The organism is Paracoccus sp. 22332 (assembly GCF_052045125.1).
GTDB classification, from domain to species: Bacteria; Pseudomonadota; Alphaproteobacteria; order Rhodobacterales; family Rhodobacteraceae; genus Paracoccus; species Paracoccus haematequi_A.
In genome coordinates, this window is the sequence record NZ_JBQEOI010000002.1 from 1 (window position 1) to 56,894 (window position 56,894).

Annotated in this window: 49 protein-coding genes, 1 other RNA gene, 4 pseudogenes and 1 other annotated feature (1 of these 55 running past the window's edge); of the genes and pseudogenes, 34 read left to right on the forward strand and 20 right to left on the reverse strand. The window is 66.2% G+C overall.

The genetic code is table 11. The features are described from left to right. Both istB and istA read right to left on the reverse strand, forming a co-directional pair. Positions 1-625, reverse strand: a 625-nt coding sequence (gene istB / locus ACTJI6_RS01885) for an IS21-like element helper ATPase IstB (protein WP_440797344.1), incomplete at its 3' end; no start/stop codon positions are given. Further along, complete coding sequence (gene istA, locus ACTJI6_RS01890; RefSeq protein WP_440797346.1) at positions 615-2,147, reverse strand: IS21 family transposase; 1,533 nt, start codon at positions 2,145-2,147, stop codon at positions 615-617. The genes istA and istB, both read right to left, overlap by 11 nt. 114 nt (positions 2,148-2,261) lie before the next feature. Between istA and ACTJI6_RS01895 the strand changes: the two are divergent. The 5 genes and pseudogenes from ACTJI6_RS01895 to ACTJI6_RS01915 form a co-directional block, all read left to right on the forward strand. Beyond that, a pseudogene (locus ACTJI6_RS01895) lies at positions 2,262-2,474 on the forward strand (phage BR0599 family protein); the annotation flags it as partial. Then, entirely contained in the window at positions 2,471-2,917 is a 447-nt protein-coding gene (locus tag ACTJI6_RS01900) for an NlpC/P60 family protein (protein WP_440797348.1), read from the forward strand. The pseudogene ACTJI6_RS01895 and the gene ACTJI6_RS01900, both read left to right, overlap by 4 nt. Before the next feature lie 9 nt (positions 2,918-2,926). Then, positions 2,927-6,892: a baseplate multidomain protein megatron gene (locus tag ACTJI6_RS01905; protein ID WP_440797350.1), complete on the forward strand. Its 3,966-nt coding sequence runs from the start codon at positions 2,927-2,929 to the stop codon at positions 6,890-6,892. 10 nt (positions 6,893-6,902) lie between these two features. Then, entirely contained in the window at positions 6,903-7,979 is a 1,077-nt protein-coding gene (locus tag ACTJI6_RS01910; RefSeq protein ID WP_440797352.1) for a DUF2793 domain-containing protein, read from the forward strand. 49 nt (positions 7,980-8,028) lie between these two features. After that, positions 8,029-8,406, forward strand: coding sequence for a hypothetical protein (locus ACTJI6_RS01915; RefSeq protein WP_440797354.1), 378 nt, complete (start codon positions 8,029-8,031; stop codon positions 8,404-8,406). Positions 8,407-8,418: 12 nt separating this feature from the next. Here ACTJI6_RS01915 and ACTJI6_RS01920 read toward each other — a convergent pair whose 3' ends face one another. Continuing rightward, positions 8,419-8,574: a hypothetical protein gene (locus tag ACTJI6_RS01920; RefSeq protein ID WP_440797356.1), complete on the reverse strand. Its 156-nt coding sequence runs from the start codon at positions 8,572-8,574 to the stop codon at positions 8,419-8,421. 633 nt (positions 8,575-9,207) lie between these two features. Here ACTJI6_RS01920 and ACTJI6_RS01925 point away from each other — a divergent pair. The 5 genes from ACTJI6_RS01925 to ACTJI6_RS01945 are packed head-to-tail and all read left to right on the forward strand — an operon-like array spanning position 9,208 to position 16,852. Then, on the forward strand, positions 9,208-9,918 hold the full coding sequence (locus ACTJI6_RS01925) for a hypothetical protein (protein WP_440797358.1): 711 nt from the start codon (positions 9,208-9,210) through the stop codon (positions 9,916-9,918). 25 nt (positions 9,919-9,943) lie between these two features. Next, the gene (locus ACTJI6_RS01930) at positions 9,944-11,974 is read left to right on the forward strand and encodes a M23 family metallopeptidase (protein ID WP_440797360.1); all 2,031 of its coding nucleotides are present in this window, start codon (positions 9,944-9,946) and stop codon (positions 11,972-11,974) included. After that, complete coding sequence (locus ACTJI6_RS01935; RefSeq protein ID WP_440797362.1) at positions 11,952-13,541, forward strand: trypsin-like serine protease; 1,590 nt, start codon at positions 11,952-11,954, stop codon at positions 13,539-13,541. Before ACTJI6_RS01930 ends, ACTJI6_RS01935 begins: the two co-directional genes overlap by 23 nt. A 22-nt stretch (positions 13,542-13,563) precedes the next feature. Beyond that, positions 13,564-15,081, forward strand: coding sequence for a caspase family protein (locus ACTJI6_RS01940; protein WP_440797364.1), 1,518 nt, complete (start codon positions 13,564-13,566; stop codon positions 15,079-15,081). 16 nt (positions 15,082-15,097) lie between these two features. Beyond that, the gene (locus tag ACTJI6_RS01945) at positions 15,098-16,852 is read left to right on the forward strand and encodes a caspase family protein (protein WP_440797366.1); all 1,755 of its coding nucleotides are present in this window, start codon (positions 15,098-15,100) and stop codon (positions 16,850-16,852) included. A gap of 27 nt (positions 16,853-16,879) precedes the next feature. On the opposite strand, the gene ACTJI6_RS01950 is transcribed toward ACTJI6_RS01945, so the two are convergent. Both ACTJI6_RS01950 and ACTJI6_RS01955 read right to left on the reverse strand, forming a co-directional pair. After that, positions 16,880-17,671 (reverse strand): hypothetical protein, encoded by a 792-nt coding sequence (locus tag ACTJI6_RS01950; RefSeq protein WP_440797368.1) that lies wholly within the window; start codon positions 17,669-17,671, stop codon positions 16,880-16,882. A gap of 552 nt (positions 17,672-18,223) precedes the next feature. Continuing rightward, positions 18,224-19,396: pseudogene (locus ACTJI6_RS01955) on the reverse strand (IS5 family transposase). Between the two features lie 46 nt (positions 19,397-19,442). On the opposite strand from ACTJI6_RS01955, the gene ACTJI6_RS01960 reads away from it, so the two are divergent. Both ACTJI6_RS01960 and ACTJI6_RS01965 read left to right on the forward strand, forming a co-directional pair. Beyond that, positions 19,443-19,673, forward strand: a complete 231-nt coding sequence (locus ACTJI6_RS01960; RefSeq protein WP_440797370.1) for a pyridoxine 5'-phosphate oxidase C-terminal domain-containing protein — start codon at positions 19,443-19,445, stop codon at positions 19,671-19,673. 142 nt (positions 19,674-19,815) lie between these two features. Further along, positions 19,816-20,514: pseudogene (locus ACTJI6_RS01965) on the forward strand (IS256 family transposase); the annotation flags it as partial. Between the two features lie 56 nt (positions 20,515-20,570). Here the strand turns inward: ACTJI6_RS01965 and ACTJI6_RS01970 are convergent. After that, positions 20,571-21,088, reverse strand: a pseudogene (locus ACTJI6_RS01970) (transposase); the annotation flags it as partial. Beyond that, positions 20,688-20,804, reverse strand: a sequence feature (AL1L pseudoknot). Its footprint overlaps the pseudogene before it by 117 nt. Before the next feature lie 183 nt (positions 21,089-21,271). Between ACTJI6_RS01970 and ACTJI6_RS01975 the strand changes: the two are divergent. The 3 genes from ACTJI6_RS01975 to ACTJI6_RS01985 all read left to right on the forward strand — a co-directional run bounded on the left by ACTJI6_RS01975 (position 21,272) and on the right by ACTJI6_RS01985 (position 23,702). Further along, positions 21,272-22,867 (forward strand): peptide chain release factor 3, encoded by a 1,596-nt coding sequence (locus tag ACTJI6_RS01975; RefSeq protein ID WP_440797372.1) that lies wholly within the window; start codon positions 21,272-21,274, stop codon positions 22,865-22,867. Positions 22,868-22,948: 81 nt separating this feature from the next. Next, on the forward strand, positions 22,949-23,338 hold the full coding sequence (locus tag ACTJI6_RS01980; protein WP_440797374.1) for a MerR family transcriptional regulator: 390 nt from the start codon (positions 22,949-22,951) through the stop codon (positions 23,336-23,338). Further along, positions 23,319-23,702, forward strand: a complete 384-nt coding sequence (locus ACTJI6_RS01985) for a carboxymuconolactone decarboxylase family protein (protein WP_440797376.1) — start codon at positions 23,319-23,321, stop codon at positions 23,700-23,702. Before ACTJI6_RS01980 ends, ACTJI6_RS01985 begins: the two co-directional genes overlap by 20 nt. 3 nt (positions 23,703-23,705) lie before the next feature. Here the strand turns inward: ACTJI6_RS01985 and ACTJI6_RS01990 are convergent, their stop codons facing one another. Beyond that, positions 23,706-24,179: an SspB family protein gene (locus ACTJI6_RS01990; RefSeq protein WP_126155712.1), complete on the reverse strand. Its 474-nt coding sequence runs from the start codon at positions 24,177-24,179 to the stop codon at positions 23,706-23,708. Positions 24,180-24,320: 141 nt separating this feature from the next. Continuing rightward, positions 24,321-24,675: a transfer-messenger RNA gene (ssrA, locus tag ACTJI6_RS01995) on the reverse strand. Positions 24,676-24,740: 65 nt separating this feature from the next. Here ssrA and ACTJI6_RS02000 point away from each other — a divergent pair. Then, entirely contained in the window at positions 24,741-25,007 is a 267-nt protein-coding gene (locus tag ACTJI6_RS02000; RefSeq protein ID WP_440797379.1) for a PepSY domain-containing protein, read from the forward strand. A 39-nt stretch (positions 25,008-25,046) separates the two neighbouring features. Here the strand turns inward: ACTJI6_RS02000 and gndA are convergent, their stop codons facing one another. The 4 genes from gndA to ACTJI6_RS02020 form a co-directional block, all read right to left on the reverse strand. Beyond that, positions 25,047-26,447, reverse strand: coding sequence for an NADP-dependent phosphogluconate dehydrogenase (gene gndA / locus ACTJI6_RS02005; protein ID WP_440797381.1), 1,401 nt, complete (start codon positions 26,445-26,447; stop codon positions 25,047-25,049). Between the two features lie 72 nt (positions 26,448-26,519). Further along, entirely contained in the window at positions 26,520-26,966 is a 447-nt protein-coding gene (locus ACTJI6_RS02010; RefSeq protein WP_440797383.1) for a PaaI family thioesterase, read from the reverse strand. Positions 26,967-26,978: 12 nt separating this feature from the next. Then, positions 26,979-27,815 (reverse strand): pyridoxal kinase, encoded by an 837-nt coding sequence (pdxY, locus tag ACTJI6_RS02015; protein ID WP_440797385.1) that lies wholly within the window; start codon positions 27,813-27,815, stop codon positions 26,979-26,981. Further along, positions 27,812-28,489, reverse strand: a complete 678-nt coding sequence (locus ACTJI6_RS02020) for an MOSC domain-containing protein (protein ID WP_440797387.1) — start codon at positions 28,487-28,489, stop codon at positions 27,812-27,814. The genes pdxY and ACTJI6_RS02020 overlap by 4 nt, the downstream gene beginning before the upstream one ends. Before the next feature lie 135 nt (positions 28,490-28,624). On the opposite strand from ACTJI6_RS02020, the gene ACTJI6_RS02025 reads away from it, so the two are divergent. After that, positions 28,625-29,746, forward strand: a complete 1,122-nt coding sequence (locus ACTJI6_RS02025; RefSeq protein WP_440797389.1) for a Ppx/GppA phosphatase family protein — start codon at positions 28,625-28,627, stop codon at positions 29,744-29,746. Continuing rightward, positions 29,743-30,507, forward strand: coding sequence for an RlmE family RNA methyltransferase (locus ACTJI6_RS02030; RefSeq protein WP_440797391.1), 765 nt, complete (start codon positions 29,743-29,745; stop codon positions 30,505-30,507). Before ACTJI6_RS02025 ends, ACTJI6_RS02030 begins: the two co-directional genes overlap by 4 nt. On the opposite strand, the gene ACTJI6_RS02035 is transcribed toward ACTJI6_RS02030, so the two are convergent. Both ACTJI6_RS02035 and miaA read right to left on the reverse strand, forming a co-directional pair. Continuing rightward, positions 30,495-31,421: a helix-turn-helix domain-containing protein gene (locus ACTJI6_RS02035; RefSeq protein ID WP_440797393.1), complete on the reverse strand. Its 927-nt coding sequence runs from the start codon at positions 31,419-31,421 to the stop codon at positions 30,495-30,497. The genes ACTJI6_RS02030 and ACTJI6_RS02035 overlap by 13 nt on opposite strands. Positions 31,422-31,570: 149 nt before the next feature. Further along, a complete protein-coding gene (gene miaA, locus ACTJI6_RS02040) occupies positions 31,571-32,569 on the reverse strand; it encodes a tRNA (adenosine(37)-N6)-dimethylallyltransferase MiaA (protein WP_440797395.1) in 999 nt (332 codons plus the stop codon). Between miaA and pyrH the strand changes: the two genes are divergently transcribed. The 8 genes from pyrH to ACTJI6_RS02080 all read left to right on the forward strand — a co-directional run bounded on the left by pyrH (position 32,558) and on the right by ACTJI6_RS02080 (position 41,062). Further along, complete coding sequence (gene pyrH / locus ACTJI6_RS02045; RefSeq protein WP_126155703.1) at positions 32,558-33,292, forward strand: UMP kinase; 735 nt, start codon at positions 32,558-32,560, stop codon at positions 33,290-33,292. The two genes, miaA and pyrH, sit on opposite strands and share 12 nt — an antisense overlap. 117 nt (positions 33,293-33,409) lie before the next feature. Further along, positions 33,410-33,973, forward strand: a complete 564-nt coding sequence (frr, locus tag ACTJI6_RS02050) for a ribosome recycling factor (protein WP_126155702.1) — start codon at positions 33,410-33,412, stop codon at positions 33,971-33,973. Positions 33,974-33,982: 9 nt separating this feature from the next. Beyond that, positions 33,983-34,717, forward strand: a complete 735-nt coding sequence (uppS, locus tag ACTJI6_RS02055; RefSeq protein ID WP_126155701.1) for a polyprenyl diphosphate synthase — start codon at positions 33,983-33,985, stop codon at positions 34,715-34,717. After that, on the forward strand, positions 34,714-35,559 hold the full coding sequence (locus ACTJI6_RS02060; RefSeq protein ID WP_440797399.1) for a phosphatidate cytidylyltransferase: 846 nt from the start codon (positions 34,714-34,716) through the stop codon (positions 35,557-35,559). Before uppS ends, ACTJI6_RS02060 begins: the two co-directional genes overlap by 4 nt. A 3-nt stretch (positions 35,560-35,562) precedes the next feature. After that, positions 35,563-36,717 (forward strand): 1-deoxy-D-xylulose-5-phosphate reductoisomerase, encoded by a 1,155-nt coding sequence (gene dxr, locus ACTJI6_RS02065; protein ID WP_440797401.1) that lies wholly within the window; start codon positions 35,563-35,565, stop codon positions 36,715-36,717. Then, a complete protein-coding gene (rseP, locus tag ACTJI6_RS02070; protein ID WP_440797403.1) occupies positions 36,714-38,045 on the forward strand; it encodes an RIP metalloprotease RseP in 1,332 nt (443 codons plus the stop codon). Before dxr ends, rseP begins: the two co-directional genes overlap by 4 nt. A gap of 105 nt (positions 38,046-38,150) precedes the next feature. Continuing rightward, the gene (bamA, locus tag ACTJI6_RS02075) at positions 38,151-40,451 is read left to right on the forward strand and encodes an outer membrane protein assembly factor BamA (RefSeq protein WP_440797405.1); all 2,301 of its coding nucleotides are present in this window, start codon (positions 38,151-38,153) and stop codon (positions 40,449-40,451) included. Further along, positions 40,451-41,062, forward strand: coding sequence for an OmpH family outer membrane protein (locus ACTJI6_RS02080; RefSeq protein WP_440797407.1), 612 nt, complete (start codon positions 40,451-40,453; stop codon positions 41,060-41,062). The genes bamA and ACTJI6_RS02080 overlap by 1 nt, the downstream gene beginning before the upstream one ends. A 1-nt stretch (position 41,063) precedes the next feature. On the opposite strand, the gene ACTJI6_RS02085 is transcribed toward ACTJI6_RS02080, so the two are convergent. Then, entirely contained in the window at positions 41,064-42,002 is a 939-nt protein-coding gene (locus tag ACTJI6_RS02085) for a nucleoside hydrolase (protein WP_440797409.1), read from the reverse strand. A 109-nt stretch (positions 42,003-42,111) separates the two neighbouring features. On the opposite strand from ACTJI6_RS02085, the gene ACTJI6_RS02090 reads away from it, so the two are divergent. Further along, complete coding sequence (locus ACTJI6_RS02090) at positions 42,112-43,917, forward strand: ABC-F family ATP-binding cassette domain-containing protein (RefSeq protein ID WP_440797411.1); 1,806 nt, start codon at positions 42,112-42,114, stop codon at positions 43,915-43,917. On the opposite strand, the gene ACTJI6_RS02095 is transcribed toward ACTJI6_RS02090, so the two are convergent. Beyond that, on the reverse strand, positions 43,914-44,885 hold the full coding sequence (locus ACTJI6_RS02095; protein WP_440797413.1) for a zinc-binding metallopeptidase family protein: 972 nt from the start codon (positions 44,883-44,885) through the stop codon (positions 43,914-43,916). The genes ACTJI6_RS02090 and ACTJI6_RS02095 overlap by 4 nt on opposite strands. A gap of 267 nt (positions 44,886-45,152) precedes the next feature. Between ACTJI6_RS02095 and rplU the strand changes: the two genes are divergently transcribed. The 4 genes from rplU (at position 45,153) to ACTJI6_RS02115 (ending at position 47,584) form a co-directional block, all read left to right on the forward strand. Then, the gene (rplU, locus tag ACTJI6_RS02100; protein ID WP_440797415.1) at positions 45,153-45,515 is read left to right on the forward strand and encodes a 50S ribosomal protein L21; all 363 of its coding nucleotides are present in this window, start codon (positions 45,153-45,155) and stop codon (positions 45,513-45,515) included. A gap of 12 nt (positions 45,516-45,527) precedes the next feature. Beyond that, the gene (gene rpmA / locus ACTJI6_RS02105) at positions 45,528-45,800 is read left to right on the forward strand and encodes a 50S ribosomal protein L27 (protein ID WP_126155691.1); all 273 of its coding nucleotides are present in this window, start codon (positions 45,528-45,530) and stop codon (positions 45,798-45,800) included. Between the two features lie 80 nt (positions 45,801-45,880). After that, positions 45,881-46,459, forward strand: coding sequence for a GNAT family N-acetyltransferase (locus ACTJI6_RS02110; protein ID WP_440797416.1), 579 nt, complete (start codon positions 45,881-45,883; stop codon positions 46,457-46,459). 144 nt (positions 46,460-46,603) lie between these two features. Next, positions 46,604-47,584 (forward strand): LLM class flavin-dependent oxidoreductase, encoded by a 981-nt coding sequence (locus ACTJI6_RS02115; RefSeq protein WP_440798011.1) that lies wholly within the window; start codon positions 46,604-46,606, stop codon positions 47,582-47,584. 353 nt (positions 47,585-47,937) lie between these two features. Here ACTJI6_RS02115 and trpS read toward each other — a convergent pair whose 3' ends face one another. Next, positions 47,938-48,972, reverse strand: a complete 1,035-nt coding sequence (trpS, locus tag ACTJI6_RS02120) for a tryptophan--tRNA ligase (protein ID WP_126155690.1) — start codon at positions 48,970-48,972, stop codon at positions 47,938-47,940. A gap of 75 nt (positions 48,973-49,047) precedes the next feature. Here trpS and ACTJI6_RS02125 point away from each other — a divergent pair, with 75 nt between their 5' ends. After that, complete coding sequence (locus ACTJI6_RS02125) at positions 49,048-49,749, forward strand: rhomboid family intramembrane serine protease (RefSeq protein WP_440797419.1); 702 nt, start codon at positions 49,048-49,050, stop codon at positions 49,747-49,749. Between the two features lie 51 nt (positions 49,750-49,800). After that, positions 49,801-50,556, forward strand: coding sequence for an SDR family NAD(P)-dependent oxidoreductase (locus ACTJI6_RS02130; protein ID WP_440797421.1), 756 nt, complete (start codon positions 49,801-49,803; stop codon positions 50,554-50,556). Here ACTJI6_RS02130 and murJ read toward each other — a convergent pair. The 3 genes from murJ to ACTJI6_RS02145 are packed head-to-tail and all read right to left on the reverse strand — an operon-like array spanning position 50,553 to position 56,080. Further along, positions 50,553-52,082, reverse strand: coding sequence for a murein biosynthesis integral membrane protein MurJ (gene murJ / locus ACTJI6_RS02135; protein ID WP_440797423.1), 1,530 nt, complete (start codon positions 52,080-52,082; stop codon positions 50,553-50,555). The genes ACTJI6_RS02130 and murJ overlap by 4 nt on opposite strands. Before the next feature lie 3 nt (positions 52,083-52,085). Beyond that, positions 52,086-54,860: a [protein-PII] uridylyltransferase gene (locus tag ACTJI6_RS02140; protein ID WP_440798013.1), complete on the reverse strand. Its 2,775-nt coding sequence runs from the start codon at positions 54,858-54,860 to the stop codon at positions 52,086-52,088. 11 nt (positions 54,861-54,871) lie between these two features. Continuing rightward, positions 54,872-56,080 carry a penicillin-binding protein activator gene (locus ACTJI6_RS02145; protein WP_440797425.1) on the reverse strand — a complete coding sequence of 403 codons (1,209 nt, stop codon included), beginning with the start codon at positions 56,078-56,080 and terminating at the stop codon, positions 54,872-54,874. 89 nt (positions 56,081-56,169) lie between these two features. Here ACTJI6_RS02145 and rsmI point away from each other — a divergent pair, with 89 nt between their 5' ends. Beyond that, a protein-coding gene (rsmI, locus tag ACTJI6_RS02150; protein WP_440797427.1) for a 16S rRNA (cytidine(1402)-2'-O)-methyltransferase crosses the window boundary here: on the forward strand, positions 56,170-56,894 show its 5' portion. The gene runs 184 nt beyond the window's last position; only the first 725 of its 909 coding nucleotides appear in the window; its start codon is at positions 56,170-56,172; its stop codon lies off the right edge, out of view.

Sequence of the window (56,894 nt, forward strand, 5' to 3'; positions counted from 1 at the left end):
CGCTGAAGCTGAGGTTGGTGGTGATGATGACGCTGGTCCGCTCATAGAGCTTGCTCAGCAGATGGAAGAGCAGCGCCCCGCCCGAGGCGCTGAAGGGCAGGTATCCCAGTTCATCGAGGATCACGAGATCGAGGCGGGTCAGGCTTTCGGCAATCTGCCCGGCCTTTCCCTTGGCCTTTTCCTGTTCCAGGGCATTGACCAGTTCGATGGTGGAGAAGAAGCGGACCTTGCGGCGGTGATGCTCGATGGCCTGGACGCCGAGGGCGGTTGCGATGTGGGTCTTCCCCGTGCCCGGGCCGCCGATCAGGACGATGTTCTGGGCCCCGTCCATGAACTCGCAGCGGTGGAGTTGCCGGACTGTGGCTTCGTTGATCTCGCTGGCTGAGAAGTCGAAGCCCGAGAGGTCCTTGTAGGCGGGGAAGCGTGCGGCCTTCATGTGATAGGCGATGGAGCGGACCTCGCGCTCGGCCAGTTCGGCTTTCAGCAGTTGAGACAGGATCGGCACGGCTGCGTCAAAGGCCGGCGCCCCTTGCTCGATCAGGTCCGTCACGGCCTGCGCCATGCCATGCATCTTCAGGCTGCGAAGCATGATGACGATGGCGCCGCTGGCAGGATCATGACGCATGACGGCCTCCTGCAGCTTGGGTGCGCAGGCCGTCATAGCGCTCCACATTGGCCTTTGGCTCACGGCGCAGGGCCAGGGCCTGCGGGGTATCGAGGGGCGGCCCGCCAATGACCTTGCCATCGACCAGCCGGTGTAACAGGTTCAGCACATGGGTCTTGGTCGCCACGCCCTCGGCCAGGGCCAACTCCACCGCCGTCAGCACGGCCTGTTCGTCGTGCTGAAGAACCAGGGCAAGGATGTCGACCATCTCCCGATCACCGCCGGGTTTGCGCAGCATCTGCTCCTGCAACTGCCGGAAGGCAGGCGGGAACTCGGCAAAGGGCGCGCCATTGCGCAACGCCCCGGGCTTGCGCTGAAGAACAGCCAGGTAATGCCGCCAGTCATAGATCGTCCGCGGTGGCAGCTTGTGGCTGCGCTGGATGATGCGGCAATGTTCGCACAGGATGTTGCCCTCGGCCGCCACGACCAGCCGGTCCGGATAGATCCGCAGGCTGACGGGTCGGTTCGCAAAGGATGCCGGAACGCTGTAGCGATTGCGCTCGAAGCTGATCAGGCAGGTGGGCGAGACGCGCTTGCTGAGTTCGATGAAGCCGTCAAAGGCCGGCGGCAACGGCATCAATGCGGCCCGCTCCTCAGCCCAGACATCGGCGATGGTGCCGGGCAGCGTGCCGTGCGGGGTCTCTTGCCACACCTCCAGGCAGCGCTGTTCCAGCCAGGTGTTCATCATGGCAAGGTCGGGAAAGCCCGGCATCCCTTGTAAGACCTGATGGCGGGAGTCCTGAACGTTCTTCTCGACCTGTCCCTTCTCCCAACCCGCTGCCGGATTGCAGAACTCCGGCTCGAAGACATAGTGGTTGGCCATGGCGAGGAAGCGGAGGTTGACCTGCCGCTCCTTGCCACGGCCCACACGATCCACTGCCGTCTTCATGTTGTCGTAGATGCCGCGTTCAGGCACGCCGCCGAACACACGGAACGCGTGCCAATGGGCATCGAACAGCATCTCGTGGGTCTGCAGCGGATAGGCGCGCAACAGGAAGGCCCGGCTGTGCGACAGCTTGATATGCGCCATCTGAAGCTTGGTGCGCTCGTCCGTCAGATGGCCGTAGTCTTCGCTCCAGTCGAACTGGAAGGCCTCTCCCGGTCGGAAAGACAGCGGAACGAAGGTGCCGCGGCCCGTGGTCTGCTGTTCCCGCTGGCGATCTGTGCGCCATTGCCGCGCAAAGGCCGCAACCCGGCCGTAGGAGCCGGTGAAGCCCAGCTTGACCAGATCGGCATGCATCTGCTTCAGCGTCCGCCGCTGCTTGCGCGACTTGCCGGCCTCCGTCTTCAGCCAGCCGGCCAGCTTCTCGGCGAAAGGATCAAGCTTGCTCGGGCGATCCGGCGTGGCGAACTTCGGCTCGATCGTGTCTGCCGCCAGGTGCTTCGTAATCGTGTTGCGCGACAAACCGGTGCGCCGCGCGATCTCGCGGACCGACAGCTTCTGCCGCAAGTGCATGCGTCGAATGATGTTCAAAAGTCCCATGTGGATCACTCCCGTTACCCCCGCCGCTCATCGCTTTGGGGAAAGGTTCACATGGCTCAATTCTCAGTGGAAATTACGAGCCTATCCGGCTCAGTTCTGGGTGGAAATCAACACATCGCCGTGCTGACGCTCCTCGAGGCGCCGGTGCGGTCCACCGCCGAAAGCGATGCCTTCACCATCCGTGCGGGCTGCGACAAACGGATGGAGACCTGCGGCGCGAAGTTCGCGAACATCGCGAACTTCCGCGGCTTCCCGCACATCCCTGGCCAGGACGCCGTTCTCCGCTACGCCACGAAGGACGGCGGCCACGAGGGAGGCGTGCTGTGACGCAACCTCCGGCATCAGCCGATCCCACCCGCGTCATCGCCATTGCGCGCTCCTGGCTCGGCACACCGTATCATGATCAGGCCAGCCTTCGGGGCGTGGGCTGTGACTGCCTCGGGCTCGCCCGGGGCGTCTGGCGCGAGATCATCGGCCCCGAGCCGTTCCCGATCCCGGCCTACAGCTGCGACTGGGGCGAGACCGGCCCGCGCGAGGTGCTCGCCGAAGGCGCGCGGCGGATGATGATCGAGGTGTCGCCCGCCGAGGCTGGTCCCGGCGCGCTGGTGCTCTTCCGCATGAAGCCCCGAGCCATCGCCAAGCATGTCGGGATCCTGACCGGTCCCGACAGCTTCCTCCACGCCTATGAGCGGCTCGGCGTGATCGAGGAGGCGCTCACGCAACCCTGGCGGCGGCGCATCGCCTTCGCCTTCCTGTTTCCGCAAACCTGAGACCCACCCATGGCCACCCTCGTTCTCGGCGCGGCCGGCGCCGCCATTGGCGGTTCCATCGGCGGCGCGATCCTCGGCGTCAGCGCCGCGACCATCGGCGGCTTCATCGGCTCGACCATCGGCTCGGTCGTCGACAGCTGGATCATCTCGTCGCTGGCGCCCACCCAGCGCATCGAGGGCGCGCGGCTCGACACGCTGCGCATCACCTCGGCCACCGAGGGCGCGGTGATCCCTCGGCTCTACGGCCGGATGCGGATGGGCGGCAACATCATCTGGGCGACCGATTTCCGCGAGGAGACGAAGACCACCACCCAAGGCGCCGGCAAGGGCGGCGGGGGCGGCAAGGTCAAGACCACCGAGTATCTCTACTACGCCTCCTTTGCGGTGGCGCTCTGCGAAGGTCCGATCACCGGCATCGGGCGCATCTGGGCCGACGGCAAGCCGATGGACCTCTCCGGCGTCACCTGGCGCTGGTATCCCGGCGACGAGGCGCAGACGGCGGACCCGTTCATTGCGGCCAGGATGGGCTCGGCCCGCACGCCTGCCTACCGCGACACCGCCTATGTGGTCTTCGAGGAGCTGGCGCTCTCGACCTTTGGCAACCGCCTGCCGCAGCTCTCCTTCGAGGTGTTCCGGCCGCTGGCCGATCCCGACACCGCCGAGGGGCTGACCCGCGCCGTCACCATGATCCCCGCCTCGGGCGAGTTCACCTACGCGACGCAGGCGATCCGGAAGACCGATGGCGGCGCGACGGTGCCGGAGAACCTGAACGCACTGGCCGACGCCACCGACATGGTGGAGGCGCTCGACCGGCTGCAGGCGATGGCGCCGGCGGTCGAGAGCGTCAGCCTCGTGGTGGCGTGGTTCGGCGACGACCTGCGCGCGGGCTCCTGCAAGATCCGACCAGGCGTCGAGGTGTCGGCCAAGTCGACCACGCCCGCCAGCTGGTCGGTGAATGGTGTGAGCCGGGCCGGTGCCTTCCTCGTCAGCCGCGACGACGAGGACCGCCCCGTCTATGGCGGTACGCCGTCCGACTTCGCGGTGGTTCAGGCCATCCAGGAGATGAAGGCGCGCGGGCTGCGCGTCACCTTCTATCCCTTCATCCTGATGGACGTGCCGCCCGGCAACACGCTGCCGAACCCATATTCCGATAACGCCGCAGAGACCGGTCAGCCCGCGTTCCCGTGGCGCGGCCGGATCACCTGTTCTCCCGCCGCAGGCTACGCGGGATCGGTGGACAAGACCGCCACGGCCGCAAGCCAGGTCGCGGCGCTGTTCGGCGCGGCCACGCCCGCCAGCTTCAGCGTCTCGGGGCAGTCTGTCTCGTGGGCAGGCACGCCCGGCGACTGGGGCCTGCGCCGCATGGTGCTGCACTACGCCCATCTCTGCGCGGCGGCGGGCGGGGTCGATGCCTTCCTGATCGGCACCGAGATGCCGGGGCTGACGACGATCCGCTCGGGCGCCAGCACCTATCCGGCGGTGCAGGCCTATCGGGATCTGCTCGCGGATGTGCGCTCGATCCTCGGGTCCGGCACGAAGATCGGCTACGCCGCCGACTGGAGCGAGTATTTCGGCCACCAGCCGGGCAACAGCAGCGGCGACGTGTTCTTCCATCTCGATCCGCTCTGGGCGGACCCGGAGACCGATTTCGTCGGGATCGACAACTACATGCCGCTCTCCGACTGGCGCGACGGGTTCGAGCATCTCGACGCGGCCGAGGGCTGGCCCGCGATCTACGACCGGGTCTACCTGCAGGAGAACATCGCGGGCGGCGAAGGCTTCGACTGGTTCTATGCCAGCGCCGCCGACCGCTCCGCGCAGGTCCGCACGCCGATCACCGACGGCGCCGCCAGCAAGCCGTGGGTGTTCCGCTACAAGGATCTGCGCGCCTGGTGGTCGAACGCGCACTACAACCGCCCGGGCGGGCTGGAGATCGGGACGCCGACGGCGTGGGTGCCGCAGTCGAAGCCGATCTGGTTCACCGAGCTTGGCTGTCCGGCCATCGACCGGGGCACCAACCAGCCCAACGTCTTCTTCGACCCGAAGTCGTCCGAGAGCTTCACGCCGCATTTCTCGCGGGGCTGGCGCGATGACGCCATCCAACGCGCCTATCTCGAGGCGACCTATCTCTGGTGGGGCGAGGCCGCGAACAACCCGGTGTCCTCGGTCTACGGCGGCCGGATGGTGCACGTCCCCGAAGGCGCCGCGTGGACTTGGGACGCGCGGCCGTACCCGTTCTTTCCGGCGCTGACCGACGTCTGGACGGACGGCGCGAACTGGCGGCTCGGGCACTGGCTGACCGGCCGTCTCGGCGCGGTGTCTCTGGCCGCCCTTGTCCGCCAACTCTGCCAGCGCGCCGGGATGCCTGAGGACCGCATCGACGTCTCGGGTCTCTGGGACGCGGTCGAGGGCTACGCCATCACGGCGCTCGAAAGCCCGCGCGCCTCGATCACCACGCTGTCGCGCCACTTCGGCTTCGATGCCGTCGAGACCGAGGGGGTGATCCGCTTCATCATGCGCGGCCGGGCCTCCGTCGCCACCCTCGCGCCCGATGATCTGGTGGCACCCCGCGAGGGCGACCTGCTGGAGCTGACGCGCGGCCAGGAGACGGAACTGCCGCAGGCGCTGAAATGGCAGGTTGCGCGGGCCGACGAGGATTACGACGCGGCCCTCGTCGAGGCGCGGCGCATCACCGTGGACACGACGCGGATCGCGTCCGAGAGCTTCCCGATGGCGGTGCCACCCGAGGAGGCCGAGCGGCGCTGCCGTCGCGCGCTGATGGAGGCGTGGGTGGGGCGCGAGACGGCGGCGTTCCGTCTGCCGCCCTCGCGCCTCGCGCTGGATCCGGCCGACCCAATCCGGCTCGCGCATGACGGGCGGCTGGTCGATCTACGGCTGGTCTCCATCGCCGACGCCGAGGCGCGCGGCATCGAGGCGGTCCGACAGGACCGGGCGACCTACGATCTGCCGCCCGGCGATCCCCGCGCCGCGTCGCTGACGCGCGCGGTCGTGTTCGGCGCGCCGGATGCGGTGCTCATGGACCTGCCGCAACTGACCGAGGACCAGCCCGCGCATCGGCCATTCGTGGCGGCACACGCCGTGCCTTGGCCGGGCGAGATGGCGGTTTTCCGCAGCCCCTCGATCGATGGCTTCGAGCTGCTGACCACGTTCGGCAGTCGCGCCCGGATCGGGGCTCTCGTCTCGGACTTTTACGCGGGGCCGACGTCGCGCTTCGACCTCGGTAATACGCTGGTGGTCGATCTACTGACCGGGACGCTGGAAAGCGTCACGGACCTGACCCTGTTCGGCGGGGCCAACGCGCTGGCCATCGAGAGCGCGCTCGGCGTCTGGGAGATCGTGCAGGCGGGTGCGGCCGAATTGCTGGCGCCCGGCCGGTATCGCCTGACCCGGCTCCTGCGCGGCCAGCGCGGGACCGAGGGCGCCATGGGCGATCCTGCCCCGGCGGGGGCGCGGGTCGTGGTGCTGGACGCGACACTGTCCTCTCTGCCCATCGCCGAGGCTGACCTTGGCCTTCCGTGGAACTGGCGCATCGGCCCTGCAAGCCGCCCGGCCAGCGATGAGACCTATGTCGCGCAGGCCTTCATGCCTGCTGGCGTCGGGCTGCGGCCGTTCTCCGTCGCCCATGTCGAGCAGCCTTGGCGCACGCCACGCGCGCCCGGCGATCTGACCATCCGCTGGACGCGCCGGTCCCGCGCGCTGGCGGCCGACAGCTGGGGCGGGCTTGAGGTGCCGATGGCCGAGGAGCTCGAAGCCTACGAGGTCGAAATCGTCGACGGCGCAACGGTGCAGCGGGTGCTCGTCAGCGCAACCACCAGCGCGGTCTACACCGCCGCCCAGCAAAGTGCCGATTGGGGCGCGCCGCTCGGTCCCGGCGACAGCCTCACCGTCCGCATCTTCCAGCTCTCCGCCCTCGTCGGGCGGGGCGCGCCCAAGACCATCACCCTCACGTTCTGAAAGCCATCCCATGTCCGACGCCACGACCCATCTCCTGCTGCCCTACATCCTCGCGGCGCAGGCCCAGAAGCACGTCACCCACAACGAGGCGCTGCGCGTGCTCGACGGGCTCGTCCAGCTCTCGGTCCTCGACCGAAACCTGACCGCGCCGCCCGGTTCTCCGACCGATGGTGACCGCTACATCGTCGGCTCGGGCGCGACGGGCGACTGGGCTGGCTGGGATCTGAACGTGGCGCTCTGGACCGATGGCGCCTGGCTCCGGCTGCCACCACGGACCGGCTGGCGGGCGTGGGTCGCGGCCGAAGGCCTGCTGCTCGTCTACGACGGTGCGAGTTGGGTCGGAACGACACCCACGGCGCTGCAAAACATGGCGCTGCTCGGGCTCGGCACCACAGCCGACGCCTCGAACCCGTTCTTGGCCAAGCTGAACGCCGCGCTCTGGACCGCGAAGACCGTGGCAGAGGGGGGCACCGGCGATCTGTTCTACACCATGAACAAGGAGGCCGCGGGCGACGATCTCGGCCTCACGCTGCAGACCGGCTTCGTGACCAAGGCGCTGGTGGGGCTGTTCGGCTCCGATCGCTTCCGCCTCGCGGTCTCTGCTGACGGCAGCACCTTCTTCGACGGGCTGAGCGTCGACAACGCGACCGGCATCGTCGACCAGCCCCGGCTGCCGCGCTTCAAGGCCTACACCAACTACGACAACTACGCCGCCGTCGACACCTGGACGAAGATCCGCATCAACAACACCGACTATAACGACCAGGGCGCTTTCGATGCCGGCAACAACCGGTTCGTCGCGCCGGTCGCCGGTACCTACCTCTTTGGTGCCGCGCTGCTCTTCAAGGTCAATTCCAGTACCAATGCCCGCATGCGCGGCCGGCTGGTGCTGAACGGCTCGACCGAAATCCGGGGGTCGCGAGGTGAGGTTTCCGGGGCGCATTCCTCCGAGGCCACCGCGCTCTGGCTGCAGACCATGGTCCTGCTCGAACAGGGCGACACGGTCGAGTTGCAGGGCACATTTCGCGCGGCGGACGGCTATTTCGCCGCCGATCACACGTCCTTCTGGGGCTGCAAGGTCGGGTGAGTGACGGAAGGTCGTGGCCAGACGAGATGGCGCAGGATAATCTCGTCCCATGAACAAGGACGCCGAAAAACGGATCGCGGCCAGGCTCGCCAAAATCATGGCGATGCTTTGCGTGCGCAACACTCATATCGAAAACATCCACGCAGGCCTCACGCCTGTAACCCATACCGGTGACTGGAGCGACGTCACCGTGGTCGATGCCGATGGCAGGCGCATCCCGTGGACCGATGTCTCGCACATCACCGACGACGAGATGCGCGACCTGATGCGGGATATCGTCAACCGCCTCTATACCTTTCACCTCTGTGCGGACGACCCGAAGCTGCAGGCCGAGATCGAAAAGTGGATGGCCGTTGCAGGAAAATGGGACGAGCCGGAAATCGACCAGCGGATGGTCGGGCGCGGCGGCAACTGGCCAACTACCTGAGGCCCGCGCTCCTTACGGGACCACCGGATAGAACGGCTTGCCCCAGTCCTTGCCGGGATTGTCCATCATGAGATCGATGAAGGCGGGCATCAGGAAGCCAAGGATCGCGGCGCCGTCGCGGACCTGCGCTCGGTTGATGCCGCTATTCCAGGTGGCGCCGCCATGCACGAGCTGGTTACGCAGGACTTACAGCTGATCGAAGATGTCGCTGAGAGGCTACCCATATCGATCTCGGTCCGGCGCGGCAGTGGGGCCAACGGTTCCCGGTCCGGGCGACTGCCTTTGCGGCGGAAACGCCGCCTACGCACGAAGTGCTGGCGTAAAGCCGCACAATGAAGGGCGGCGGATCGGCCGGTGTGGCGACGCTGGGTGCTGCAGGTGTCGAGGTAGAGCAGAGCGTCCCGGCCGAAACCCAGTCCGCCATCTGACCGCTGGTGCCGTATCTCTACACCTTTCGCTGGGTTTTCATCGTCGTGGCGCTCGGCGGGATCATCGCTACGCTAGCAGGTTCGGCGTGGGCGCGCACGGCGCTCGGCTACGGCGCCGCCGCGCTCGGGATCCTTTTGTTCCTGCTAGTCTTGCGCCGTTCAAAGCGGGCGACGGGCAGCGGGAAACGCGGCCGGTCCATGCAGTCCTGTGGGAGAAGGCCCGCCCGGGCGCCCGGTATGATTCGGCCGTGCGGGTGGCGGCCGCGGCTTTCCCGCCGCGCAGGTGCCAGAATGCACCTTGTCTGAATCGCTTACCGATGCAACACTTGCTTAAGCAGTGTCTCTTTCATGCGCGCCTCTTGGGAGGTAAGCTATGTGCGCTTATTTTCGCGCCCTAATCGTGTGTTTTCTTTTGATTACATCCGACCGCGCCCTCGGCCAAGTCGGTTTTCTCGATCCGGGATGGGGCGATCCGGCATTTAGCGACTATCTTGACCGCGCCGGTGGCCGCGTGCTCGGCGATGACGGGCTCGGGCGGGCGATCGTCGGCATATCCGCTAGTCTGCCGATCCTCGGTTTCCCCGAGATCGAGGGCGAAAGCGCTGATCGCTCGGCCTTAGGAACGGACTTTGATCCCGCCGCCTTTGTAGAGGACATCCCTGACTGGCCTGCTTGCGCCAGTCCGACACCCGAGATCAAGAACGTCGGAGACGAGACCGGCGCGTGGTACGTTCGCAATCTGGACTTCGGCTGCGTCCAGATGATCATCGAGGGTGATCGAACAGCACCGCCGCCGCAATTTTCCGGCCGCAGCCTAGAGGACAGCGGCACGATTGAGGTGACAGTCTACGATGAGAATGCCGGCGTGCCCATCGACGCAGAGGGCCGGTCGGACATCCTGACCGTTGATCCCGCCGAGATTCCACCCGGCACGGCGGGCGCCAGCATCGTTCTCGGCAATCTAGTCTATGGGCTGCAGGTCTCCTGTGTCGACCCCACGGCGTATGCCTTGTGCCGCAACACCGAAGCTTCGCGACGCATCGCTGGAAAGCTACGGGTCGTCGGCGGCGCGCCCGATTTTTGATCTTGCGATGGCTTTGAGATCTCCCATGAAGCGATTGACACTCCTCCTTGCGGGTTTCTGCAATTCCGCATCCGCTCAGGACATCACCTATTTTCCGCCCGGCGATATCGAGCCGGCTGGAATCTCCGGCATAGCCGACCGCACCGTCCATTTCCCCGACTGGGTGTTTCCTCTCAAGGTAGGCACCGAGACCGGAGAGCATGCCTTTCTGGGCACGCAATTGCCGCAGTATCATGGCTTGAACGACAACAACGACAGGCGCCTCTATACCTATCCGCACAGGGACAACCAGTGTGAGCCGAGACGTCACCGCGTCAATCCCTGCCCCTCGGCCAAAGGACACCAGGGAAACGACATCCGGCCGCATTCTCCGCGCAACAATTACTGGGATGTCGTGGCCGTAGAGGCAGGCAGAGTCGTCAGCGTCAACGACGATACCTGGGTGAGCATCCGCAACGGCGGGCGCACCGTAACCTACATGCACATGCATCCTGGGTCGATCGACGCGGCCGGTATCGAACCTGGCGTCGACGTCGCGCAAGGCCAGGTGATCGGCCGGGTCTCGAATTATATGGGCGGCAGGCCCAATACCTCGATCCACTTACATATCCACGCCTATTCAGGGACTTTCGCCGCCGCGAACTTCCTGCCGGTGTATCCTAGCCTGATCGCGGCCTATCGCCGCGCTTGGGGGCTTGACGATCTCGTCCGGGACGGGCGCCTCGGCGTCGATCCCGACCGCGAACTGCGCGGCGGCGTCGCGCCCAAGATCCGACCGGACGGCGTGGGTGCGGTGGCGAATGCGCAGGCCTGCGACGGCATTGCCCTCGCACCGCCGCTCCAGACGGTGGATGTGTCCCGCTTTTCAAGCTTCTGGATCCACAATTGTTCGGTCATGGGACTTGTCGCGAACATCCAGAGCGGAGAGCGGGCCTTCTACTATTACCGCGCGAAGACGAGCCTAGCGGACGCGGTGTCACCCGATCCGTCCCTCTTCTCCGGCAGAGTCGAGGGAAGCGCCTATGCCGGGCGCGCCAAGCTCTACAACAGCCGCTGTGGCGACATCCTCTACAACGTCGCGGGCCTCGCCGACACTGTGGCCGACGTGCCGGTCGTCACGCTCCGTGGCTCGCGGCCTCGCCGCGATCGGGACTGCCAGGAGATCGGGATCGTGACGGACGAGCTGATCTTCACGTATCTCGGCAATGCCGCGTCGGCCGAGCCCCCCGCGACGCATCAGCCCGCGCCGCCCCAGGACGATCGCATCACCCTGTCGGAACAAACGCGCAACTTCCTCGCCATCACATTCTATCCGCAAGAGCCCGGCGGTGAGATCATCATTCTTCCTTACTTCGCGCGCTTCCCAGGCACATCCCCCGAGCCCGGTCTGACCGACAGCAGCGGGGGGCTCATTCCACGGCTGAAGAGCGACGAGGCCGGCGTTGCCATCTCGTGGGTGTGGTTGCGCAAGCGCGCGCGCCATATCGAGGGGCAGACCAGCACGCCGCGTGGCATCGCCTACAGCATGGCCGGAGTCGATCCCACGACTTGCTCAGACGATGTCCGGCCCAACTCGGCCGCCATCCGCAACCTTGGGCGGGACAAGGCTGTTCGCTATTGCGACCAAGTCAGCGCCTATCTTGCCGGCTATATCGGCCTCGGCGGCGGTCGGGATTTCGCCAGCGACTATTTTGGGCGTTCGGTAGGCATCGACGAGGTGCTCAACTTCGCCCAGCCGACTATCGCCTTTAACTGGCTGCGGACGATGTACAGCCACGAATCCGGCCGGCCCGCGCTTATCGATGCCGACACGTTCGCGCGCGGCGTGCGCTACGGCGAGGACTGGATCGCCGAGTTCTACTTGGACGAGCCCGGACATGTCCGGCCCGACGCTTGGTACGGCAATCCCTGTAATTTCGGACAAGAGGGTTGCGGCCAGACAGCGCCGGACGCGCCACCGGCGGACAGCACGCCCGCGCCCATAACACTCGACAGCCTTGCGGAGGCTATACAGCGGCTCGAGCGGAGGGTGAATGACCTGGAAGGAGGACAGTGATATGCTGCGCCACCTTCCAACACTGACGCTTCTAGTCGCCGGCGTACTGCAGCTTGGCCACGCACAAGCGCAGTCGCCAGACGGTGGGAGGATCGTCGGTGGCGACGATGCCGATGCCGCCGAGTGGCCGGGCTTCGCAGTCCTGCGCCTGTCGAACCCCTCGGGCAAGGCCTTCTATTCGTTGTGCGGTGCCACTGCGCTGAATGCCCGTTGGATCCTGACTGCAGCGCATTGCTTGAACGGCGTGAGCAGGCAGCCACCATTCCTCTTTGTAGTAGATGCTTGGCGCGGTGGACAAAACCTGAACGGCTGGCGGTTGGACGTGGTTGCAGGCTCGGACAGTTTCGCGTCAGCTGCGGGCGGTGCTGGCCACAGGATCGAGAGGTGGATCCCGCATCCCGATTTCCAGATGAACGGCAATGTCCCGGTTTCGGGCGATATCGCGCTCATCGAACTCGCCGAAGACACGCAGTGGCGCCGCTCCACGATGCCGCTGTCGCACGCGGCTGCCACCGATCCTACCGAGGATGGTCCGGGTGAATTGCTTCAGGTGGTCGGACACGGGCTGACGGTCGAGTATGGGCGACTTGAGATTAAGCCCGCGGACGGAATGACCTTCATCTCTGCGTCCGACCGGCTGCAATGGGCCGGGGTACCGACCATCCCGCTCGGCAGCTGCCAAACGCTTCAGGCGAGCTACGGAAATACGATCGGCCAGAAGCATATTTGCGCGGGCGTCGCGGGCATCGATTCCTGCGGCGGCGACAGCGGCGGGCCGCTCACCAAGTTCGATGACGCGAAGCGGCGCTATCAGGTCGGCATCGTCAGTTGGGGATCTCAGTTCTGCGGTGGCGCCGAGACCTATGCCGGCGTCTATACCCGCGTCTCATCCTATGTCGAAAACTTCGTCCTCCCCCACACCGGCCCGCTTGACGCCGGAGCCGGTGAGGCGCCCGAGCAGGAAGCACTAGCGGCGGCGCAGTTCAAGAGCCTCGTTGAGCAGCTCGAGGGACATTTCGCCGACGACTTGATCGGGGATCTCGAATTGTCGGCTCTGCGCACGGACGGCGCACGCATCTTGCCCGGGGCGCGTGACGCGCTAGCCCTCGGCGACCGCTTCGCCTTCAGCTTTGAGGCGCCGGTCGACGGCAAGCTGTTCATGGTCGAGATCAACCCCCAGGGGGTCGTCACGCAGCTCTACCCGAACGAGTTCTGGGAAGAGGGCGAGGAGATGGTCTCCCGCGGCGAGATCGTATCGGTTCCCGATCCGGTCCGGCATGGCTTCAGAGAGTTCAGGGTCGCCCCCCCGATCGGACCGCACCGCGTTATCGCCCTGATCCTGCCGCCCGACTTCGACTTGGCAGGAATCAATCGCTCCGAGATGCGTCTGCGGCAGCGGGGGCGTACGGACTTGGCCCAGACCGATGCGTCTGTGAGCTATCTGGCGCAGCTTGTGGGCGCGATCGAATCCTACCTTGAAACTTACAGCGATGCCTCGAGCCGGAACTTCCTCGCAGTTCCAAACACGACAATGTTTGCCGCTTCGGCGCTCTTCGATGTCAGGTGACGGCTGTCTCCGAAGGGGCGTCGTGACACGCCTCCTAGTGATCCTGGCCACGTTGTGCCTGGCGCCCGCAGCATGGGCCGAGCGCTTCGGGCTTGTCATCGGCAATCAGTCCTATTCCCCGGCGGTCGGAGTGCTGCACAACCCTATGAAGGACGCTAGGCTTGTTGGCTCGGCACTAGAAGAGGCAGGGTTCGAGGTCGAGACGCTCTTCGACGCCGACTATTTCACGCTTCTTGCAGCGGTCGAGGCACATGCGCGCCGGCTGGCTGCAGCGGGGGAAGGTGCGGTCGGTTTCATCTACTATTCGGGCCACGGCGCCTCCCGGCCAGACACGCGCGAGAATGTCCTCATCCCCGTGGGCATCACCGGGCCAGACGCGCCGGATTTCTGGATCCGTGCACTGCCGCTGGAACGCATTCAGGCAGAGCTTTCCGCGCTTGCGCCAGATGCGGCGCATATCGTCGTCTTCGACGCATGCCGCAACGAGCTCAGGATCGGGGCTCGAGGTAACCGCAATTTCGCGCCGGTCGGTCTATGGCCGAACATGCTTGTCGCCTTCTCGACCGGAGAGCTTGACATCGCGACAGACGGCGATCCGGCTGCCATTGCGGGCCCCTACGCTCAAGCGCTGGAGCAGGAGCTTCGGGCGGCGCGCACGACGCGGGCCCCGATCCTCTTCGCCAACGTCAGGACAGCGTTCCGCGAACGCTTCATCGAAGAGCAGTCGCCCTATTACGTCGACAAGCTGTCGCGGGAAGTGCGTTTCGACGGCGCGCTCCGACGGCGCCTCGAGCAGCCGGAGGAACCGCGGTGCGCCGAGGACCTCGCGGTGGAACTGTGGGAACTGGTCGAGCGCAGCAATTCGCTGGACCTCGCGTTGGCCTTCTTACGCCACTGCGAGGGGACGGCGAGTGCCGACCTCGCCACCGCCCGGCTGAGGACGGTCGCTCCAGAAAGCTTCGCCAATGTCGCACTGCCGCCTTCCGCTGCCGCGGATGACAGGATCGTGTCGGGCGGGCTCGACGACCTGATCGCGAGCCTCGAGAGCGATGACGCCAACAAGCGGCGCGGCGCTCGCGACAGCTTGGCCGCTGCCGGGCTCGACGCGGTCTCGGCGCTTATGGCTGTGGACCGCGAGGCGGCAAGTTACAGGTTCGAGCTGGGCGCGGTGGTCGCGCTGACGGAACTCTTGAGGTCAGACAAGTCGCTGCGCGGCGAGATCTCACGGCGTCTCGATCAGGACGATGTTGACTGGCTGGTGGGGCTGTCGGCCCGTACCGACCGTACGATGCGAATTTACGCTTCCGAGTTCCTCTACGATCTCGGGGACCCGCGCGTCGTCGATCCCGCCATCGGCGATTTCGCCGACGCCTCCGCCAACGGCAAGTATAACCTCGCGCTTGTCCTGAAGGGCGCCGCGCCGTTCGTTCCGCGGCCAGACAGGGCTCTGGCCGCGGAACGCTTCATACAGCTGAAATCGCCTCAGACCCCGAAAACCAGCGCGCTGATTGATGATGCCGTCTCTCTTCTTTCCCGCTAGGCCGAAGGTGCCGGGCGTGCCTTGGCGGTTCGCGATTGCGCCGATTCTACTGTCGATCATCGCCGCCGCGCATCCGGGGATCGCGCAGGACTCCGGCCATGTTGAGCGCGCGCCCGAGACGCGGATCGCGCTTTTGATCGGCAACGAATCTTATCCAGGCGACTACGAACTTTCGACCCCCTTCGCCGATGTCACCAAGCTGGCCGAAAGGCTCGATGCCCTCGGCTTTGAAACCAAGGTGCTGAAGGATGCCAGCTTCGCCGAGATGCTGGTCGAAGTCGACCGTTACCGCCGCGCCCTCAAGGGCGCGGAAGGACGGCCAATCGGCTTTTTCTACTTCGCCGGTCACGGCTTCATGGACCAACGCCTCGAAGAGAACTTCGTCGTGCCAGTGTCAAACGAGAGCGACCTGTCGCGGATGATGGAAGAGAGCCTGTCGATTAAGCTCATACTTACAATGCTCGCGCAGGACAACGGTAATGCAGCGCAGATCGTGATGTTCGACGCATGCCGCAATGCGTTCGGCGGGTCCCTGGAAAGCCGTGATTTCCTTCCAGTCGGAGGTTTCGTCGAGGTCACCCCAGCGCCTGGAATGCTTCTGATGTTCTCGACCCAGCCGCGCCAGATCGCCTATGACCGCATTGCTTCGATCACGGATCACAGCCCCTTCGCGAAAGCGTTGCTGGAGAAGATCGAGACGAGAGGAAAGCAGGTCGCCTATCTCATGATCGATGTAATGCAGCGCACGTCCGAGCTGACCGCTGGTGAACTGCGACCGCAGCTTCCCTATTTTGTGGCAAGCTCAGCGGCACCGATATGGCTCAACGGCGAGCCGCGAGAGATCGCCGCCCTTACCGATCTGCCCGAGGACGTTGTGGTGCTAGCCGAGACGCCGCGTGAGCAGATGACGATCGCCGCGCTTAGAGAGCGGAGCGTCGCACTGCCACGGGGCGAGCTGCTCGAGATGCTGCAGGTGCCCGAGCAGATCGCGCGCCTCGAAGCAGCTATCGGCGCGCCAGAGGGTGCCAGCGAGCTTCCCCGCCTGATTCGCGAATATGCCTCGCGCCAACCGCCGTCGGTCACCGAGGATCCGCCATTCTTCTACTATCCATCGGGCGAGCTGTTGCCCGGTACCGGCCAAGGACAACCCGATGCAAAAAACTATGCCGAGGACATCGTCTTTCCTGTCGATCACGACCGTGTTGCGGTGACGACGCAGCTCTATGGCCCTGCCGGCTACTTCGGTCGTTCTCCGAGCAGCCTTGACGCAGCCGACTTCCGAGGCCCAATTCCGATCTGGCGCGACAATTATTGCGAGGCGCGGCCGCAGCCGAACGCCGCCTGCCCGGCCGGCCGCGGCCATAGTGGCATAGACCTCGTCCTATGGTCTGACAGGGGCGTGGTCTTCAACGCGGTGCAAGACGCGCCCCGCATCTTGGCGATCGAGGCGGGCCGGATCAACCGAATGTCGGACTTCAGCCTGCTGGTCCTCGAGACCGAGGGCGGCCGCCGGTGGCGCTACATGCATCTAGAGCTTGATCCGAGCTTGCGAGTTGGCCAACTCGTTACCGCCGGCCAACCGCTCGGCCGGATGTCGAATATCATGAATGGCCTGCCCAATACTACGGTCCACCTGCACCTCGAATTGTGGGCTGATGGAGCCTTCCGGAACCCTTACACAACGCTGCGAGAAGCCTATGAACGGCGAGTTGGGACGGGCGAGCCGATCCACGACGGCGATAAGCTTCTGTCGGTGACGCTCGACCGTTAGGCGATATGAAGCGACGGCGTCGCCTTCTTAACGTAGGCGGGCCAGCCGCTCCAGGACCTCCGAGGGTGGTGCAACAAGCTCGGGCCCGCCGACGGTCCGTCCGGCGACGCCGTCCGCAGGCTTCAGCGTAACGATGTGAAACCGCGGAATTGCGGCCGTATCCTCGACCCGGAACCCGCCGCTCTGATCGACATTGACGCGCAGCCCCGGCCCCGTGGCACTCGTTGCCGCGCCGGCGTTGAAGCCCGATGTGCTGGTAAAGGTCTCCTTGGCATGGACAATGCCGCGGACGAAGAGGATGTCGTGCCCAGCTGTCTGTTCGAGACACGTGCCGGTCGAGATTTCCTCCTGGAAGACAGCCTGCGGCGATAGCCGCTGAGCTACGTCCTCCATGCGCCACGACACCGAGGATTGCGCGCCGAGATCGACGCCGAGATCGCTCAGATAGGAAGCCGCCCGCCCAAGAAGGCCGGGCAGAGAGGCGTCCAGCGCAACGTTGCGCGACGAAGTGATCGCCGGGAACGCTACCCAGGAGACGAGGGGCGGTTCGGGCAGTAGGCAGGCATCGGTGACCACGTCGGCAGGATTTGCCGGATCGAGCGCGCTGCCGATCGGGTATTGCGGCCCCAAGATCGCCACCAGTCGATAGACTTGTCCCTGCTCCTCGGCAACGGCACCGCCCAAGGCGCTTGCGAAATCCTTCCTCGCCTCGATATAGGAGATCGCCACATCCGTCGCGCCGACCCCGGTGTCGGGGAAGGACTTACATCCCATCAGAAGAAGCGTCAGAATGAACGTCAGGCCGGCGCTGCGATCCATCGAACTTGTCTCTTCCCTAGCTCGAATAGTTTCCAGTCTCGGCTGTCTACCCGCATGATGTCAACGTCGCGGCAAGTGCGCTTCCAGCGCTCTACAATGCGTGCCTGGCAGAACGGCAGGGCATGGTGTCCCGGTCCCTAGCGGGGCAGACCAAAGCTCTCAAGGCCGCTCGCCATTTCAGATACTTTCTCTCCAAATCGGCCTAATATTATTATGGGAAGATCACGCCCACCTTTTCTGAATATGCCCTCGGATTGTCAGTGAAAGCTCGCCGTTCTTCCAGGGATTTAATTATTTTGCATTCCAATTCAATTAGGCGACGGGCAATAATATCATATTTTTTGATGCATGAGAACAGGAAAGTTGAAGCAAGGGTGCATCCATCTACTGGAGCTCCTCGAACCAGACGGTTGCAGACTGAGTTCAAGCAACGACTTAACAGGCCGCTGAATTAGTCGCCGAACTGGGAAGGTTTCCCGATCTTGGGGCGTCGGCGTGGCCTTGGCCTGCGGTCCGGGCCGCGGGCGTGATGATTCCGCTTCCCGCTTTCGGTCATGCCCCTAGCAATCGGGGCAGCCGGGCGAGGTTGCTGGCGGTCATCGTCAGGATGAAGTGGGCCCCGACCCGTTCGACGCCGCGGTAGACGGTCTGGGCGAGGCCGCCGACGGTCTTGCCCCAGCCAAAGGACTCCTCGATCCGTTTGCGATGCTTCTGGGACAGGGCATAGCCCGCGTGTCGGGTCGTGCGGCCGTCGGTCGATCGCCGAGTGCCGAGATTTTCGCGCGACATGGGGCGTAACGCAGGCCTGGCGCAGGTCGCGAACGAAGGCGGCCACGTCGTAGCCCCGGTCCGCGCCGAGCGTCAGTTGACGGGTGGAGCCCGGAGAATGGGCGTGGATCAGCGACAGCGCCGCCCGGCGTTCTGCATGGCCGTCGGCCCGAGTGAGATCGGCCTGCACGATCAGGCCGCTCCGGTTCTCCATCAGGGCATGGCCGATGAAGCACAGCATCGCGCCGGTGCCGGGCGACTTCTTGTAAAGCCGCGCGTCGGGATCGGTGGTCGAGACATGCGTCGCATTCGACCGCTTCTCACCCCGGAAGTCGACCTCGGCATTGCGGGACTGGCGGTCGGGGCGGGGCATCGGTGCGGTTTCGGAAGGGGGCTGTCCGGGGTGGTCTTTGGCGGCACTGTCGAGTCCCGGCAGGCCGCCCGGATCGTCGTCGGGCGGCGTGTCGGCGGCCTTGGGCTGGAAGCTCTTCATCGAAGCCCAGGCCTTGACCAGCGTGCCGTCAACCGAGAAGTGCTCGTCCGACAAAAGCGGCGCGACATCGCGATGAGCCAAGATCGCCGCCATCACCTTGCGCGACATCTCGGTCGTCAACAGGCGGTCCCGATTCTTGGTGAAGACCGTGGGACCCACGCGGGGTCATCGATCCCAAGGCCGACAAACCACCTGAACAGCAGGTTGTAGTGCATCTGTTCCATCAGCTGCCGCTCCGACCGGACCGAAAACAGGATCTGGATCAGGCTCGCCCGGATCAGCCGTTCCGGCGGGATCGAGGGGCGACCGAAGTCGGTGTAAACAGCCTCGAACTCCGCGTCGAGGCTCGCGAGCGCGTCGTTGACCACCTGCCGGATCTTCCGCAGCGGATGCCGCGCCGGAATACGCGCCTCCAGATCGACATAGCTGAACAGCGATCCGCTCGTCTCGTCCGCTCCGCGCATTACCGCCCCCCGCTAAAGCCTGCGAGGGCTGAATCATGTTCTTCACATGGGGCCAAGGCCCGACTTCTTCAGCACCCTGCTAAATCGGAAACTGATCGAAGCCGAAGCGTTTATTGCCGAGAACGCCGATTACGTTGCCCCCGGCTGGCAGGTGTACGCCGTCGCTCCGCATATTGTGGAGTTCTCGCAAGGAGCAAGCGACCACAACCACAAGCGACTTCGATTCACTGCTTCAGTTGATAGCAGAAGCTGGACGAAAGAACGCCTCTGGCCCTAGCACCATTTTGCCAGAACTCTTATTCGGGCCACTTGGAACGTGATATGCCGATATGCACATCGCTGTGGTGGCATTCTCACTCTTTACGGAGCACTGGCGTCCCAAGGTGATCGCCAGCCTCAACGGGCAGGAAGTCAAGCTCGTCAAGATCCGCGACGCCGACAGTCGGATGGTCACAAACAAGGCCGTTTACATCGCCTTGGGCGTCACCCGGGATGGCGAACGCGAGGTTCTGGGCCTCTGGATCGCCGACAACGAAGGCGCCAAGTTCTGGCTGTCGGTGATGAACGAGCTGCGCAACAGGGGAGTCCAGGACATCCTGATCGCCGTCGTGGACGGGCTGAAGGGCTTCCCCGAGGCGATCACCGCGGCCTTCCCCGAGACCATGGTCCAGACCTGCATCGTTCACCTGATCCGGCATTCCATGAACTTCTGCAGCTGGAAGGACCGCAAGGCGGTGGCCGCCGATCTGCGCCCGATCTACGAAGCCCCGACCACCGAGGAGGCTGCCCGCCAGTTGGAGGCATTCGAAGAAAAATGGGCCGGGGAATACCCCTCCATCGCCCCGGCCTGGCGTCGGGCCTGGGCCGAGGTCACTCCGTTCTACGCCTTCAGCGCCGCGATCCGGAAGATCATCTACACCACGAATGCCGTGGAATCGCTGAACCGGCTGCTACGGAAAACACTGAAAACCAAGGGCTCCTTCCCGACCGAGAAGGCCGCCACGAAGCTGATCTTCCTGGCCATCCGCAACTTCGAAAAGGGCGGCCGCGCAGTCCGGGAATGGGTTGCGGCTCGCAATCAGCTGGCCATAATGTTCGCTGGGCGTTTCGGCGCCTGACCGTATCTGAAAACCGCATGGCCCCGATCAGATACACAGAGTTTCAGACACTCCCCCTCGAAATTCTCGGCGAAGACACGTTTAATCTCTGGCTTGAGCTCCAGGTCCCGCTTCGCCCGCGCCGACAGCTTCTCAGGATCGGCGCGCTTGGCGACATGATCGTGGTAGGTTGACGGGGCGATCGGCAGCACCCTGCAGATCGGCTCGACCCCATGCCCCTCGCGGTGATCGTCAATGAACACGATCATCGTTTGAATGGGCGGTCGAGCTCAGCCTGAGCAAAATAAGCGCTCGCCTTGCGCAGAATCTCGTTGGCCTGTCGAAGCTCACGGTTCTCCCGCTCCAGAGCCTTCATCTTCTCGGCCGTGTCCGTCGGCAAACCGGCCCTCTTGCCGGCATCGACCTCGGCCTTCTTCACCCAATCCAACAGCGTGTGCGCCGAGCAGCCGATCTTCGACGCTATCGACTGGCAGGCCGTCCAGCGGGAGGAATGGTCAGCCTCATGATCCAACACCAACCGCGCCGCGCGCTCGCGCACCTCAGGGGAAAACTTGTTCGTCGTTTTGCTCGTCATGGCTCCATCCTATTTGGAAGTTGGAGCCTCAGGCAAACCCGGGGCGGTTCAGTCCATTCTTGCGGCACCTCGAAAAGAGCGTTCAATTCCGCTCCTTCCAGCCGCACCATCTTCACCGCCAGAAACCACTTCAGCCGCACCCGGCGATTGCGCATTCCCGCGCCGCAGGCTACAGCCCGCGCCATGACAAACCGCCCCGACCTGCCGCCTGAAATCGCCCGCCGCCGGACCTTTGCGATCATCTCGCATCCCGATGCGGGCAAGACCACGCTGACCGAAAAATTCCTGCTGTATGGCGGCGCCATCCAGATGGCAGGGCAGGTGCGCGCCAAGGGCGAGGCGCGGCGGACGCGCTCCGACTTCATGAAGATGGAGCAGGAACGGGGGATCTCGGTCAGCGCCTCGGCGATGTCGTTTGATTTCGACGGCCACCGCTTCAATCTGGTCGACACGCCGGGCCACAGCGACTTTTCGGAAGACACCTATCGCACGCTGACCGCCGTGGACGCCGCGATCATGGTGATCGACGGCGCGAAGGGGGTGGAATCCCAGACTCGCAAGCTGTTCGAGGTCTGCCGGTTGCGCGACCTGCCGATCCTGACCTTCTGCAACAAGATGGACCGCGAATCCCGCGATACCTTCGAGATCATCGACGAGATCCAGGAAAACCTGGCCATCGACGTGGCCCCGGCAAGCTGGCCCATCGGCGTCGGGCGCGAGTTCATCGGCTGCTACGACATGCTGCACGACCGGCTGGAGCTGATGGACCGCGCCGACCGCAACAAGGTGGCGGAGTCGGTCAAGATGGACGGGCTGGACGATCCCAAACTGGCCGATCACATCCCCGCCGACCTGCTGGGGAAGCTGCGCGAAGAAGTCGAAATGGCGCGCGAACTGCTGCCTGCCTTCGACCGACAGTCGTTCCTGGAAGGGCACATGACGCCGATCTGGTTCGGCAGCGCCATCAACAGCTTCGGCGTGCAGGAACTGATGAAGGGGATCAGCGAATACGGTCCCGCGCCGCAGCCGCAGAACACCGCCGAACGCGAGATCGCGCCCGAGGAGAAGGCCGTGACCGGCTTCGTCTTCAAGGTGCAGGCCAACATGGATCCCAAGCACCGGGACCGGGTGGCCTTCGTGCGGCTGGCCTCGGGCCATTTCGAACGCGGCATGAAGCTGACCCATGTGCGGACGAAAAAGCCCATGGCGGTGACGAATCCGGTGCTGTTCCTGGCCGCCGACCGCGAACTGGCGGACGAGGCCTGGGCGGGCGACATCATCGGCATCCCGAACCATGGGCAATTGCGCATCGGCGACGCCCTGACCGAGGGCGAGGCGCTGCGTTTTACCGGCATCCCGTCCTTCGCCCCGGAACTGCTGCAATCGGTGCGGGCGACCGATCCCATGAAGGCCAAGCACCTGGAAAAGGCGCTGATGCAATTCGCCGAGGAAGGCGCGGCCAAGGTCTTCAAGCCGATGATCGGGTCGGGCTTCATCGTCGGCGTCGTCGGCGCCCTGCAATTCGAAGTCCTGGCCAGCCGGATCGAGATCGAATACGGCATCCCGGTCCGCTTTGAGGGATCGCAGTTCACCTCGGCCCGCTGGGTCGCCGGGCCGAAGGACAAGGTCGAGGCCTTCGTGAACGCCAACAAGGGCCACATCGCCCAGGATCACGACGGCGACATGGTCTATCTGACCCGGCTGCAATGGGACATCGACCGCGTGGCCCGCGACCATCCCGAATTGCGGCTGACGGCGACCAAGGAAATGATGGTCTGACGCCTTGACCTGGAGCGCGCTCCAACCCCTAGATCAAGGGGCGTTCCTTGGGGAAAGCCACGAATCGGCCGGGTGGGCGCCATGCAGATTTCCGATTTCGCGCGGCAGACGGGCCTGAGCGCCGATACGCTGCGCTATTATGAACGGATCGGGCTGATGCAGCCGCCGCTGCGCGATGCGGGCGGGCGGCGGGTCTATCAGGCGCGCGACCTGGATTGGGCGCGCTTCCTGATCCGGCTGCGCCAGACCGGGATGCCGATCGCAGAGATGCAGCGCTATGCCCGGTTGCGGGCGCAGGGCGACGCCACGGCCGCGGCCCGGCGCGACCTGCTGGTGGATCACCGCGACGGGCTGCGGCGCAGGCTGGCTGACCTGGCCGAGTGTCTTTCCCTCATGGATCAGAAGATCGCCACCTATCAGGCGATGATTTCCGGCGGAAAGGACGCAGCCGATGACACAGGACAATCATGAAACCCGAAACGAACGCGGCCGCCGCCTGCTGGCCCAAATCGACGGAGAGGCGGGCCAGGCGGTCATCGACAGCCTGGCCGACATCGCGCCGGATTTCGCCGACCTGCTGTTCGAGTTTCCCTTTGGCGACATCTATGCCCGTCCGGGCCTGTCCCTGCGCGACCGGGAAATCGCCACCATCGCGGCGCTGACCGCCATGGGCAATGCCTGCCCGCAGCTAAAGATGCATCTTCGCGCCGGGCTGAATGTCGGGCTGACATGGCAGGAGATCGTCGAGGTGCTGATGCAGATGGCCGTCTATGCCGGGTTCCCGGCCGCGTTGAATGGCATCGCGGCAGCGCGCGCCGTCTTTCGCGACGGCTGAACCTTACTTCCGCCAGCGGTCCAGCTGCACGACCTCGCCGCCGCCGGGGGCGGGGCTGTCGGGATTGTCGTCGCCGCCCTCATCGTCTTCGTCGTCCTCATCATCGTCGTCGTCCTCGGCCTCTTGGGTCTCGAACCGCAGGCCGAATTCGACCGAGGGGTCGACGAAGGTGCGCAGCGCGTCGAAGGGGATTCGCAACGGCTCGGGCGAGTTGCCGAAGTTCAGCGTGACGGTGAAGCCCAGGTCGTCCACGGTCAGGTTGTCGAACCAATGCTGGATGACAATGGTCATTTCCTCGGGGTAACGCTCGCGCAGCCAGTCGGCCATTTCCACGCCGTCTTCGCGGGTGTCGAAGGTGATGAAGAAGTGATGGTCGCCCGGAAGGCCATGCTGCGACACGCGTTCCAGCACGTCGGCAATCATGCCTTGCAGCGCGCGATGCATCATTCCGCCATAGTCGATTCCCGATCGCGCCATGCCCGTCCCCTTATTTCGGGCCAGCATAGGCATATGACCGACGATGAAAAGGGGGGCGACCGGGGGTTTGGGCAAGAAACCGGACGCGGTTCCGCAGGAAGTTTCCCCTGCGTCAGCGAACATATCCCGCAAATGGCTGAAAGTGCAGGATTCTGTTGCCAGGCTCCTGCGGGCCCCGCCTTACGCTGCTAGGCGGAAGGGCTTAGGTTTCGATCTTGCGGACTGCTTACGCAGCCAGCGCGACCGGAGCACGGTTGTCGTTGGCAACTGTACATTTTGCACCGATGACGGTGGTAGCTCACCGAGACAAAGCAAACATCTTTAGACGTTCGTCGATCCTGTTTCGACCCCATTGTCCCCCAACGAGGGTGATCTGGTGGAGTCGCCGGGTACCGCCCCCGGGTCCGATCCGCTTATTCCATGCGCGTTTATGTCCATAGTCCGGGTTACCCCGGACAGCGTGAATATAGGCGCGGTCCATCCGCCTCGCAAGGGTTCGTTGGGGGGAACCCGCAGGGGATCAGCCGGTTGACTGCGGCAACCCGTGAAAGGAGCTTTCAGATGAAGTCCATCGTCCCCGCATTCGCCCTGGCATCGCTGATCGCCGCGCCATCGGTCGTGATGGCCCAGCAGACCCCGCCCGCCGGATCTCTGCCGCTGTCGGAGGTGGTGACCAAGCTGGAAACCGATCTGGGCGGCGATCTGTCCTTCATCTCGGACGTGTCCTGGGACGACGACGGCTATTGGGAGGTCGAATACCACACCGCCGACAATCGCGAGGTCGATATCCGCGTCGATCCGGCCTCGGGCGAGATTCGCCAGCGGTAAGGACGAAGGGCGGGCGGTTCCGTCGCCTGCCCCTGTCGATTAGGCGGATTGGCCCCAAGGCCCGTGCGGGTCGTCCAGCCCGTCGATCCGCTGGAAGCCGTGCGCGCCGAAAAAGTCGCGCTGCGCCTGGATCAGGTTCGCCGTTCCGCGCTCTGTCCGCATCAGGTCGAACCACATCAGCCCCGACGCCAGGGCGGGCAGCGCATGCCCCTGCGCGGCGCCCTCGGCCACGACCTGCCGCAGGCCGGGCAGGGCGCTTTCGATCAGGCTGGCGAAGAACGGCGCCAGGACCAGGTTGCGGGCCGGATCCTCGGCCAAGGCAGCGGCCATGTCGTTCAGCATCGCCGACCGGATGATGCAGCCCGCCCGCCAGACCCGCGCGATGCCGGGCAGGTCCAGCGTCCAGCCGAACCGCTGCGACGCGGCCGAGATCATCGCGAAGCCTTGCGCATAGCACAGGATCTTGCCCGCGATCAGCGCCTGTTCCAAGGTCTGCGGCGCGATCCGGATCGGCTGCGGGGCGGGACCGAATCGCGCCTCGCCCGCCAGCCGCTCGTCCAGCCGAGCCGACACGTTGCGCGCCATCACGGCGGCCTCGATCACCGGGATGGGGGCCGACAGGTGCTGCGCCTCGATGGCGGTCCAGCGGCCGGTGCCCTTCTGACCCGCGCGGTCCAGGATCACGTCCACCATCGGACGGCCGGTATGGGGATCGGCGGCGGCGGTGACGCTGGCCGAAATCTCGATCAGATAGGATTGCAGCGCGCCTTCGTTCCATCCGACAAAGGCGCTGCTGATCGCGGCCGCGTCCATGCCCATGCCGTCGCGCATCAGGCCATAGACCTCGGCGATCATCTGCATGTCAGCATATTCGATGCCGTTGTGGACCATCTTCACGAAATGCCCCGCGCCCGCATCGCCCATCCGGGCGGCGCAGGGGGTGCCGTCCTCGGCCCGCGCGGCGATGGCGGTCATCACATCGGCCACGCGGTCCCAGTCGGCCGCAGCGCCGCCGCCCATGATGGCGGGACCGTGCCGCGCGCCCTCTTCTCCGCCCGACACGCCCATGCCCAGGAAGCGGAAGGGCAGCCCAGAGGCATCGCGGCGGTTGGTGTCGTGGAAATCGGCGTTGCCCGCGTCGATCACCAGATCATCGGTATCCAGCAGCGGGGCCAGGGCGGCAAGCTGGTCGTCGACCGCCTGGCCCGCGGGAACCATCAGGATGATGGCGCGGGGCGGGGCGATGGCAGCAACCAGATCGGCCAGCGTCTCGGTCGCGATCACATGGGCGGCCAGGGGACCGGCCGCCGCCGCGAAGCCGCGCGTCACGGCGGTGGTGCGGTTCCAGACCGCGATCGGAAAGCCCTTTTCCGCGATGTTCAGCGCCAATGCCGCGCCCATCGTCCCCAAGCCGATCAGCCCGATCCGAGCCTGTGCCATGATGCGATCCCTTCCGCTGATGTCTGTCAGGCGGCTGATTACGCTAACATCATTAGGTTGTCACGAGGGCGATCAGGCGGGTCTGCCCTGCACGCAGATCAGGGTCTGAAGCCCGGTCGCGACATGGATACGGCGGTCAGGGGTGACGCCCCAGACATCCAACTGGCAGATGGTCAGGGTCCGGCCCGGCTTGATGACGCGGCCCACTGCCTCCAGGTGATCGCCCTGCGCGGGGTTCATCAGGTTCAGCTTGAATTCGACGGTCAGGACCGAACTGTCGTCGGGAAACAGCGTGAACCCGGCATAGCCGCCCGCCGAATCCGCGACCGAGGCCGTGCCGCCCGCGTGGAAATAGCCGTGCTGCTGCGTCAGTTCGGGTCGGAAGGGCAGGCGGATCGTCACCAGCCCGGCCTTCACCTGGGCAAGTTCGGCGCCCAGCAGGCCCATCAGACCCTGGCGGGCAAAGCTGTCGCGGATCCGGGCCACGGTCGCGTCGGGCAGGGTGCTGCCGATGTCCATCATCTCCTCCGGTTACAGGGTCAGCAGGGCGGCGCGGAAGCCGGGATCGGACAGCACGACCTCGGTCGCGCCAATGCGGTCGGCATGGGCCAGGGCGGCGGATGTCAGATCCTGCGCGGTCTCGACCGCTTGCGGCAGGCTGCGGCCCCGCCCCAGGCCCGCGACGATCAGGCCGGCGAACAGGTCGCCCGTTCCCGGCAGGGCCACCGGCAGGCGCGGGGTCGGATGCCGGGTCGCGCCGCCGGGGGCGAGGATCACGCTTTCCAGATGATCCGCAGGGCTGTCGTCCAGGACGCAGCCGGTGGCGATCAGCGCGGCGTCCGGCGCAAGCGACAGATCGGCGGCCGCGGCGTGCAGATCGGCCATGCTGGCGATGGAACGGCCGGTCAGGTGCCCAAGCTCGAACGAATTCGGCGTCGCCAGATCGGCCAGCGGCAACAGGCGGTCGCGCATGATCCGGGCCAGTTCGGCGGGCACGTAAAGCCCCGGCCCGTGATCGCCCATCACCGGGTCGCACAGATATCGCAGCGTCGGGTTGGCGGCCTTGGCGCGGGCCACGAAATCCGCGACAAGCTGCCCGACCTGGACCGAGCCGATATAGCCCGTCACCAGCCACACGGCGCGCTGCGGCAGGCCGCGTTCCTCGGCCCCCAGCAGCAGGTCGGCGAACAGCGCGGGCGGCAGCGGCGCGCCGCGCAGGGTGGGATAGGCGGGCTGGTTGGAAAACAGCACGGTGGGAATGGCCGCGACCTCCAGCCCCGCCGCCTGCATTGGAAACACCGCGGCGGAATTGCCGACATGGCCGAAGACCACCTGGCTTTGGATCGAGATCACCAGCGGCGGCTTCATGCCTTGCCCTCCAGCCGAGGGCGCCAGTCCTCGACCCGGCCGCTGTCCAGGCGGCGCTGCGCGTGACGCCGCCAGCCGTCCGCCAGGACATCAAGCGCGGCGATCCCCTCGAGTTCGGCGCGGTTCAGGCGGTCCACATACATTGCCCGCCACAGCCGCCGCAGCGTCCAGCCGGGCGCCAGCCGGTCCACCGGGACCAGATCGTCGCCGGGCGCGACCTCGCCCGTTTGCAGGACGCGGTAATACCAGCCGGTGCGGCCGGTGTCCTGGACCCGCCGCGCCATGTCCGGGACGCCGAAGCGGTGGTTCAGCTTCCAGCAGGGCTGGCGGCCCTGGGACACCTGGATCAGCGCCCCGCCCAGCCGGAAGATGTCGCCCACCGCCACCGTGTCCTCGGTCATGCCCTGGGTCGAGACGTTTTCGCCGAAGGCCCCCGGCGCATCCAGCACCGGCAACGCGCCCAGATCGGCGCGCCAGGCGGCGTAATGATCCAGCGGATAATGATGCACCGCCTTCTCGGGGCCGCCATGGACACGCCTGTCGGCCTGGGCGTCGCCCGCGAATCCCTCGGCGCCCAGCATAAGCGAACCGTGGACCGGAACCTTGGCGATGCCGCTGGTCGCGGATGTTCCCGGCAGGGGGGCGATGGGTCCGGTCAGGAAGGTGGTGGACATGATGTTCCCTGCGCAAACTTGTGCCCTTTATCAACCGATTGGCATCCCTTGGGCAATCACCGTTTCGCCGCCCCTTGATCGGGTCGGGGGGGCGCGTTACGTTTTGTTCAACTTGATATCGGAGGGCGTGTTGTCATGACGCCCAAGCGTCCTGCGGGTGCGGACGCGTTCCCGAAACCTGCGGTAGAGCCGTCTGGCACCCGAAACCCCGAGGAGGGGGCGCTTTATGCTGCCCTCGACCTCGGCACAAACTCGTGCCGGATGCTGATTGCCCGACCGAAGGGCAGTCAGTTCCAGGTCATCGACAGCTTCTCCAAGCCGGTGCAGCTTGGCCAAGGGCTGGAGGCTTCGGGGCGGCTGTCCCGCGGCTCAATGGCGCGCACGGTCCATGCATTGCAGGTCTGCCGGCGCAAGCTGGAACAGCACCGGGTGCGCAACATGCGTCTGGTCGCGACCGAGGCCTGCCGTCGCGCGCGCAACAGCCGCGACCTGATGCGCACCATCCGGCGCGAGACCGGATTGCAGATCGAAACCATCGGGGCCGAGGAAGAGGCCCGGCTGGCGGTGATTTCCTGCGCGCCGCTGGTCAGCCACAAGACCGAGACGCTGATGGTCGTCGATATCGGCGGCGGGTCCACGGAACTGGTCTGGATCGACCTGGAAGATGTGGAACCCAAGGAACGGCCGCGCGCGATCATGCGGCTGTCGGACGGTTTCGGCAATCCGCAGCCCGGCGGCGCGCGGGTGGTGGACTGGATCAGCGTGCCGCTGGGCGTGGCCACGCTGCGCGACCAGTTCGCGGATGTCGAGGACGATCAGGGCCGCTTCGCCCTGATGAGCTGGTATTTCGAGGAAATGCTGTCGGGCTTTACCCCCTATGCGCAAGGTTCTCCCGATGACGGGTTCCAGATCATCGGCACGTCGGGCACGGTGACGACGGTCGCGGCCAGCTTCCTGGGGCTGCGCCGCTATGACCGGACCAAGGTCGACGGGTTGGAGATGACCAGCGACCAGATCGACCGGGTGATCCATTCCTATCTTCAGCTTGGTCCCGACGGCCGCCGCGCCGATCCCCGCATCGGCCGCGAACGCCACGCGCTGATCATGTCGGGGGCGGCGATCCTGCAAACGCTGATGCGGGTCTGGCCGACCAGCAAGCTGTCGGTCGCGGACCGCGGCCTGCGAGAGGGGTTGCTTTACGCCCAGATGGTGCGCGATGGGGTGTTGGCAGCCGATGGATTGAACGGAGTGGCATGACGATGACGAAGGCTCCCGGCAGCCGCGAGGGCAAATCCAGCGGGCGCGGTCAGCGCGACCTGCGGGTGCGGGTCAAGACCGCCAAGGGCCGCAAGCTGTCCAGCAAGCTGTGGCTGGAACGGCAATTGAACGACCCCTATGTGGCCCGCGCCAAGCGCGAGGGTTATCGCGGCCGCGCGGCCTACAAGATCCTGGAACTGGACGACAAGTATCGCTTCCTGGTGCCCGGCGCGCGGGTCGTGGACCTGGGCTGCGCGCCCGGCGGCTGGTGCCAGGTCGCCGTGGGCCGCGTGAACGCCCTGGGCGAGAAATCCGGCAAGGCGGTCGGCAAGGTTCTGGGCGTCGATCTGCAAGAGGTCGATCCCATCGCCGGGGCCGAGATCCATCAGCTCGATTTCCTGTCCGAGGGTGCCGACCAGCAGGTCAAGGATTGGCTGGGCGGTCCTGCTGATGTGGTGATGTCGGACATGGCCGCCGCGTCGTCCGGCCACAAGGGCACCGATCACCTGCGCATCGTCGCCCTGGTCGAGGCGGCGGCGGCCTTGGCCTTCGACATCCTCGAACCCGGTGGAACTTTCGTGGCCAAGGTCTTGGCAGGCGGCGCGGAAACGGAAATGCAGGCGATGCTAAAGCGGAATTTCGACAAGGTGGCGAACGTCAAGCCGCCCGCCAGCCGCAGCGATTCATCCGAGAAATTCGTGGTCGCCACCGGCTTTCGCGGCAGGCCCCAGGCGGATCCGCAGGCCGATCAGCAGGACTGAGCGCGGAAGGCGTCGGGGGTGCGTCCCGTCGCGGCCACGAAGGCCCGGATGAAATGGGCATGGCTGGAATAGCCCAGTTCGGCCGCGATGCGCAGCGTGGGGCGCTGCGTGTGACGCAACAGATCGACGGCCCGTTCCAGCCGCAGGTCGTGGATCAGGTCCACCGCCCGCTTGCCGCGCGCCGCCAGGCAGGCCTGGTCCAGCGCCCCCATCGTGCTGTTCAGGTCCGCCGCCAGTTCCGCCACCGATCCCGCCGATCCCAGCCGCTGCGCCGCAAGCGCCAGGAAGGCTTCGATCAGCGGCAGATCCGGCGCGGCGCCCGCAGCCGGTTCGGGCGGGCGGCCGGGTTGAAGCTGGCCCAGGCGCAGCGAAAGCAGGTTCAACAGGCAGGACAGCGTTCCGGCATCGGGTTTCGCGGTTTCCAAGGCCAGTTCGTGCAGCGTCGCCTCCAGTTGCGCGGCGTGGGAACCGACATGCGCGGCCATCCCCCGATCTGGCAGCGGCGGTTGGACCCGCGCCGCAAGGCTGGCCGAGATCAGCGCGACATGTCCCTGCGTCCCCGCCGCCGGGATCGCGGCGAAGGCGGTCCCCGCCGGAACATGGCGCAGATCGCCCGCGCGCAGGATGACATGGCTGCGGGGAAAATCCAGTCGCATCCGCCCTTCGATCACCCAGATCAGCGCGTGATCGGGCCGGGTGCGGGGCTGCGGCGGCATCGCGCGGCTGCCCCAGATGAAGGCCTGCAAGGGCAGCAGCCGCATTCCCTGCTGGCGCCCGACGGGGCGGCCTTCGGGCAGGGCGGGCCGCAGCACGGCGGGGGCGGCCACCGCGGCGGGCGTGACGACGGTCGGGCGATCGGGGACGGCATCGGGGGCATCGGGAATGCCGGGCGCGTTGACGTCGCTGTCCGCCACCCGCCGTCCCGCCCGGATGCGGCTGGGCGAGAAAGGAAAACCGTTCCACTGCGAAGGCCCGAACGCTGACATGAGGACCGCCTGAAACACCACTAAATAAGCGGATCATTGCCGAAACCTGTCGTCCGCTCAATCAGGCGATGCAAGGATCAATCATGGCGTGTGTTTTTTGCATCAGCGGCAAGCGGTTGCCAGTCCCTCATCCGCCCCCGGAACCAGATCCGCTGGCCCTTGGCGTATTGGCGCGTGGCGATGATCGCCCGTTCCGTGGCGGTCGGCAGGTCCGTCTCGGCCCGCAGGAATGCGGTCAGTTCCGGCGCGCCGATGGCTCGTGCCCATTGCTGCGACGGATCCCACTGCGGCAGCATGGCCCGCACCTCGTCCAGTGCGCCTTGCTGCATCATCAAGTCGAACCGGCGCGCGATCCGGTCAGCCAGCCAGTCGCGGTCTGCCGTAACCAGGACGCGCTGCGCATCGGCAGGGGCGATCAGGGGCGGGGGCGTGTCGGCCTGCCAGTCGGCAAGGCCGCGCCCGGTGGCCGTCAGCACCTCCCATGCGCGTTGCACGCGGGCGGGGTTCATGGTGTCGATGCGCGCGCGGGTGGCGGGGTCAAGATCAGCCACCATGCGTGCCAGCCCGCCGGGCGCGGCCAGCCGGGCATCGCCCTCGGCCCGGATCGCGGTCGGGATGGGCGGGACATAGGCCAGTCCCTGTGTCAGGGCGGTCAGGTACAACCCGGTGCCACCCACCACGATCAGCCGCCGGTCCAGCAGCCCCGCCACGTCGCGCAGCCAGTCGCCCACGGAATAGGGCACGCCCGGCGCGACATGGCCATACAGCGCATGGGGCGCCGCCGCTTCGTCGCCGGGGGACGGGCGGGCGGTCAGCACCCGCCAGCAGGACCAGATCTGCAGCGCGTCGGCATTGACGATCAGCCCGCCCTGGGCCTGGGCCACGCGCAAGGCTAGGGCGGATTTGCCGCTGGCGGTCGGGCCTGCGATCAGCAGGTGGCGCGCGGGGTCGATCTGGTCCAGGTCGATCACGGCAGGCGAGCTTTCGGATGGTTGAACACCGCCGCCTTTTGCGACATTTTGCGCGGCGATGAAAGCGACCGGCGCTGACACGAAGGAACCAACATGACCGATCATCGGGCCACGGCGCCCGCGCAATACGGCAGGGTAATGCTGAAAATCTCGGGCGAGGCGCTGATGGGCGACCAGGGTTACGGCCTGCACCCGCCCACCGTCGCCCGCATCGCCGACGAGGTCGAATCGGTCCAGAAGATGGGGGTCGAGGTCTGCATGGTCATCGGCGGCGGCAACATCTTCCGGGGCCTGCAAGGCAGCGCCCAGGGGATGGAGCGGACGACCGCCGATTACATGGGAATGCTGGCCACGGTCATGAACGCGCTTGCCATGCAGGCCGCGCTGGAGGCCAAGGGCCTGCATTGCCGCGTCATCAGCGCCATCCGCATGGACGAGGTGTGCGAACCCTACATCCGCCGCCGCGCCATCCGCCACCTGGAAAAGAAGCGGATCGTGATCTTCGCCGCCGGCACCGGCAACCCGTATTTCACCACCGACACGGCGGCGACGCTGCGCGCCAACGAGATGAACTGCGAGGCGATCTTCAAGGGGACCAAGGTCGACGGTGTCTATGACAAGGATCCGAAAAAGCACACCGACGCCAAGCGTTACGGCGAAGTCAGCTATGACGAGGTGCTGCAAAAGCACCTGGGCGTGATGGACGCCTCCGCGATTGCGCTGGCCCGCGACAACCGGCTGCCGATCATCGTCTTCTCGCTGGACGAGCCGGGCGGGTTCCGGGGCATCCTGGAAGGCCGGGGCACCTATACGCGGGTCCATAACTAGAACCGTTTCCAGCCGGACCGGACTGGCGAAGGCTTGCCCAGATGTGGGGCAAAGTCTTTGCCAAGGTTTGCATCTCTGGTTACAAGCAATCAAATTTCAATGCAGAGGCAGTTCCCCATGGCAGAGGACATCGAAATCGACATCGACGATCTGGAACGGCGGATGAAGGGCGCGATGGAAAGCCTGCGGCACGAATTCTCCAGCCTGCGGACGGGCCGGGCCTCGGCTTCGATGGTGGAACCGATCCAGGTCGAGGCTTACGGCCAGATGACCCCGATCAACCAGCTTGGCACCGTCAACGTCCCCGAACCGCGCATGGTCACGATCAACGTCTGGGACAAGGGCATGGTCGGCAAGGTCGAGAAAGCCATCCGCGAATCCGGCCTGGGCATCAACCCGCAACTGAACGGCACAATCATCATGCTGCCGATCCCCGAACTGAACGAGGAACGCCGCCGCGAACTGACCAAGGTCGCCGCGCAATATGCCGAACATGCCCGCGTCGCGATCCGCAACGTGCGCCGCGACGGCATGGACCAGATCAAGAAGGGCAAGGCCAACGGCATGCCCGAGGATGACCAGAAGTTCTGGGAAACCGCTGTCCAGGAACTGACCGACAAGATGATTGCCCACGTGGATCAGGCGCTTGAAGGCAAGCAAGCCGAGATCATGCAGGTCTGAGGAACGATTATGGCCGCTGAAACCGCACCGCTGCTGACCACCGGCGGGGTCGATCAGCGGCCTCGACACGTCGCGATCATCATGGACGGCAATGGCCGCTGGGCGACCGAACGCGGCTGGCCGCGCCTGGTCGGCCACCGCCGGGGGGCCGAGCGCGTCAAGCAGATCGTCCGCGCCTGTCCGGATCTGGGCGTGAACTGGCTGACGGTCTATGCCTTCTCGACCGAGAACTGGAAGCGCACGACCGAGGAAGTCCTGGGTCTGATGAAGATCTTCCGCCGCTATATCCAGTACGAGGCCGACGGCATGGCGGCCGAGGGCGTGCGGCTGCGCTTCATCGGCGGGCGGGACCGGCTGGACGACAAGCTGCGCGCGCTGATGTCCTCGATCGAGGCGCGGACGGCGGGCAATACCCGGCTGAACCTGACCGTGGCGATCAATTACGGCGGCCGCGACGAACTGGTCCGCGCCTCGGCCCGGCTGGCGCAGAAGATCGCGCGGGGCGAGATCGAGGCGCCGACCGAGGCCGACCTGACCGCTTGCCTGGACACGGCGGACCATCCCGATCCCGACCTGGTGATCCGCACCTCGGGCGAAACCCGGACCTCGAATTTCCTGCCCTGGCAGGCGGCTTATGCGGAATACGAATTCACGCCGACGCTGTGGCCCGATTTCACCCCCGACCACCTTGCGCAGATCCTGGACCGTTTCGGGATGCGCGATCGGCGTTTCGGGGGCGTATGAGCGCGGGGCGCGTCAATGCCGTGAAGCCCCCGCCGGGCAAATGGGCCGATCTGTCGCGGCGCGTCGCCTCGACCCTGGTGCTGCTGGGCATCGGGGTGATGCTGGCGGTGGCGACCGGGAACTGGCTGCGGCTGGCGATGGCGGTGATTTCCGCCGTGACCTTCTGGGAACTGGCGGCGATGACGGGCTGGAAGAGCCCGCGCCTTCATCCCGGAATCTTCGGCGCCTGGAGGCCCTTTGCCCTGGCGATCATCGCCTTCATGTCGCAGGTCGTGGCCCACGGCTTCGATCATCCAGCGGCGATCCTTGCGCTGCTGTTTCCGTTGATCGCGGGCATTCCCGGCGCCCAGCCGCGCGACCGCTGGACCTATGCGATCTTCGGTGCGGCGATCATGCTGGTCGCCTATGGCCTGGTCGGATTCCGGGAAGACTATGGCCTGAACTTCGTGCTGTGGCTGATGGGGATCGTGATCATCTCGGACACGGCAGGGTATTTCTTCGGCCGGATGATCGGCGGGCCGAAATTCTGGCCCTCGCTCAGCCCCAAGAAAACCTGGTCGGGCACGGTGGCCGGATGGGCGGGCGCGCTGCTGCTGGGGCTGCTGCTGTGGCGCATGGGACGCGGCGATGTCTCGCTGGTCTGGTGTTCGCCCCTTGTCTGCCTTGCCGGGCAGATGGGCGACATCGCCGAAAGCTGGCTGAAGCGCCGGGCGGGGGTCAAGGACAGTTCGAACCTGATCCCCGGCCATGGCGGTTTCATGGACCGCTTCGACGCGGTGACGGGGGCGGTGCTGGCCACCATGCTGATCGGGCTGCTGACCGCGCTGCCGGCGGTGAACTGATCCATGCGGCGAATCTCGATCTTCGGGGCCACCGGGTCCGTGGGCGCGAATGGCGTCGACCTGATCCGCCGGGCGGGGCCGGACGCCTATCACACCGTTGCGCTGACCGGCGGGCGCAATATCGCGCGACTGGCGCAGATGGCGCGCGAGTTGCGGGCCGAGATCGCCGTGACCGCGCATCCCGACCTGCTTGGGGATCTGCGCGATGCCCTGGCTGGCAGCGGCGTCCAGGCCGCCGCCGGGCCGGACGCCCTGGTCGAGGCAGCAGCCCGCCCCGCGGACTGGATCCTGTCGGCCATCGTCGGCGCGGCGGGGCTGGCGCCGGGGCTGACGGCGCTGACGCAGGGCGGGGTTCTGGCGCTCGCCAACAAGGAATCGCTGGTCTGCGCCGGGCCGCTGCTTCGCCATGCGGCGCGGGCCAGCGGCGCAACCATCCTGCCGGTCGATTCCGAACATTCCGCTGTTTTTCAGGCTCTTGGATCCGATAAGCGCGACTCCGTCAAGGATGTCACCATCACCGCATCTGGCGGCGCTTTCCGCGACTGGCCGCTGGAGCGGCTGGCGGCGGCGACGGTGGCCGAGGCGTCCACCCATCCCAACTGGGCGATGGGCCAGCGGATCACCATCGACAGCGCCTCCATGTTCAACAAGGCCATGGAGGTCATCGAGGCGAAAGAGTTTTTCACGCTCCGCCCCGATCAGATCAAGGTTCTGGTCCACCCCGAATCCATCATTCACGCGATGGTCAGCCATGTGGACGGCGGCACCATCGCCCATCTGGGCGCGCCCGACATGCGCCATGCCATCGGTTATGCGCTGAACTGGCCCGACCGCGCGCCCTTGCCGGTGGCGCCGCTGGATCTGGCCGCGCTTGGCAGCCTGACCTTCCGCGCCCCCGATGAGGTCCGCTGGCCCGCCCTGCGCCTGGCGCGAGAGGTGATGGCGGCGGGCGGCATGGCGGGGGCGGTCTTCAACGCCGCCAAGGAACAGGCCCTGGACGATTTCATCGCCGGGCGCATCGCCTTCACGCAGATGGCCCCTCGCGTGGAAATGACCTTGCAGGCCCTGTCGGCGCGGGCGGGTTTCGGCGATGATCCGGCGGATCTGGAAACGGTCCTGCACTGGGACCGGGAAGCACGCAAGGAAGCCGCCGCATGAATGACCTGATCCCGCAATTCGGCGGTACCCTGTGGACGCTGGCGGCGTTCTTCGTGGCCCTGGCGGTGATCGTCACCGTCCACGAATTCGGCCATTACTATATCGGCAGGCTGTCGGGCATCCGGGCCGAAGTCTTTTCGGTGGGCTTCGGTCCCCGGCTGCTGTCCCGCCGCGACCGGCGCGGCACGCTGTGGCAGGTGGCGGCGATTCCGCTGGGCGGCTATGTGCGGTTTCTGGGCGACGCCAATGCGGCCAGCGCGGGGCCGGGGCGCGCGGTCGATCCGGCGGTGCGGCGGCAGACGCTGACGGGCGCGCCGCTCTGGGCGCGGTTCGCCACGCTGCTGGCCGGGCCCGTCTTCAATTTCATCCTGTCGATCCTGATCTTCGGCGGCTTCGCGATCTTTCAGGGCATTCCCGTCGAACAGCCGCAGGTCGGCACCATCGCCGAGGCTCCGCCCGGCGTCGTGAACGAACTGCGCCCCGGCGATGTGGTTCTGGCGGTCGGCGGCCAGCCGGTGCGCGATTGGGGCGGTATCGCCCAGGCCGCCGAAACCCTGCCCCCGGCGCCCTGGCATGACTGGCGCGTGTTGCGCGACGGATCCGAGATCACCGTGCGCGGCCCCGATCCGATGCCCGCCCGGATCAGCGGCGTGGCCCCGCGCAGCGCCGCCGCGGATGCGGGGCTGCGGGCGGGCGATGTCGTGATGGCCATCGGCGGCCAGCCGGTCAGCCGCTTCACCCAGATGCGCGAGGCGGTCGAGGCCGCCGAGGGTCAGCCGCTGGCCTTACAGGTCTGGCGCCCCGGCGCGGGCGTCGCGGATTACACGCTGGTCCCGAAGATGCAGGATCTGCCCGCCGAGGGCGGCGGCTATGAACGCCGCTGGCTGATCGGCGTGACCGGCGGCGAAAGCTTCTTTTCCCCCGCCACCCGCAGCGCCGGGCCGCTGGAGGCGCTGTGGCTGGGCGGTGCGCAGACCTGGGGCATCGTCACCTCGTCCCTGTCGGGGATGTGGGCGATGATCTCGGGCCAGATCGGGACGTGCAATCTGGGCGGCGCGATCAGCATCGCCGAAAGCACCGGGCAGGCGGCCAGCGCGGGGGGCGGCAATTTCCTGTGGTGGATCGCGGTGCTGTCTGCCGCCATCGGCTTTCTGAACCTGCTGCCGATCCCGGTCCTGGATGGCGGCCACCTGCTGTTCTATACATGGGAGGCCCTGACCGGCCGCCCGCCCTCGGACAAGGCGCTGAGCCTGCTGACCGCGATCGGGATGGCGGCGGTGCTGTCGCTGATGATTTTCGGCCTGACCAACGATCTTTTCTGCCCCTGACCGCGATGCGCTTTTGACAGGGCAGGCGGTTTGAGGCAAAAGCTGGATGCAAAAGAAGGCGCCGCAAGCAGCGCCAAAGCAGGCTGACGATCAAGAGGGGCAGCAATGACACGGAAACTGGGCAAGGGCGCGGTCGCCCTGGTGACGGCCTTGACGATTGCAGCCCCGGCGGCGCTGATCCCCGGCGCGGCTTCGGCCTATGTCTTCAACGACGTGCGGATCGAGGGCGCGGCCCGTGTCGAACCTGCGACCGTGCTGTCCTATGCCAATATCGCGCGCGGCCAGGACGTGTCGGCGGGCGAGTTGAACGACGCGCTGCAACGGCTGCAAAACTCGGGCCTGTTCGAGACGGTTGAGATCGTCCCGCAAGGCGGCGTCCTGGTGATCCGGGTCAGCGAATATCCGACCATCAACCAGATCAGTTTCGAGGGTAACCGCCGCATCAAGGACGAGCAACTGGCCGAAATCGTGCAAAGCCAGTCGCGCAGGGTCTATCAGCCCAGCCAGGCCTTGCAGGACGCCAGCAACATCGCCCAGGCCTATGCCGCCCAGGGGCGCCTGGCCGCCCGCGTCGATCCGCGCATCATCCGCCGCAGCGACAACCGCGTCGATCTGGTCTTCGAAGTGCGCGAGGGCAATGTCACCGAAATCGAGCGCATCGGCTTCACCGGAAACCGCGCCTTTTCCGACCGCCGCTTGCGCAACGTGCTGGATACCAAGCAGGCGGGCATCCTGCGCACCTTCATCCGCCGCGACACCTTCGCGCCCGAACGGCTGCAACTGGACGAACAGCTTCTGACCGATTTCTACCGTTCGCGGGGCTATGCCGACTTCCGGGTGCAGGCCGTGGCGCCGGAACTGGCCCGTGAACGCGACGCCTTCTATATCACCTTCAATATCCAGGAAGGCCCGCGCTATCGCTTTGCGCAGGTCAACACGATTTCGGAAATTCCGGGCGTCGATTCGGGGCCTTTCGCCGCGCAGAACCGCGTGGACCGGGGCGATGTCTACAACCCCGCCGCCATCGACAACACCATCCGCCGGATGGAGACCGTGGCGATCCAGCAAGGCTTGAATTTCGTCAACATCGAACCCCGCGTGACGCGCAACCCGCAGAACCAGACGCTGGATCTTACCTTCGCGCTGACCCGCGGCCCGCGCGTCTTCGTGGAACGCATCGACATCGAGGGCAACACGACCACGCTGGACCAGGTGATCCGCCGCCAGTTCAACACGGTCGAGGGCGATCCCTTCAACCCCCGCGAAATCCGCAACGCCGCCGAACGGATTCGCGCGCTTGGCTATTTCAGCGACGCGCAGGTGGACAGCCGCCCCGGCAGCAGCAACGAACAGGTCATCGTCGACGTGAACGTCGAGGAACAGCCGACCGGGTCGCTGTCCTTCGGGGCGTCCTATGGCGTGTCCTCGGGCGTGGGGCTGAACGCGTCCTTGCAGGAAAACAACTTCCTGGGCCGGGGGCAGACGGTCGGCCTGTCGATCTCGACCGCCGATGGCGACCAGTCGTCGTCGCTGACCTTCATCGAGCCCTATTTCCTGGGCCGCGACCTGCGCTTCGGCTTCAACACCTATTACAACGTCACCGAAAGCCTGAACTCGGACTATAACACCCGATCCGTGGGGGTGCGTCCGTCCATCGAATTTCCGATCTCGCAAAACGGGCGGCTTGAACTGCGCTATCGCCTGTCCAAGGAAACGCTGGGCGGGGTCGAGGATGAAAGCTCGGACCTGCTGAAGGCCGAGGAAGGGCAGCGCGTCACCTCGGCGCTTGGCTACAGCTACAACTGGGATACCCGCATCACCGGGCTGGATCCGCTGACCAGCTACAAGCTGCGGTTCTCCCAAGACTTCGCGGGGCTGGGCGGCGATACGAAAAGCGTGACCACCGGCCTTCTGGCGGGCGTGGAAAGCACGGCCTGGCGCGAGGAGGTGACCCTGCGCGCCGAATTCGAGGCCGGTGCGATCCATTCCTACAGCGATTATTCGACCTGGATCCTGGACCGCTATCGCGGCGGCACCCGGATCCGGGGGTTCGAACCCAACGGCATCGGCCCGCGCGACCTGGCCGCCGAGAACGAGGACGGATTGGGCGGCAACTATTTCTGGGTGGTCCGGACCGAGGCGCAATTCCCCGTCGGCCTGCCCGAGGAATACGGGATTTCGGGCGGTCTGTTCGCGGATGTCGGGTCGATCTGGGGTCTGGACAACACGGTCGGAACCGGCGGCGCCATCGTCGACGATTCGATGAACATCCGCGCCTCGGTCGGCGCGTCGCTGTTCTGGACCACGCCCATCGGGCCGCTGCGGTTCAACTTCTCGAAGGCGATCCGGAAAGAGGATTACGACGAACCGCAGAACTTCGACCTGACCATCTCGACGCGGTTCTGATGGCGGTTTACCGGCGGCTTGCGGTCGCTTTGCTGCTGGTCGCGCCGGGGCTGGCCCTGGCGCAGCAGTCCCCGCAGGACGCTGTGCCCCCTGCGCCTGCCGTACAGCCCCCGGCCGATGCGGTGCGCAGTGCGGCGCCGATACTGACCGTCGATCAGGACGTGCTGTTCGCCGCATCCGATTGGGGCCAACGGACGCAGCGGGTGCTGGACGAGGAAGGCGGCAAGATCGAGGCCGAGAACGAGCGTTTGGCAAGCCAGCTTTCCGCCGAGGAAGCGACCCTGACCGAACAGCGCGGCACCATGGATCCGGCCGAATTCCGCAAGCTGGCCGAGGCGTTCGATACCCGCGCGACCGAGGTGCGCCGCCAGCGGGCCCAGGTGGTCCAGGATCTGAACGCCTGGGCCGAGGCCGACCGCACCGCCTTCTATCGCGCCGCGCGGCCGTTGATGGCCGAGATGATGCAGGAACGCGGTGCCGTGGCGGTGCTGGACCGGCGCACGGTCTTCGTGTCGATGGACGCCATCGACATGACGCAGGCCCTGGTCGCGCGGCTGAACGCGGCCTTGGGGGATGGCGCGGGCACCGTGCCGCTGCCCGGCCCGAAATAGGTCAGGGCAGACGCGCCAGCCGGTCGGCCAGCAGCGTGAACAGCGCGTCGCGATCCACATGGCGGATGAAATTCGCATTGGCCGGGCGGTCGGTCACGCGCCACCAGTCGGCCACGGTCATGCCTGCGGTGAAGCGGCCCTCGGTCTCGATCTCCACGTTGATATGGCGGCCCGTGAACAGGTCGGGGCGCAGCAGCCAGGCGATGGTGCAGGGATCGTGCAGGGGGGCGCCCTCGCTGCCGTATTTCTCTTTGTCGAAGCGTTCGAAGAAATCCGTCCAGCTTGCGATGGCGGGACCGCAGCGGCCAGGCAGGGCGCGCATCCCATCGATCCAGTCGCTCGATGTCAGCGCCTCGTGCGTCACGTCCAGCGGCATGACGACCAGCGGCGCCCCCGCCGCGAAAACCTCGGCTGCGGCCTCGGGATCCACGAAGATGTTGAATTCGGCGGTGGGGGTGATGTTGCCCACCTCGAAATAGGCGCCGCCCATCAGGACGATTTCCTGGACGCGGGCCACGATGTCGGGCGCCTGGCGAAAGGCCTGGGCGATATTGGTCAGCGGGCCGATGGGCACCAGCGTCACCGTGCCCGCCGGTTCGCGGCGCAGGGTTTCGATGATGAAATCCACCGCGTGCTGCGGGTGCAGGCCGATCCGCGGTTCCGGCAGGTCGATCCCGTCCAGGCCGGATTTGCCGTGGACATGTTCGGCCGTGATCAGCGGGCGCGACAGGGGCCGGTCGCAGCCCGCGAAGACCGGAATGTCGGGGCGGCCGGCCAGTTCCAGGATCTTGCGCGCATTCAGTTCGGTCAGGGCCAGCGGCACGTTTCCGGCGACGGCGGTCAGGCCCAGCACCTCCAGTTCCGGGCTGGCCAGCGCCAGCAGGATCGCCACGGCGTCGTCCTGGCCGGGATCGGTGTCGATGATGATCTTGCGCGCCATGGCAGCCTCCTGAACCCTGGCCCGAGTTGTGAAAGCGAATTGCACGATGCGCAAGTCCCCTTGGGCGGGATCCATTGACCGCCCGTCCCGCGCAGGCTAGGGCGCGGGCATGGCACGCGCACCCCTTCTTCAACTGACCGACATTTCCCTGACCTTCGGCGGCGATCCCGTGTTCGAGGGGCTGTCCCTGACCGTCCAGCCCGGCGACCGGGTGGCCCTGGTGGGCCGCAACGGATCGGGCAAGTCGACGCTGATGAAGGTCATGGCGGGCCTGGTCGAACCCGACCGGGGCGAGGTCGTGGTCAGCGCCGGGGTCTCCACCGGCTATATGGAACAGGATCCCGACCTGTCCGGCTTTGCGACGCTGGGCGAGTTCGCCGCCTCCGGCCTGCCTGAATCCGAGTCCTATCGCGTCGAGATGGCGGCCGAAGGGCTGAAATTCGATCCCGCCCGTCCCGTCGCCACCGCATCGGGGGGCGAACGCCGCCGCGCCGCGCTGGCGCGCCTTTTGGCCCAGGCGCCCGAACTGATGCTGCTGGACGAGCCGACCAACCACCTGGACATCCAGGCGATCGGCTGGCTGGAGGATCACCTGTCCCAGACCCGCGCCGCCTATGTGCTGATCAGCCACGACCGCGCCTTCCTGCGCCGCCTGACCCGCGCGACCCTGTGGATCGACCGGGGCGAGGTCCGCCGCCAGGAGCGCGGCTTCGAGGGGTTCGAGGATTGGCGCGAAGCCGTCTGGGCGGCCGAGGATGAGGCCCGCCACAAGCTGGACCGCAAGATCAAGGCCGAGGCCCGCTGGGCCGTCGAAGGCATCAGCGCCCGGCGCAAGCGCAACCAGGGCCGGGTCCGCGCCCTGGCGGCGTTGCGGGCGGAACGCAGCGCCCAGAGCCGGCGGCAAGGCACGGCTGCGATGGCTTTGGACTCCGGGCCGCAATCGGGCAAGAAGGTCATCGAGGCCAAGGGCATCGCCAAGGCCTTCGGCGGGCGCACGATCCTGCGGCCTTTCGATCTGCGCGTGAACCGGGGCGACCGCGTGGCCTTCGTCGGTCCCAACGGCGCGGGCAAGACCACGCTGATCAAGATGCTGACGGGGGAAATCGCCCCCGATCAGGGCACTGTCACGCTGGGCACCAATCTGGAACTGGCGGTCTTCGACCAGACCCGTTCGGCGCTGAACCCCGACCAGACGCTGTGGGAATCGCTGACCGGCGATCCCGAGATGCGCGTCTCGGGGCGGGCCGACCAGGTGATGGTGCGCGGCCAGCCCCGGCATGTGGTCGCCTATCTCAAGGATTTCCTGTTCGACGACGCGCAGGCCCGCGCGCCTGTCCGCAGCCTATCGGGCGGCGAGAAGGCGCGGCTGCTACTGGCCCGGCTGATGGCTCGGCCTTCGAACCTGCTGGTGCTGGACGAACCGACCAACGACCTGGACGTGGAAACGCTGGATCTGTTGCAGGATCTGCTGGGAGATTACGACGGAACTGTGCTGCTAGTCAGCCACGACCGCGACTTCATCGACCGCGTGGCCGACACCACCGTGGCGATGGAGGGGGATGGGCAGGCCACCGTCTATGCGGGAGGCTGGACCGATTACCGCGCCCAGCGGGGCGAGGATGCGCCCACGACAGCCGAACCCGTGAAAAAACCCGAGGCCGCGCCCGAAAGAGCCAAGACCGCCCGCTCCGGCCTGTCCTTTACCGAACGCCACCGCCTTGAGGCGCTGCCGGGCCTGATCGAACGGCTTGAGGCGGAAATCGCCAAGCTGTCCGAATTCCTGGCCCAGCCCGACCTGTTCCAGACCGCCCCCGCCAAGTTCCAGAAGGCGACCGAGGCCCTGGCCGAGCGTCAGGACGCCCTGTCCGCAGCCGAGGAGGAATGGCTGATGCTGGAGGAAAAGGCCGAATCCTAGGCCCCGCGCGCGGCATGGTCGCTGATCCATCCATGCGCGAAGGTCATTTTCGCGCGGATGGCCGGCGTCAGGATGAAGGGATACAGGTCTGAATTGTCCAGGGCGCGGTTGATGTCGTTGATGGCGATGGCGACCTCGGCCGCGATGTTCAGCAGGTTGTCGGCGTTCTGGTCGGCATAGGGCCGATAGCCTTCGGGCACCGCCTTCATCGACAGGCCCGCGCTGACGAAGCTGTCTGTGAAATCCACCATGTGCAGCAGATGCGCCACCGTTTCGGCCCAGTCCTCGTGCGGGTGAGAAGTCGCATAGGTGGTGATGAAATTCTCTTCGGGCGATTTGGGGTTGGCATAGTGCTCCTGGAGGGCGGCATTGTAATCTGCGGTCTCGTCCCCGAACAGCGGGCGGAACCCGTCCAGGAAGCCCGGCGCCACGGCCAGGCGGTCGAACAGGAAATGCGCCAGTTCGTGCCGGAAATGGCCGACCATCGATCGGTACTGTTCGCCCAGCTTGTGCTGGCGCTGAATGCGGATCAGTTCGTCGGCTTCTGTCACGTTGATGACGATCTCGCCGTTGTCGTGGCCCATCATGATCTGCACGGCCCGCCCGCCGGTGTTTTCCGACAGCATCTGGAAGCGTGGCCGCATTCCCCCATCGGCGTCGGTGAACCACTGCCAGTTCGACAGGTTGGCCAGCACCCAGCGTTTCGCCCGCTCGGCCCGCTCCAGAAGCTGCTGGTTGTCGCCGATATGCAGCGCTGGGACGACATCGGACATGGCGCAGGACCGGCACAGGGATTCGCCGGGAATGGCGGCCCAGTTGCACTGGATGGCGTCGCGGTTGGCGCAGGGGTCGGCCTGGTTCAGCATCGCGCGGGCCTCGGGTTCATAGAAAAGCGGCTCGCCGCAGGCGCAGAAGGTGTTCTCGAAATAGACGCGGGCGTGACAGGCGGGACAGGTGAAGCTCTGCATGGTGGGTGTCCTTGGTGGGCTGCTGACCAAGCCTGGGTGGATGCCAAGGTTCCACGGCGCAACAAAAATTCTGCTTCGGGCAAGGCGGCTTGACTTGGAGGGGCGAATGCGCCATATGCAGGCGGACCGGCCGGGCGAATGCCTTTGGCCGGTGTGTTATTTTCAATGACATCCCCATGCGCGGGATGCGCTGTCCGAAGGCGGGTCCGATCCCCAACGCCGGTTCGATCCGGGGCCGAAGGACGCGGCAACGAAGGAAACGAAGCGATGTTCGCGGTTCTGAAGACGGGCGGCAAGCAATACAAGGTGCAGGCGGGCGACGTCCTGCGCGTTGAAAAGCTGAATGCCGCGGCTGGCGACAAGGTCCAGTTCAACGAAATCCTGATGGTCGGCTCCACCCTGGGCGCGCCGCTGGTCGACGGCGCCTGCGTGCAGGCCGAGGTGATCGACCAGATCAAGGCCGACAAGGTCATCACCTATGTCAAGCGCCGCCGCAAGCACAGCTCTCAGCGCACGCGCGGGCATCGCCAGCAGCTGACCCTGCTGCGCGTGACCGACGTTCTGGACAACGGCGCAGACAAGACCGGTGTGAAGGCCGCCGTCGGCGCGCGCACCAAAGAAAACGCGTAAGGAGACTGACCCATGGCACATAAGAAAGCAGGCGGTTCGTCCCGCAACGGTCGCGATTCGGCCGGTCGCCGTCTGGGCGTCAAGCTGTTCGGCGGGCAGGAAGCCACTGCCGGCAACATCATCGTGCGCCAGCGCGGCACCAAATGGTGGGCGGGCGACAACGTCGGCATGGGCAAGGACCATACCTTGTTCGCGCTGACCGATGGCCAGGTGACCTTCAAGAAGGGCCTGAAGGGCCGCACCTTCATTTCGGTCGTTCCCGCAACCATCGAAGCCGCCGAGTAACCCGAGCTTAACAATTCACTGTTACAGGGGGATCGGCGAAAGCCGGTCCCCAGTTGTTTTTCCGGGGAGGAAAAATGGTCATGTCAGCACCGATGCGGGAGGGGACGCGTTTGGACGACTTCAAGGTCTCGGACGCCGCGCTGAACCAGCCCGTCATCGCAACCGAACGTTTCATCCTGCGTCCCCTGCGTCCGTCCGACGCGGGAATGATCGCGCATTATACCGCGGACAAACGGGTGGCCGAGGGAACGCGGGCCATCCCCCATCCCCTGCCGCCCGGCGCGTCCGAGGGATTCGTGGCGCGCGCCCTGTCCGCCGACCGGACCGAGGATGTGTGGGCCATCGACGGATCGGCCAACAAGCTGGCGGAACTGCTGGGCGTCGTCTCGCTGACCCGGATGGAGGGCGACCAGTCCGAACTGGGCTTCTGGATCGGCGCGGGGTTCTGGAACACCGGCTTCGCGACCGAAGCGGTCGAGGCGTTGGTCAAGGCCAACCCGCACAAGGCCCGCACCCTGTTCGCCGAGGTTTTCCAGGACAACCCCGGCTCGGCCCGCGTGCTGACGAATTGCGGCTTCGTCTATCTGGGCGACGCGGAAAGCTGGTCGGTGGCCCGCGATGCGCGTGTTCCGACCTGGACCTATCTGCGCAAGATGTAAGGGCAGGGGGCGCTCGCGCCCCCTCTGGCGCGCGGGCGCGCCATTCACCCCCGAGGATACTTGTGCACAGAAGAGGGCCGGTTGCCGATTCTGCATCCGACCGCTTGCATTCCGGGGCCGAGATCATAGCTCGGGCTCATGAGCATTCCGTTTTCTCTTTTGGATCTGTCGCCGGTGCCCGAAGGGGCCGAGCCTGCCGATGCGATCCGCAACACCCTGGACCTCGCGCGTCATGCCGAAGATTGGGGCTATCGCCGGTTCTGGCTGGCCGAACATCACAACATGCCGGGCATCGCCAGTGCTGCGACCGCCGTCCTGATCGGGCTGGTGGCGCAGGCGACGCGCACCATGCGCGTGGGCGCCGGCGGGATCATGCTGCCCAACCACGCCCCGCTGACCGTGGCCGAGGCTTTCGGCACGCTGGCGACCGCCTTTCCCGGTCGCATCGACCTGGGGCTGGGGCGCGCGCCGGGCGGCGATGGCGCCGTGATCCGGGCGCTGCGCCGCGATCCGATGGCCGACAGCTTTCCGCAGGATGTGGTCGAATTGCTGGATTACCTTGGTCCGGAACGGCCCGGCGCCGCCGTCCGTGCGCTGCCGGGCGAGGGGACCAATGTCCCCGTCTGGATCCTGGGCAGCAGCCTGTTCGGCGCCCAGCTTGCCGCGCATCTGGGCCTGCCCTATGCCTTTGCCAGCCATTTCGCGCCGGGCGACATGGAACGTGCCGTTGCCGTCTATCGTGAACGCTTTCGCCCTGGCCCCTGGAACGACAGGCCGCAGGTGATGATCGCGATCAACGTCTTTGCGGCGGATGACGCCGAGCAGGCCCGCTATCTGCGCACCTCGATGCAACTGGCCTTTGCGCGGCTGCGCACGGGAATGCCGGGCAAGCTGCCGCGTCCGGTGGCCGATCTGGATGCCGAGATCGGCCCGCAGATGCGGCGCATGGTGGATGAGGCGCTGCGGATCAGCGCTGTGGGCGACAGGGGGCAGGTGAAGGACCAGCTTCAGGCGCTGATCGCCCAGCATCGACCGGATGAGGTGATCCTGACCGGGCAGATCCATGACCATCAGGCGCGGCTGCATAGCTTCGAGATCGCGGCGGATGTGATGCGATCCCTGTAGGGCTGCGAGGCGGTGCTGGCAGGATGGCGCGAGGCTGTCTTGCTGGCGGATGTCCCGATGCTGCTGGCAAGACGCTGGCAGGTTGAACCACGAGCTGGCTGGCGGAACGCTGGCTTGCTGGAGGTTCGGAAAGCTGGCTGGCGGTGTCGCTTGCTGGCTTCGTTGCATCCCTTATACCGACCCCGCAGGGGTGATGCAAGGAAAATGCATTGAAATCAGATAGTTGACTATTTCAGTCGGAACTGGCGCAAGGCCTTACCCGCAAAGGGAAACTGCGGCCCTGCGGTGCGGGCCGTGAAAAAGCCGCCGATGCGGCAGGCAGCGGCGGCTTGGGAAGGGCGGGCGTCGGGGAATCAGGGGCGGGTGCGCAGCAGGCCCATGATCTCCTTGGTGCGCTCCAGGATCGGGGTGGCGATCTCGTCTGCGCGGATCGCGCCTTCGCCCAGGATGCGGTCGATTTCCGCGGGGTCGGCCATGAAATCGTTCATCCGTCGGGTGATGGGTTCCAGCGCGGCGACGGCCAGTTCCGCCAGGGCGGGCTTGAAGGCACCGAAGCCCTGACCCTCGAACCGGGCCAGCACCTGATCGGGGGTTTCATCCGACAGCGCGGCATAGATATTGACCAGGTTTTTCGCCTCGGGCCGGTCCTTCAGGCCGTCGAGGCTGCCCGGCAGGGGATCGGCATCGGTGCGCGCCTTGCGGATCTTCTGGGCGATGGCGTCGGCATCGTCGGTCAGGTTGATCCGGCTGGCATCCGAAGGATCGGATTTCGACATCTTCTTCGACCCGTCACGCAGCGACATGACGCGGGTCGCCACGCCCTCGATCAGGGGTTCGGTGATCGGGAACTGCTCGACCCCGTAATCGTGGTTGAACTTGGCGGCGATGTCGCGGGTCAGCTCAAGGTGCTGTTTCTGATCCTCGCCCACCGGGACGGCGGTCGCCTGATAGGTCAGGATGTCGGCGGCCATCAGCGCCGGATAGGCCAACAGGCCCAGGCTGACGTTTTCGGTGTTCTTGCCTGCCTTGTCCTTGAACTGGGTCATCCGGTACATCCAGCCGACGCGGGCCACCGTGTTGAAAAGCCAGGCCATTTCCGCATGGGCGGAAACCTGGGACTGGTTGAACAGGATCGACTGTTGCGGATCCACGCCCGAGGCCATGAAGGCCGCCGCAGCCTCGCGGATGTTGCGGCGCAGCTTGTCGGGTTCCTGCCAGACGGTGATCGCGTGCAGGTCCACCAGGCAATAGATCGTCTGCGCCGGGCCGCCTTGCAGCGCCGCAAAGCGTTTCAGCGCGCCCAGGTAATTGCCCAGCGTCAGCCCGCCCGAAGGCTGGATCCCGGAAAAGATGCGCGGCGTGAAACGGGTTTTCGGCGTCTCGGTCATGTCGGGCCTGCTTGGATTTTCGCTGCCAGTGGCTTAGCCCTTGGCCAAAGCGACCGCAACCGCGAAGGAAACCCGATGCGCCAGGCCATGCCCGTCTCGCCCCTCAACCCGATCCCCGCCGCCGTCTGGGCGCTGTGTCTGCCCGCCATCGCCGGAGAGATCGTGTTCCTGCTGGGCCAGACCGGGCTGATCGGCGGCGCGCAGGGGGTGGGGCTGCGGCTGTCCGCGATGCAGATGACGGCCTTCGCGCCCGAGATGGTGCAGCGCATGTGGCACCTGGGCGCGGTCGATTGGGATCAAGCGTATCGCATCCTGTCCTACAGCTTCGTCAACTCCTCGTTCACCCATGCGGCCTTCGTGGTGGTCTTCACCCTGGCGCTTGGCAACATGATCGCGCGGGAGTTCCGGCCCTGGGCGGTGATCGCGCTGTTCCTGGGATCGGCCCTCGGCGGCGCCCTGGTCTATACGGCGGCGATTTCGCTGCTGCCGGGTCGCGTCGGGCCGCTGATCGGCGGTTATCCGGCGGTCTATGGGCTTGTCGGGGCCTTCACCTTCCTGCTGTGGACACGGCTGGGGGCCGTCCAGGCCAATCGGATGCGGGCCTTCACGCTGATCGGGATGCTGCTGGCCTTTCAGCTTGTCTTCGGCATCGTCTTCGGCGGCGCGGGCTATGGCTGGATCGCCGAGGTCGCCGGTTTCTTCGTGGGTTTCGCTCTCAGCTTCCTGCTGGTCGATGGCGGGGTGCAGCGGGTCTTGCGCCAGATCAGGGCGCGCTGACGGTTTCCGTGCAATGATCGGCGCAGTTTAACATCCAGGAAAGGACAAGGCATGAAGATCGAATTCGCAGGCAGGACAGGCATCGTGACGGGCGCCGCTTCCGGCATCGGGCGCGCCATCGCCGAGGGCTATGCGGCGGCGGGCGGCACAGTTATCGCATCGGACCTGAATCGGGATGCCGCGCAGAAGGTCGCGGATGCCATCGTCGCGGCGGGCGGCAGGGCCTTGGCCTTCGCGGCCGATGTGGCCTCTGAAAGCGACATCCAGGCGCTTGTCCGCTTTGCCGAGGACGAGACCGGATCGCTGTCGCATCTGGTCAACAATGCCGGGATCGGCGGCGCGCAGGCGACAACGGGCGACTATCCGGTCGAGGCCTGGAGGAAGGTCATCGACGTAAACCTGATCGGGGTCTTCCTGGGGATGCGCTTTGCGATCCCGGCGATGAAACGGGCGGGCGGCGGGGCCGTCGTCAACCTGTCCTCGATCCTGGGATCGGTGGGATTCGCCAAATCCTCGGCCTATGTCGCGGCCAAGCACGGGGTGAACGGGCTGACCAAGGCGGCCGCGCTGGAACATGCGGCGGACGGGATCCGCGTGAACGCGGTCGGTCCGGGCTTCATCAGCACGCCGATGCTGGACAAGCATCTGGACAGGCAGACGCTGGACTATCTTGCCACGCAACATGCCTTGCAGCGGCTGGGCACGGCCGATGAGGTCGCCTCGCTGGTGCTTTACCTGCTGTCTGATCAGGCCAGCTTCATCACCGGATCCTATCACCTGGTCGACGGCGGCTATACGGCGCGCTAGCGCCGGCGCACCGCCGCCTTCAGGTCGGACAGCCGATAGGCGCGGGTCGCGAAGCTGAGCGTGAAATAGATCGCGGCCCCGCCGAAGACGAGGATCGCCAGACCCGGCACCTTCCCCACTTGGACCGCGTCCAGCCAATCCATCATCAGCCACAGCGCCCCCGCCATCAGCGCCGAGGACAGCACGATCAGCGGCGTCTTGCGGCGCAGGCGGGCGTCGGCGCGGGCGGCGTCGCCCATGGCGCGGGTGCCCCACCACAGCTGCGCGACCATGATCCAGGCGGCGACCGTGGTGCCCAGGGCCGCGGCCAGGAAGCCCAGCCAGGGCATCAGCCCAAAGGCCACGATGGCATTGACCACCATCGACCACAGGGCATAGCGGAAGGGCGTCCTGGTATCCTCGCGCGCGAAATACAGCGGTTGCAGGATTTTTTGCAGCACGAAGGCGGGCAGGCCGAAGGCATAGACGATCAGCGCGCGGGCGGTCTGGGCGGTGTCGTAAGCGGTGAACTGGCCGCGTTCGAACAGGGTGCGGACCATGGGTTCGGCGATCACGGCGATGGCGAAGGCGGCGGGCAGGGTCAGGAACAGGCCGAATTCCGTGGCGCGGGAATAGGCCGATTGCCCGCCCGCATGATCGCCCGCCCGCAGCCGCCGCGCCAGTTCCGGCAGCAGGACCACCGCCACGGCGGCGCCGACGACGCCCAGCGGCAGTTGATACAGGCGGTCGGAATAGGACAGCCAGGAAATCGCGCCCTCGAAATGGCTGGCGACCTGGCGGCCGACCAGCAGGTTGATCTGCACCACGCCCCCGGCGAAGGCGGCGGGCAGGGCCACGGCCAGCAGGCGGCGCATGTCGGGCGTCAGGCGGGGGCGGCGGGGCGCGAAGGACCAGCCGGTGCGGTGCGCGTCCCACCAGACAAGCGCCAGCTGCGCGATCCCGGTCAGCGGCGTGGCCCAGGCCAGCGTCAGCCCCACGTCCCAGCCCTGCCACCAGGCCACCGCCATCGCCGCGATGAACAGCAGGTTCAGCAGCACCGGCGCGGCGGCGGCGGCGGTGAAGCGGCCGTTCGCGTTCAAGACGCCCGAGATCATCGAGGCCAGAGAGATCAGCAGGATATAGGGGAACATGATCCGGCCGTATTGAACCGCCAGTGGAAAGCGTTCATCCCCCGCAAAGCCGGATGCCATCAGCCAGACCAGCCCCGGCATGAAGACCATCGCCCCGGCAGACAGGATCAGCACCGACATCAACAGGCCCGAAAACGCCTCGGACGCGAAGCGTTGGGCATCCGTGCGGTCGTCCAGCTTCTTGGCGAACATCGGCACGAAGGCGGTGTTGAAGGCGCCTTCCGCGAAGAAGCGGCGGAACATGTTGGGCAGCGACAGGCCCACGAAGAAGGCGTCGGCCACCGCGCCGCTGCCCAGCCAGGCGGCCATCAGGATGTCGCGGACAAAGCCCGAGACGCGCGACACGAAGGTCCAGATCCCTACCGAGAGGAATCCGCGCACCAGTCCCGATTTCATGATTTATGCCTCTGCCCGTTTTGCCCCGTCGGCGATGGCCGAACGCAGTTTCTTTTCCAAGGCGTCGCGTTTCGCGTCGCTGTGCAGTTTCAGGCCGAACATATCCTTGACATAGAAACTGTCCACCACCTGCGCGCCGAAGGTGGCGATCACCGCGCTGACGATCTGGATATGGTTCGCGGCCATCGTCCGGGTCAGGTCATAAAGCAGGCCGGGACGGTCGCGGGTGTCGACCTCGATGATGGTATAGATGTCGCTGCCTTCGTTGTCGAAGGTGACATGGGTCGGGAACCTGAATTCCCGCGTGCGCTTCTTGGGCTTGTCGCGGGTCGCAAAGGCCTCGCGCGCGACGATTTCTCCCCTCAGGATGCTCAGGATCTTCTGGCGCAGCCTGGGCATCCGGTCTTCGTCAAAGGGGCTGCCATCGGGATCCTGCACCCAGAATACGGCGGTCGCAAAGCCGTCCCGCGTCGTATAGGTCCGCGCATCGACCACGTTCGCGCCCATCAGCGTCAGCGCCCCGCAGAGCCGTGAAAAGATCCCCGGATGGTCGGCCAGCACGAAGGCCGCGCGGGTGGCGTCGCGGTCGGGATCGGCGCGCAGGTCGATGCGGATTTCGTCCGGTCCGATGCCGTTCAGCATTTCGGCGAAGCTGGCTTGCGTTTCAGTGGGCAGCCCCGACCAATAGCTGTCGTAATGGCGCCCAAGCTCGGCCCGGATGGCCTTGGCCTCCCATCCCTTGGCGATCAGCAGATGGCGCAGGCTGCGCTTGGCTTCCGTCTGGCGGCGGTCGCGGTTCATCTCCTCCAGCCCGTTTTCCAGGACCAGGGCGGTCTCCTCGTGCAGCCTGCGCAGCAGCGCGGCCTTCCAGTTGTTCCAGGTGCCGGGGCCGACGCCGCGAATGTCGCAGACCGTCAGCACCAGCAGCATGTCCAGCCGCTTGCGGGTCTTCACCGCCTTGGCGAAATCGCGCAGGGTGCGCGGGTCGGCGATGTCGCGTTTCTGCGCCACGTCCGACATCAGCAGGTGGTTGCGCACCAGCCATTCCACGGTGTCGATGTCGTCCTGGGGAAAGCCGAACCGGGTCGCGATCCGCCGCGCCAGCCGCGCGCCCAGGATCGAATGATCCTCGCGCCGTCCCTTGCCGATGTCGTGCAGCAGCACCGCCAGATAGAGAACACGGCGGTTGATGCCCGATTTCATGATCTCGCTGGACAGGGGCAGATCTTCCGGGTGCTCGCCCCGCTCGATCTCGGCCAGGGCGGCGACGCATTGGATGGAGTGTTCGTCCACCGTGTAGTGGTGATACATGTTGAACTGCATCATCGCCACGACGGGTTCGAATTCGGGGATGAAGGCCGCCAGCACGCCCAGTTCGTTCATGCGGCGCAAGCCGCGTTCGGGATTGCCGTGCTTCAGCAGCAGATCCATGAAAATCCGCGTCGCTTCGGGATCGCTGCGGACCTTGTCGTCGATCAGGTCCAGATTGGCCGCGACCAGCCGCATGGCGTCGGGGTGGATCAGGATGCCGGTGCGCAGCGCCTCTTCGAACAGGCGTAGGATGTTCAGCGGGTCCTGAAGAAAGGCCGCGTCGTCAGCGATGGCCAGCCGTCCCAGGTTGTCGACGAAGCCGTGCCGCAGCTTGCGGCGGCGGCGGAACAGCCGGCCCAGGAAGGGCGCGCTGCGGACATGGCGGGCCTCGAGTTCCGTCAGGAAGACGCGGGTCAGTTCGCCCACATGGGTGGCGTGGCGGAAGTAATCCTGCATGAAATATTCCACCCCGCGCCGGGCGGATGTGTCGCGATAGCCCATGCGGCGCGCCACCTCGACCTGCATGTCGAAGGACAGGACATCCACCGGACGGCCCGCGATCAGGTGCAGGTGGCAGCGCACGGCCCACAGGAAATCCTCGGCCTGCCAGAAGGCCAGATGTTCTTCGCGCGTGAAGACGCCCAGATCGACCAGTTCGACGGCGCGGTCCACGCGGTGGATGTATTTGGCGATCCAGTACAGCGTTTGCAGGTCGCGCAGCCCGCCCTTGCCCTCTTTGACGTTGGGTTCCAGGACGTATCGCTGCCCGCCCTGCCGCTGGTGGCGGGCCGATCGTTCCTCCAGCTTGGCCTCGATGAATTCGGGGACGGTCCTGGAAAACAGCTCGACCCACAGGCGTTCGCGCAATTCCTCGGCCAGGGGGGCGTGGCCGGTCACAAGCCGGTGTTCCACCAGCGAGGTGCGGATGGTCATGTCGCCCGCGCCCAGGCGGATGCAGTCGTCCACGCTGCGAATCGAATGGCCGATCTTCAGCTTCAGATCCCACAGGATGTAGAGCATGGATTCGACCACGCTTTCCGCCCAGGCGGTGATCTTCCACGGCGTCAGGAACAGCAGGTCCACGTCGGATTCGGGTGCCATTTCCGCCCGGCCATAGCCGCCGACGGCCAGCACCGCCAGCCGTTCGGCCTCGGACGGGGACCGCTGGGGATGCAGCCAGGTGGTGGCGACATGATGGGTGGCGATGACGATGCCGTCGGTCAGGGTGGCGATGGCGCGCACGGTTTCGCGCGCGGCGCGGGGGTGGCTGGCAAGGCCCGCCTCGATGGCACGCATGGCCTCGGACCGGGCGTCCGACAGCAGGGCCACGGTGCGCGCCCGGATCGCCCGGCCTTCGGTCAGGCCCGACAGCGCCCCGTCCAGGATCGGCAGGAAGGCGGCGGGGTCGAAGATGGGATGCGCCCCGGACAGGGCCGGGGCGCTTTGCAGAAGCGTCGTCTCGGGCAGGTCGGCCAAGATCAGAACCCGGCGCCGCCAAAGCCGCGCTGCGCCGGATCCAGGATCACCAGCCGGTTGCCGCGCAGGGTGGCCACCGCCAGGGCGCGTTCCGAGGTTCCGTCGGGCCGCAGCCGGAAGACGCCGCCGACCCCCGCAAAGCCCGCGCGCTGCGTCAGCCCCGTCGTCGTCAGGGCATTGCGCTGTCCGCTGCGCACCAGCGATGCGATGGCGGCAACGCCGTCATAGGCCAGGCTGGCCAGTTCGTGCGGCTGTTCGCCATAGGCGCCGCGATAGCGGGCGTCGAACTGCGCCCGCAGGCCCTGATCGGGGATCGCGAACCAGCCTTCCTGCAACTGGGGCAGGGTCATGCGCGCGGGCGGCTGATCCCAGCGGGTCAGACCCATCATCTGCGTGACGGGCGACCGCACCCCGGCGGCGGCAAGCTTTTCCGTCAGATAGGGCAGGACAGCCTGGTTGTTGGCCGTCATGAACACCGCATCCACCTGCCCCGACTGGGCCGCCGCGGCGATCTGCGGGGCCACGGTGTCGATGCCGGTCACCGAGACGGGGTGGTTGATGCGCCCCGCCAGCCGCGCGCGGTTGCGGGCGATGGCGGTCTCGATGGCGCGCCCACCCAGTTGTCCGGCGATGTCATCCTCGGCCACGACATAGATGTTGCGCTTGCCCTGGCGGACGCCATAGCCGACCAGCCGATCGGCGATATTGGCGAAGCTGTTGCCCAGAATGAAGACGTTGCCGCCCGCGATCTCGGCATTGTTGGAGAATGACAGGACGTTGATGTTGCGCGGCCGCATGGCATTGCCCACGGCATTGGCGCCTTCCGCGAACAGGGGGCCGACGATGATCTGCGCGCCCGCATCAGCGGCCGCATTGGCCTGGGCCACGGCCTGTTCCGTGCTGGTCCCGGTGTCATAGACGCGCAGGTCGATCGTCGCGCCCTGCGCGTCGGCGGCGGCCATGCGCGCGGCGTTCTTGAGGCTGCGCGACAGCCATTCCAGATCGGCCGATCCGCTGCCGCCCGGCGCCAGCAGGGCAACCCGCACCGGCTCGCCTGGGTTGATCAGCGGGCCGATGGCGGGGCCGCTGGCCTGCTGCGATCCTCCTACGGGGTCGCAGGCCGCCAGGACGAAGGCGGACAGGATGGCAGCGGCACGGGTAAAGGCGCGGCGCAATCCGGCGGCGGGCCGGGTTGTGGCGGAAACGACCATATGAAACTTCCCTGCTGTAAGGTATCGGCGAGGTGCGCGCAGCCTAGGACCAACGGGCCTGCTTGGCAATCAGTCGGAAGGAGAAGGCGATGACCGGAACACGCGAAGAACCCCAATCCGCCCATCGCCTGTCGGCCCATGTCGAGGCGGCGCGGCTGGACCCCGGCCTCTATCTGGTGGCGACGCCCATCGGCACGGCGCGCGACATCACGCTGCGCGCGCTTGACGTGCTGAATGCCGCAGACCTGTTGGCGGCCGAGGATACGCGGGTGCTGCGCCACCTGCTGGACATCCACGGCATTCCGCTGCGGGGCAGGCGGATCCTGCCCTATCACGACCATAACGGCGAACGTGCCCGGCCCGGATTGATGGCGGCCCTGTCGGAGGGGGCCAGCATCGCCTATGCCTCGGACGCGGGGACGCCTCTGGTGGCCGATCCCGGATACCGCCTTGCCCGAGAGGCGGCGTCCCTGGGCCATCGGGTCCATGCCATTCCCGGCCCCTCGGCACCGCTGGTCGCGCTGAGCCTGTCGGGCCTGCCCAGCGACCGCTTTCTGTTCCTGGGCTTTCCGCCAGCAACGAAAGGCGCCCGGCTGACATGGCTGCGCGACTGGATGGCGGTCGATGCCACGCTGATCCTGTTCGAAAGCCCCAGGCGCGTTAATCAAACATTGAAAGAGATGTGCGAGGTTGACGCGAATCGACTTACAGTGGTGGCGCGGGAACTGACCAAACGGTTCGAGGAGGTGATCCGGGGCACCGCCGCCGAACTGGCGCAGGATCCGCGCATGGCCACCCTGAAGGGAGAGGTCGT

Coding starts and splice junctions, on each gene's coding strand:
- istA (WP_440797346.1), bottom strand. CDS start 2,147: ATGGGACTTTTGAACATCATTCGACGCATGCACTTGCGGCAGAAGCTG.
- ACTJI6_RS01905 (WP_440797350.1), top strand. CDS start 2,927: ATGGCCACCCTCGTTCTCGGCGCGGCCGGCGCCGCCATTGGCGGTTCC.
- ACTJI6_RS01910 (WP_440797352.1), top strand. CDS start 6,903: ATGTCCGACGCCACGACCCATCTCCTGCTGCCCTACATCCTCGCGGCG.
- ACTJI6_RS01915 (WP_440797354.1), top strand. CDS start 8,029: ATGAACAAGGACGCCGAAAAACGGATCGCGGCCAGGCTCGCCAAAATC.
- ACTJI6_RS01925 (WP_440797358.1), top strand. CDS start 9,208: ATGTGCGCTTATTTTCGCGCCCTAATCGTGTGTTTTCTTTTGATTACA.
- ACTJI6_RS01930 (WP_440797360.1), top strand. CDS start 9,944: ATGAAGCGATTGACACTCCTCCTTGCGGGTTTCTGCAATTCCGCATCC.
- ACTJI6_RS01935 (WP_440797362.1), top strand. CDS start 11,952: ATGACCTGGAAGGAGGACAGTGATATGCTGCGCCACCTTCCAACACTG.
- ACTJI6_RS01950 (WP_440797368.1), bottom strand. CDS start 17,671: ATGGATCGCAGCGCCGGCCTGACGTTCATTCTGACGCTTCTTCTGATG.
- ACTJI6_RS01960 (WP_440797370.1), top strand. CDS start 19,443: ATGGGGCCAAGGCCCGACTTCTTCAGCACCCTGCTAAATCGGAAACTG.
- ACTJI6_RS01975 (WP_440797372.1), top strand. CDS start 21,272: ATGACAAACCGCCCCGACCTGCCGCCTGAAATCGCCCGCCGCCGGACC.
- ACTJI6_RS01980 (WP_440797374.1), top strand. CDS start 22,949: ATGCAGATTTCCGATTTCGCGCGGCAGACGGGCCTGAGCGCCGATACG.
- ACTJI6_RS01985 (WP_440797376.1), top strand. CDS start 23,319: ATGACACAGGACAATCATGAAACCCGAAACGAACGCGGCCGCCGCCTG.
- ACTJI6_RS01990 (WP_126155712.1), bottom strand. CDS start 24,179: ATGGCGCGATCGGGAATCGACTATGGCGGAATGATGCATCGCGCGCTG.
- ACTJI6_RS02000 (WP_440797379.1), top strand. CDS start 24,741: ATGAAGTCCATCGTCCCCGCATTCGCCCTGGCATCGCTGATCGCCGCG.
- gndA (WP_440797381.1), bottom strand. CDS start 26,447: ATGGCACAGGCTCGGATCGGGCTGATCGGCTTGGGGACGATGGGCGCG.
- ACTJI6_RS02010 (WP_440797383.1), bottom strand. CDS start 26,966: ATGGACATCGGCAGCACCCTGCCCGACGCGACCGTGGCCCGGATCCGC.
- pdxY (WP_440797385.1), bottom strand. CDS start 27,815: ATGAAGCCGCCGCTGGTGATCTCGATCCAAAGCCAGGTGGTCTTCGGC.
- ACTJI6_RS02020 (WP_440797387.1), bottom strand. CDS start 28,489: ATGTCCACCACCTTCCTGACCGGACCCATCGCCCCCCTGCCGGGAACA.
- ACTJI6_RS02025 (WP_440797389.1), top strand. CDS start 28,625: ATGACGCCCAAGCGTCCTGCGGGTGCGGACGCGTTCCCGAAACCTGCG.
- ACTJI6_RS02030 (WP_440797391.1), top strand. CDS start 29,743: ATGACGATGACGAAGGCTCCCGGCAGCCGCGAGGGCAAATCCAGCGGG.
- pyrH (WP_126155703.1), top strand. CDS start 32,558: ATGACCGATCATCGGGCCACGGCGCCCGCGCAATACGGCAGGGTAATG.
- miaA (WP_440797395.1), bottom strand. CDS start 32,569: ATGATCGGTCATGTTGGTTCCTTCGTGTCAGCGCCGGTCGCTTTCATC.
- frr (WP_126155702.1), top strand. CDS start 33,410: ATGGCAGAGGACATCGAAATCGACATCGACGATCTGGAACGGCGGATG.
- uppS (WP_126155701.1), top strand. CDS start 33,983: ATGGCCGCTGAAACCGCACCGCTGCTGACCACCGGCGGGGTCGATCAG.
- ACTJI6_RS02060 (WP_440797399.1), top strand. CDS start 34,714: ATGAGCGCGGGGCGCGTCAATGCCGTGAAGCCCCCGCCGGGCAAATGG.
- dxr (WP_440797401.1), top strand. CDS start 35,563: ATGCGGCGAATCTCGATCTTCGGGGCCACCGGGTCCGTGGGCGCGAAT.
- rseP (WP_440797403.1), top strand. CDS start 36,714: ATGAATGACCTGATCCCGCAATTCGGCGGTACCCTGTGGACGCTGGCG.
- bamA (WP_440797405.1), top strand. CDS start 38,151: ATGACACGGAAACTGGGCAAGGGCGCGGTCGCCCTGGTGACGGCCTTG.
- ACTJI6_RS02080 (WP_440797407.1), top strand. CDS start 40,451: ATGGCGGTTTACCGGCGGCTTGCGGTCGCTTTGCTGCTGGTCGCGCCG.
- ACTJI6_RS02085 (WP_440797409.1), bottom strand. CDS start 42,002: ATGGCGCGCAAGATCATCATCGACACCGATCCCGGCCAGGACGACGCC.
- ACTJI6_RS02090 (WP_440797411.1), top strand. CDS start 42,112: ATGGCACGCGCACCCCTTCTTCAACTGACCGACATTTCCCTGACCTTC.
- ACTJI6_RS02095 (WP_440797413.1), bottom strand. CDS start 44,885: ATGCAGAGCTTCACCTGTCCCGCCTGTCACGCCCGCGTCTATTTCGAG.
- rplU (WP_440797415.1), top strand. CDS start 45,153: ATGTTCGCGGTTCTGAAGACGGGCGGCAAGCAATACAAGGTGCAGGCG.
- rpmA (WP_126155691.1), top strand. CDS start 45,528: ATGGCACATAAGAAAGCAGGCGGTTCGTCCCGCAACGGTCGCGATTCG.
- ACTJI6_RS02110 (WP_440797416.1), top strand. CDS start 45,881: ATGTCAGCACCGATGCGGGAGGGGACGCGTTTGGACGACTTCAAGGTC.
- trpS (WP_126155690.1), bottom strand. CDS start 48,972: ATGACCGAGACGCCGAAAACCCGTTTCACGCCGCGCATCTTTTCCGGG.
- ACTJI6_RS02125 (WP_440797419.1), top strand. CDS start 49,048: ATGCGCCAGGCCATGCCCGTCTCGCCCCTCAACCCGATCCCCGCCGCC.
- ACTJI6_RS02130 (WP_440797421.1), top strand. CDS start 49,801: ATGAAGATCGAATTCGCAGGCAGGACAGGCATCGTGACGGGCGCCGCT.
- murJ (WP_440797423.1), bottom strand. CDS start 52,082: ATGAAATCGGGACTGGTGCGCGGATTCCTCTCGGTAGGGATCTGGACC.
- ACTJI6_RS02145 (WP_440797425.1), bottom strand. CDS start 56,080: ATGGTCGTTTCCGCCACAACCCGGCCCGCCGCCGGATTGCGCCGCGCC.